The organism is Marinobacter sp. V34 (genome assembly GCF_055524115.1).
In genome coordinates, this window is record NZ_JBUPZY010000010.1 from 1 (window position 1) to 57,237 (window position 57,237).

54 protein-coding genes (1 of these 54 only partly in view) are annotated in these 57,237 nt (G+C 57.3%); 30 read left to right on the top strand and 24 right to left on the bottom strand.

What is annotated here, in order from left to right; all coding sequences use genetic code 11:
• Positions 1–116: 116 nt before the first annotated feature.
• From AC0B60_RS15790 to AC0B60_RS15830, 9 genes are all read right to left on the bottom strand, one after another.
• Positions 117–860 carry a response regulator gene (locus tag AC0B60_RS15790; RefSeq protein WP_465086846.1) on the bottom strand — a complete coding sequence of 248 codons (744 nt, stop codon included), beginning with the start codon at positions 858–860 and terminating at the stop codon, positions 117–119.
• Between the two features lie 33 nt (positions 861–893).
• A complete protein-coding gene (locus tag AC0B60_RS15795; RefSeq protein WP_465086847.1) occupies positions 894–1,610 on the bottom strand; it encodes a sensor histidine kinase in 717 nt (238 codons plus the stop codon).
• Positions 1,607–3,247, bottom strand: a complete 1,641-nt coding sequence (locus AC0B60_RS15800) for a tetratricopeptide repeat protein (RefSeq protein ID WP_465086848.1) — start codon at positions 3,245–3,247, stop codon at positions 1,607–1,609. The genes AC0B60_RS15795 and AC0B60_RS15800 overlap by 4 nt, the downstream gene beginning before the upstream one ends.
• The gene (locus AC0B60_RS15805) at positions 3,244–6,762 is read right to left on the bottom strand and encodes a hybrid sensor histidine kinase/response regulator (protein WP_465086850.1); all 3,519 of its coding nucleotides are present in this window, start codon (positions 6,760–6,762) and stop codon (positions 3,244–3,246) included. The genes AC0B60_RS15800 and AC0B60_RS15805 overlap by 4 nt, the downstream gene beginning before the upstream one ends.
• Positions 6,763–6,814: 52 nt before the next feature.
• Entirely contained in the window at positions 6,815–7,321 is a 507-nt protein-coding gene (locus AC0B60_RS15810; protein ID WP_465086852.1) for a hypothetical protein, read from the bottom strand.
• 98 nt (positions 7,322–7,419) lie between these two features.
• Complete coding sequence (locus AC0B60_RS15815) at positions 7,420–9,186, bottom strand: sodium:solute symporter family protein (RefSeq protein WP_465086854.1); 1,767 nt, start codon at positions 9,184–9,186, stop codon at positions 7,420–7,422.
• Between the two features lie 3 nt (positions 9,187–9,189).
• Positions 9,190–9,453: a DUF4212 domain-containing protein gene (locus tag AC0B60_RS15820; protein ID WP_465086855.1), complete on the bottom strand. Its 264-nt coding sequence runs from the start codon at positions 9,451–9,453 to the stop codon at positions 9,190–9,192.
• A 212-nt stretch (positions 9,454–9,665) separates the two neighbouring features.
• Positions 9,666–10,376, bottom strand: coding sequence for a 3'-5' exonuclease (locus AC0B60_RS15825; protein WP_465086856.1), 711 nt, complete (start codon positions 10,374–10,376; stop codon positions 9,666–9,668).
• A 17-nt stretch (positions 10,377–10,393) separates the two neighbouring features.
• Entirely contained in the window at positions 10,394–12,310 is a 1,917-nt protein-coding gene (locus AC0B60_RS15830; RefSeq protein ID WP_465086857.1) for a putative nucleotidyltransferase substrate binding domain-containing protein, read from the bottom strand.
• 186 nt (positions 12,311–12,496) lie between these two features.
• Here AC0B60_RS15830 and smrA point away from each other — a divergent pair, with 186 nt between their 5' ends.
• The 8 genes from smrA (at position 12,497) to AC0B60_RS15870 (ending at position 19,116) form a co-directional block, all read left to right on the top strand.
• On the top strand, positions 12,497–13,075 hold the full coding sequence (gene smrA / locus AC0B60_RS15835; RefSeq protein WP_465086858.1) for a DNA endonuclease SmrA: 579 nt from the start codon (positions 12,497–12,499) through the stop codon (positions 13,073–13,075).
• A gap of 40 nt (positions 13,076–13,115) precedes the next feature.
• Positions 13,116–13,307 (top strand): hypothetical protein, encoded by a 192-nt coding sequence (locus AC0B60_RS15840; protein ID WP_465086859.1) that lies wholly within the window; start codon positions 13,116–13,118, stop codon positions 13,305–13,307.
• A gap of 73 nt (positions 13,308–13,380) precedes the next feature.
• A complete protein-coding gene (locus AC0B60_RS15845; RefSeq protein WP_465086860.1) occupies positions 13,381–13,866 on the top strand; it encodes a (2Fe-2S)-binding protein in 486 nt (161 codons plus the stop codon).
• A gap of 1 nt (position 13,867) precedes the next feature.
• Positions 13,868–16,072: a xanthine dehydrogenase family protein molybdopterin-binding subunit gene (locus AC0B60_RS15850; RefSeq protein ID WP_465086862.1), complete on the top strand. Its 2,205-nt coding sequence runs from the start codon at positions 13,868–13,870 to the stop codon at positions 16,070–16,072.
• A gap of 157 nt (positions 16,073–16,229) precedes the next feature.
• Positions 16,230–16,814, top strand: a complete 585-nt coding sequence (locus AC0B60_RS15855; RefSeq protein ID WP_465087062.1) for a methylthioribulose 1-phosphate dehydratase — start codon at positions 16,230–16,232, stop codon at positions 16,812–16,814.
• Positions 16,811–17,371, top strand: a complete 561-nt coding sequence (locus AC0B60_RS15860; RefSeq protein ID WP_465086863.1) for a 1,2-dihydroxy-3-keto-5-methylthiopentene dioxygenase — start codon at positions 16,811–16,813, stop codon at positions 17,369–17,371. Before AC0B60_RS15855 ends, AC0B60_RS15860 begins: the two co-directional genes overlap by 4 nt.
• Complete coding sequence (mtnC, locus tag AC0B60_RS15865) at positions 17,368–18,060, top strand: acireductone synthase (protein ID WP_465086864.1); 693 nt, start codon at positions 17,368–17,370, stop codon at positions 18,058–18,060. Before AC0B60_RS15860 ends, mtnC begins: the two co-directional genes overlap by 4 nt.
• A gap of 90 nt (positions 18,061–18,150) precedes the next feature.
• Positions 18,151–19,116, top strand: a complete 966-nt coding sequence (locus AC0B60_RS15870) for a DUF3080 family protein (RefSeq protein WP_465086866.1) — start codon at positions 18,151–18,153, stop codon at positions 19,114–19,116.
• Positions 19,117–19,152: 36 nt separating this feature from the next.
• Here the strand turns inward: AC0B60_RS15870 and tfpB are convergent, their stop codons facing one another.
• The 4 genes from tfpB to arsC are packed head-to-tail and all read right to left on the bottom strand — an operon-like array spanning position 19,153 to position 22,340.
• Positions 19,153–20,955, bottom strand: a complete 1,803-nt coding sequence (gene tfpB / locus AC0B60_RS15875) for a type IV pilus assembly ATPase TfpB (protein WP_465086867.1) — start codon at positions 20,953–20,955, stop codon at positions 19,153–19,155.
• Between the two features lie 13 nt (positions 20,956–20,968).
• Positions 20,969–21,337 carry a DUF2069 domain-containing protein gene (locus AC0B60_RS15880; protein ID WP_465086868.1) on the bottom strand — a complete coding sequence of 123 codons (369 nt, stop codon included), beginning with the start codon at positions 21,335–21,337 and terminating at the stop codon, positions 20,969–20,971.
• A gap of 33 nt (positions 21,338–21,370) precedes the next feature.
• Entirely contained in the window at positions 21,371–21,973 is a 603-nt protein-coding gene (gene wrbA, locus AC0B60_RS15885; RefSeq protein ID WP_465086869.1) for an NAD(P)H:quinone oxidoreductase, read from the bottom strand.
• Between the two features lie 13 nt (positions 21,974–21,986).
• Positions 21,987–22,340: an arsenate reductase (glutaredoxin) gene (arsC, locus tag AC0B60_RS15890; protein WP_465086870.1), complete on the bottom strand. Its 354-nt coding sequence runs from the start codon at positions 22,338–22,340 to the stop codon at positions 21,987–21,989.
• Positions 22,341–22,493: 153 nt separating this feature from the next.
• Here arsC and AC0B60_RS15895 point away from each other — a divergent pair, with 153 nt between their 5' ends.
• From AC0B60_RS15895 to AC0B60_RS15975, 17 genes are all read left to right on the top strand, one after another.
• On the top strand, positions 22,494–22,904 hold the full coding sequence (locus tag AC0B60_RS15895; RefSeq protein WP_465087063.1) for a TlpA family protein disulfide reductase: 411 nt from the start codon (positions 22,494–22,496) through the stop codon (positions 22,902–22,904).
• A gap of 43 nt (positions 22,905–22,947) precedes the next feature.
• The gene (gene dnaE / locus AC0B60_RS15900) at positions 22,948–26,430 is read left to right on the top strand and encodes a DNA polymerase III subunit alpha (protein WP_465086871.1); all 3,483 of its coding nucleotides are present in this window, start codon (positions 22,948–22,950) and stop codon (positions 26,428–26,430) included.
• 176 nt (positions 26,431–26,606) lie between these two features.
• Positions 26,607–27,560, top strand: a complete 954-nt coding sequence (gene accA, locus AC0B60_RS15905; protein ID WP_465086872.1) for an acetyl-CoA carboxylase carboxyl transferase subunit alpha — start codon at positions 26,607–26,609, stop codon at positions 27,558–27,560.
• The gene (gene tilS, locus AC0B60_RS15910) at positions 27,544–28,905 is read left to right on the top strand and encodes a tRNA lysidine(34) synthetase TilS (RefSeq protein ID WP_465086873.1); all 1,362 of its coding nucleotides are present in this window, start codon (positions 27,544–27,546) and stop codon (positions 28,903–28,905) included. Before accA ends, tilS begins: the two co-directional genes overlap by 17 nt.
• A gap of 88 nt (positions 28,906–28,993) precedes the next feature.
• Positions 28,994–30,622 (top strand): CTP synthase, encoded by a 1,629-nt coding sequence (locus tag AC0B60_RS15915; RefSeq protein ID WP_465086874.1) that lies wholly within the window; start codon positions 28,994–28,996, stop codon positions 30,620–30,622.
• 2 nt (positions 30,623–30,624) lie between these two features.
• The gene (kdsA, locus tag AC0B60_RS15920) at positions 30,625–31,470 is read left to right on the top strand and encodes a 3-deoxy-8-phosphooctulonate synthase (protein ID WP_465086876.1); all 846 of its coding nucleotides are present in this window, start codon (positions 30,625–30,627) and stop codon (positions 31,468–31,470) included.
• 181 nt (positions 31,471–31,651) lie between these two features.
• Positions 31,652–32,947, top strand: a complete 1,296-nt coding sequence (gene eno / locus AC0B60_RS15925) for a phosphopyruvate hydratase (RefSeq protein ID WP_465086877.1) — start codon at positions 31,652–31,654, stop codon at positions 32,945–32,947.
• A gap of 180 nt (positions 32,948–33,127) precedes the next feature.
• Positions 33,128–33,400: a septum formation initiator family protein gene (locus AC0B60_RS15930; protein WP_465086879.1), complete on the top strand. Its 273-nt coding sequence runs from the start codon at positions 33,128–33,130 to the stop codon at positions 33,398–33,400.
• A gap of 39 nt (positions 33,401–33,439) precedes the next feature.
• The gene (ispD, locus tag AC0B60_RS15935; protein WP_465086880.1) at positions 33,440–34,138 is read left to right on the top strand and encodes a 2-C-methyl-D-erythritol 4-phosphate cytidylyltransferase; all 699 of its coding nucleotides are present in this window, start codon (positions 33,440–33,442) and stop codon (positions 34,136–34,138) included.
• Positions 34,139–34,180: 42 nt separating this feature from the next.
• A complete protein-coding gene (gene ispF, locus AC0B60_RS15940; protein WP_465086881.1) occupies positions 34,181–34,660 on the top strand; it encodes a 2-C-methyl-D-erythritol 2,4-cyclodiphosphate synthase in 480 nt (159 codons plus the stop codon).
• Positions 34,657–35,757 (top strand): tRNA pseudouridine(13) synthase TruD, encoded by a 1,101-nt coding sequence (truD, locus tag AC0B60_RS15945; RefSeq protein ID WP_465086882.1) that lies wholly within the window; start codon positions 34,657–34,659, stop codon positions 35,755–35,757. The genes ispF and truD overlap by 4 nt, the downstream gene beginning before the upstream one ends.
• Complete coding sequence (gene surE / locus AC0B60_RS15950) at positions 35,735–36,499, top strand: 5'/3'-nucleotidase SurE (RefSeq protein ID WP_465086883.1); 765 nt, start codon at positions 35,735–35,737, stop codon at positions 36,497–36,499. Before truD ends, surE begins: the two co-directional genes overlap by 23 nt.
• Complete coding sequence (locus AC0B60_RS15955; RefSeq protein ID WP_292049467.1) at positions 36,499–37,155, top strand: protein-L-isoaspartate(D-aspartate) O-methyltransferase; 657 nt, start codon at positions 36,499–36,501, stop codon at positions 37,153–37,155. The genes surE and AC0B60_RS15955 overlap by 1 nt, the downstream gene beginning before the upstream one ends.
• A 74-nt stretch (positions 37,156–37,229) precedes the next feature.
• Positions 37,230–38,132, top strand: a complete 903-nt coding sequence (locus AC0B60_RS15960) for a DUF368 domain-containing protein (protein ID WP_465087064.1) — start codon at positions 37,230–37,232, stop codon at positions 38,130–38,132.
• Between the two features lie 351 nt (positions 38,133–38,483).
• A complete protein-coding gene (locus tag AC0B60_RS15965; RefSeq protein WP_465086884.1) occupies positions 38,484–39,239 on the top strand; it encodes a peptidoglycan DD-metalloendopeptidase family protein in 756 nt (251 codons plus the stop codon).
• 212 nt (positions 39,240–39,451) lie between these two features.
• Positions 39,452–40,453, top strand: a complete 1,002-nt coding sequence (rpoS, locus tag AC0B60_RS15970; protein ID WP_007155459.1) for an RNA polymerase sigma factor RpoS — start codon at positions 39,452–39,454, stop codon at positions 40,451–40,453.
• Positions 40,454–40,640: 187 nt separating this feature from the next.
• Entirely contained in the window at positions 40,641–41,216 is a 576-nt protein-coding gene (locus AC0B60_RS15975) for a chalcone isomerase family protein (protein ID WP_465086885.1), read from the top strand.
• A gap of 42 nt (positions 41,217–41,258) precedes the next feature.
• Here the strand turns inward: AC0B60_RS15975 and nth are convergent, their stop codons facing one another.
• The 8 genes from nth to metG are packed head-to-tail and all read right to left on the bottom strand — an operon-like array spanning position 41,259 to position 49,512.
• Positions 41,259–41,900: an endonuclease III gene (gene nth / locus AC0B60_RS15980; RefSeq protein WP_465086886.1), complete on the bottom strand. Its 642-nt coding sequence runs from the start codon at positions 41,898–41,900 to the stop codon at positions 41,259–41,261.
• Between the two features lie 40 nt (positions 41,901–41,940).
• On the bottom strand, positions 41,941–42,651 hold the full coding sequence (locus AC0B60_RS15985) for an electron transport complex subunit E (RefSeq protein ID WP_465086887.1): 711 nt from the start codon (positions 42,649–42,651) through the stop codon (positions 41,941–41,943).
• A 1-nt stretch (position 42,652) separates the two neighbouring features.
• Positions 42,653–43,354: an electron transport complex subunit RsxG gene (gene rsxG / locus AC0B60_RS15990; RefSeq protein WP_465086889.1), complete on the bottom strand. Its 702-nt coding sequence runs from the start codon at positions 43,352–43,354 to the stop codon at positions 42,653–42,655.
• A gap of 3 nt (positions 43,355–43,357) precedes the next feature.
• Entirely contained in the window at positions 43,358–44,410 is a 1,053-nt protein-coding gene (rsxD, locus tag AC0B60_RS15995; RefSeq protein WP_465086890.1) for an electron transport complex subunit RsxD, read from the bottom strand.
• Between the two features lie 19 nt (positions 44,411–44,429).
• A complete protein-coding gene (rsxC, locus tag AC0B60_RS16000; RefSeq protein WP_465086892.1) occupies positions 44,430–46,268 on the bottom strand; it encodes an electron transport complex subunit RsxC in 1,839 nt (612 codons plus the stop codon).
• Positions 46,268–46,846: an electron transport complex subunit RsxB gene (gene rsxB / locus AC0B60_RS16005; protein WP_465086893.1), complete on the bottom strand. Its 579-nt coding sequence runs from the start codon at positions 46,844–46,846 to the stop codon at positions 46,268–46,270. The genes rsxC and rsxB overlap by 1 nt, the downstream gene beginning before the upstream one ends.
• A 15-nt stretch (positions 46,847–46,861) precedes the next feature.
• Positions 46,862–47,443: an electron transport complex subunit RsxA gene (gene rsxA / locus AC0B60_RS16010; protein ID WP_465086895.1), complete on the bottom strand. Its 582-nt coding sequence runs from the start codon at positions 47,441–47,443 to the stop codon at positions 46,862–46,864.
• A 35-nt stretch (positions 47,444–47,478) separates the two neighbouring features.
• On the bottom strand, positions 47,479–49,512 hold the full coding sequence (gene metG, locus AC0B60_RS16015) for a methionine--tRNA ligase (protein WP_465086896.1): 2,034 nt from the start codon (positions 49,510–49,512) through the stop codon (positions 47,479–47,481).
• A gap of 180 nt (positions 49,513–49,692) precedes the next feature.
• On the opposite strand from metG, the gene apbC reads away from it, so the two are divergent.
• From apbC to AC0B60_RS16035, 4 genes are all read left to right on the top strand, one after another.
• Positions 49,693–50,793 carry an iron-sulfur cluster carrier protein ApbC gene (gene apbC, locus AC0B60_RS16020; RefSeq protein ID WP_465086897.1) on the top strand — a complete coding sequence of 367 codons (1,101 nt, stop codon included), beginning with the start codon at positions 49,693–49,695 and terminating at the stop codon, positions 50,791–50,793.
• A gap of 246 nt (positions 50,794–51,039) precedes the next feature.
• Positions 51,040–51,606 (top strand): dCTP deaminase, encoded by a 567-nt coding sequence (gene dcd, locus AC0B60_RS16025; RefSeq protein WP_465086898.1) that lies wholly within the window; start codon positions 51,040–51,042, stop codon positions 51,604–51,606.
• A 25-nt stretch (positions 51,607–51,631) separates the two neighbouring features.
• Positions 51,632–52,231: a YjaG family protein gene (locus tag AC0B60_RS16030; protein WP_465086899.1), complete on the top strand. Its 600-nt coding sequence runs from the start codon at positions 51,632–51,634 to the stop codon at positions 52,229–52,231.
• Between the two features lie 80 nt (positions 52,232–52,311).
• On the top strand, positions 52,312–53,583 hold the full coding sequence (locus AC0B60_RS16035) for a valine--pyruvate transaminase (RefSeq protein ID WP_465086900.1): 1,272 nt from the start codon (positions 52,312–52,314) through the stop codon (positions 53,581–53,583).
• 9 nt (positions 53,584–53,592) lie between these two features.
• Here AC0B60_RS16035 and AC0B60_RS16040 read toward each other — a convergent pair whose 3' ends face one another.
• The 3 genes from AC0B60_RS16040 to purM form a co-directional block, all read right to left on the bottom strand.
• Positions 53,593–54,333 (bottom strand): DUF3108 domain-containing protein, encoded by a 741-nt coding sequence (locus AC0B60_RS16040; protein ID WP_465086902.1) that lies wholly within the window; start codon positions 54,331–54,333, stop codon positions 53,593–53,595.
• A 93-nt stretch (positions 54,334–54,426) separates the two neighbouring features.
• Positions 54,427–55,107 carry a phosphoribosylglycinamide formyltransferase gene (purN, locus tag AC0B60_RS16045; protein WP_465086904.1) on the bottom strand — a complete coding sequence of 227 codons (681 nt, stop codon included), beginning with the start codon at positions 55,105–55,107 and terminating at the stop codon, positions 54,427–54,429.
• Positions 55,104–56,168, bottom strand: a complete 1,065-nt coding sequence (gene purM, locus AC0B60_RS16050; RefSeq protein ID WP_465086905.1) for a phosphoribosylformylglycinamidine cyclo-ligase — start codon at positions 56,166–56,168, stop codon at positions 55,104–55,106. Before purM ends, purN begins: the two co-directional genes overlap by 4 nt.
• Positions 56,169–56,390: 222 nt before the next feature.
• Between purM and AC0B60_RS16055 the strand changes: the two genes are divergently transcribed.
• A protein-coding gene (locus tag AC0B60_RS16055; RefSeq protein ID WP_465086906.1) for a DUF2066 domain-containing protein crosses the window boundary here: on the top strand, positions 56,391–57,237 show its 5' portion. Its footprint extends 452 nt past the window's final position; 847 of the gene's 1,299 nt are visible here — the first part of the coding sequence; it begins with the start codon at positions 56,391–56,393; the stop codon falls past the right edge of the window.

Here is a 57,237-nt window from a genome sequence, read left to right on the forward strand (position 1 = left end):
ACTCAGCCGTGAAACAGACCAGCGCCGATGGTAGTGTGGCTTCTGCCCATGTGAGAGTAGGTCATCGTCAGGCTCTTAATACCAAAAACCCCCGCGGCTTCGCCGACGGGGGTTTTTTATTGCCTGTCTACTTCCACCAGATCAACCAGGCTACCTACGATTTCCTGCATAACGGCCAATTGTTCGTTCAGGCTTTCAAGCACCATCGACAGATCCCTCAATTCCAGACCAAAGAAGAGCACGAATCCTGAAAGGCCGGCAACACCGCCGAGCGTTAGCCACTTCAGCCGATTGTGCTGCTTATCAAAGCTTTCTTGGTGCATGGCTTCCAACAAGACAACACTCTTGCGCAAGTGCCTGAGTTCGTCGTGGGTTTCTTCATAGGCGATCTCCAGGGTGGCGAGCCGTCCTGTCAGTCGTCTTGTGTAGCTTTGTTCAATGAGTTCGCCAGGGGTATTTTCGAATGGCGATAGACCAGGTAAGGTGGAGGCATCAGTCAGGATAGCCTCGATAGTGGTAAGGAGCTGTTCCCGGTCAACCTGTTTTCCAATCACACCAGCGGCACCACGGGCCTTGGCATCCTGTCGGTATCGTTCTGCGCTCTGTGATGTGTACATGAAAACCGGGATGTGCCGTAGCTCAGAGTCTGCCTTGATCACGTCCAGAGCTTCTAAGCCATTCATTCCGGGCAAGAGATGGTCCAGGAAAACCAGATCGAAAGCCTCTTCACGTAGCTGTGTGAGGCCTTCCTCAGCGCTGGCGACGCCTTTTGTCGTCAGGTCGGCGCGTTCCAGCAGTCGGGCCAGGATGATGCGTGCCGTCGATGAATCATCGACGATTAATGCGTGACCTCGAGCCATTGGTTCCCTTCCTGAAGTATTGGCTGTGTTCCATCATGGCAGCCAGATTTCGAATACGCCACCGCTCAGGCGGCCATCATTGTGGAGTTTGATATATCCGTGGCGGTCACCATTGCTATGAAGCTGAGCAACCGATGATGCGAAGAACAACCCCAGGCCGGTGCTTCCACTGTTGAAGTTCAGGGATTTGAAGCCGGGAGTTCCATTGTGTTGCATGGTTTCCGGGTATCCGTCGCCGTCATCTTCAACGCCTATGACCAGAAAATCACCATGCACCGCCGCTGTCAGTTTGATCATACTCTTGGTGTAGCGGATGGCGTTATTGATGGTGTTATTGAGTACGCCGGTCAGCAGATCCTCATCGAAGAAGCCGTTGATTTCATAGGATTCGATCTCCAGCTTGATGCCCATGCCCTCAAGAAGCGGCGTATGGCGCGCCATTTGCTGGGACAGGAAGTCAGGAACGAAGTGTTCCTCAACATGTGCTGACAGGTTGTTTTCGCCAAGTCGGTAAATACCAAGTAGTTGCACCAGATCGTTGTGCATACGTTCAGCTTCATACTGCAGGGTGTTAAAACGTGGAGAATCACCGATGGTGTCTGTCTGTTCCTGGCGAAGTTCATCCAGGGAATTCAGCAACATGCCCAGGGAATTCTTCATGTCATGAACGGCAGAGGCCAGAACCATTGAAAAGTCGATGCTCTGTGTACCCCGAGAGTGGGTCAACTCATCATGATCATTGGTGGTCATGACATCATTCCCTCCAGTTTCTTGCGCAAAGAGAGCAGGCGTCGGTGTTGGCGATGCTGTTCTGGCAGATCAGTGAGTTTTTCCAGGCATCTTTCACAGCGTTTCAAAAGCTCGCGATCACCTGCTGTATCGAGATATTGCTTCATCAACACCTGTACCAGGTTTAAATTGAGAGCCGCGTGGGAGGGCACTATATCCAATGCCCGGTTGAATGTGGTAGCGGCCTCTTCAAGATTCCCTGCTTCGAACGCCTTGATGCCATCACGATTCAGCGACCGGGCTTGCAGTTTTTGTCGGAAGCCCACAGGCTCATCGAGTAAACTCTCGATTTTCTGCAATAGCGGCGGGTTGTCGCTGCAACGGATGGCAAGGGCGTTGAGCAGACCCTTGGCATCGTTTTCCCGGCCCAGACGGAAAAGTGTCTTGGCGTAGTCAAGGCAGGCTTCTGGGGGCATCAGATCAGGGTCGAGTTCGTCCGCAATGCTTTCTAAGGCGTTTCGGGCTTCATTCATTCGGTCCTGACCGGCATGAACCCGGGACTGGACAATTCGGCTCCGTAGCTTGATGTCTTCCTGCCCGGCAAACCGCTTTTCCATGCGCCGGAGTATGGTCAGAGCTTCGTCCGCTTGGGCGGCACCCTCATTCGACGAGTCCCCTTCACTGAGGTCAGACAATGACTGGCCCAATGCAAGATAGTGTTCGGAGTTATCGTGTATGGAATAGGTGCCAAGGCTGACGGTCTGTCGCCATGCATTGGACGCTGTCGGCATGTCCTGATTGGACGAGGCAAGGATGGCCAGATGCTTGTGTCGTAGCAGTGCGTTGGGGGAGTGCTCTGCTGCCTTCTCAAGAATCTGTTGGGCCTGGGTGGGCCGGCCCTGTTTTTCGAGAGCCTCGGCAAGAAAGTCATACGCTTCCATGTAATCCGGATGCTCGGACACTAGCTCTTTCAGTGTTGCTGCCGCGTCATCGTAATTCTGGTTGGCGATCAGGACTTTGCCACGACCAAGCCTTGCCCAGGAGAGGTCGCGCTGGTTCAGTACATCGTCGTGGATTTTCAGGGCATGGCTGAAGTCTCCAACCTGGTAATAGAGATCGGCCAGCGTTTTCAAAAGCCAGGTCTTGTATCGGGGTTGCGAAGGTAGCGTCTGCAGGCATAAAGAAACGGCTTCGGGGAAATTTTCCCGATCGATCTCCCGGTTGATGGGGAGTAGGGCATTGCGTTGCGCGATAAGCCCGCCCAGTCGCTTTTCAAGCATGGCACGGTTGATGGGCTTGGTGAGGTAGCCGTCGGGTTGGTACTCCCGAGCGCCCATCACCATCTCCTTGGAGGTTTCGGCGGTCACCATCAGAAACAGCGAAGAACGTTTCAGAAGTTTCTTGTGCCGGAGCTCTTCGAGTATATGCTGGCCGTTCTTGCCCTCGCCCAGGTTGTAGTCGCAAAGCACCACGTCTACGTGGTTATAGGCACAATATTGGACGGCAGCGGATGCGTTGGCGACCGACTCGATCTTGTCGGCGCCGCAATTCCGCAAGATTTGCCGCATGGACAATCGAAAATTCTCGAAGTCATCGACGACCAGGTAACTGAGTTTCCCGAAGTTGGCGCCGATGGTATTGCTAGTGGACTCGGTCATGACCGTTTCTGTTTCAACAGTTTGTTAACCAGTGCTCGCAATGCGGCTGGCTTTACCGGTTTATAAAGGATCTGATAACCCCTGCTGATTGCATCCTCCCTGACGTCCGGGGCCATATAGCCGGTAATGAGAATGCCAGGTATATCATTGCTGATTTCTTCCCTCAATGAATCCATGGCATCGAGCCCATTCCGGTTATCGTCCAGTTGGTAGTCGGCTAATATGATGTCGGGTTTCGTGCCGCTGAGCTTGTACCGAGCATCTTCTAGGCTTTCGGCTGTCGTCACGTCACAGTGCCAGTTGTCCAGCAAAGCGCTCATGCCGTGGAGGATGTCAGGATCATTGTCGATACAGACCACGTGAAGGCCTCCCAGGCTCGATACACGCCGCGACGCGGGTGCGGATTTGGAGATGTTCTGATCACTGTGCTCGGCCGGTGCAATGGGCACGGTGATGCTGAATACGCTGCCGAGTCCCTGTACCGACTGCACGTTTACCGGGTGATTCAGCATGCCACAGATGCGGTCGACAATCGCAAGTCCCAGGCCAAGGCCTTTTTTGTCCCGACCCTGCTGGAAACGACGGAATTCCTCGAAAATGTGAGTAAGCTGGTCTTCCGGAATACCTGGCCCGGTATCCCATACCTCGATGCGTATATACCCTTTCAAGCGCCGACAGCCGAGTAGGATTTTCCCGCTTGGAGTGTAACGAATGGCGTTGGAAAGAAAATTCTGGATAACGCGTCTCAGTAGTTTTGAGTCTGACCGAACCCAGGCGCTGCTGGGTACGACATGGAGGTCCAGACCCTGATCTTTTGCGATGGCAGAGAAGTCGGTTGCCAGATGCCGCATGATGTCGTTGACCGGGAATACGCCGATATCCGGTTCTAGTGCACCGGCGTCCAGTTTTGAGATGTCCAGAAGGGTACTGATAATTTCTTCGGCTGCGCCCAGTGAGCTGTCAATGTGGTCCACCAGTTCGGTCATTTCAGGATCCCTGGCCTTACCTGCCAGAGCTGAGGTGAAAAGGCGCGCGGCATTCAGGGGTTGCAGAAGGTCATGGCTTGCTGAGGCCAGGAAGCGAGTCTTGCTCTGGTTGGCCTGTTCAGCCACGGATTTCGCCTTGAGCATTTGCTCGTTAATCACCTGGAGTTCCTGGGTGCGTTCTTTGACGCGCTGCTCCAAGTAGATATTGGTTTCTTTCAGCGCCTGCTCGGTCCTCCGCATCGCGGTGATGTCCTGGAAGGTGGTTACGTAACCACCGCCAGGTATCGGGCTACCATCAATCCTCAGTACCGTGCCGTCAGGGCGTTGTCGTTCGTAGGACATCGGCCGACCCTCGCGCATGCTGGCGCAGCGATCGGCAATGACCTCGTCTATTCGTCTCGCTGGCAGATTGGCACTGGTCAGGTTGTACCGCATCAGGTCCTCCACCGGCCGGCCGACCCGGACGAAGCCCTTCGGGTAACTGAATTGCTCCAGGTAGCGGTGGTTCCATACCACCAGCTGTTGTTGATGGTTGACGACGGATACACCGAGGCTGATGTTCTCAATTGCCGATTGCAGCAATTCCCGGCTGAAGGTCATGGCCTGCGAGGCTTCATCGACGATGCTGACGACGTCCTCTATCTGCATATCCCGCCCGGTGAGCGTGGACTCCAATACCACGCGTGCCGTCGACGCCCCGATAACCGACGCCAGCTGTCGCTCAATGAACTTCATCAGGTGCGACGAAGCTGGCCTATGAGGGTGTAGACGAATGGCATTACGCCGCTCGTAGTTGCGGAAGATGGCCTCGGCTCGCTCCTCCCCCATGAAGCGATCGGAGATCGCCTGCAAATCGGAGGTCATGATCTCACCCTGCCAGCTTTGTTGCTGCGGCGTCTCGGCTCTTGGTTGGGGATCGTGGAAGAACGAGGCGATCTGGATTTTTTCCCGCACCCGTTGCCGGGTCAGCATAGAAAGAACAATGTAGGTAACGGTGTTGATACCCAGGCTCCAGATAATGCCGTGGCTGGTCTGATCAAGCTCAGAACCAAATAGAGCCGTGGGCCTTGTCCAGTTAATGCCCCAAACGCCGTGATCAATGAGGGTGTCGCTCAACCAGCCAGTGGATGCCAGGGCGGGTAACAGCAGGGTATAGCACCACATCAGGAACCCGAGGCCAAGGCCCCAGACCGCGCCGGTATGGTTGCCCTTGCGCCAGAGAATACCTCCGACAAGTGCAGGCCCGAACTGGGCCGCTGCGGCGAATGAGAGCAGTCCAAAGGCCGTCAGGCTGTAATCTGCACCTGCCATGCGGTAGAACCCGTAGGCAGTGAGCAACACTACGAATATGGCAACCCGTCGAATGCTGAGCAGCAGGTAGCTGAGGTCCGAGCGTTTGTTCATGCCGGGGCGGAAGAACTTCAGCAGCGCCGGCATGATGATCTCATTGCTGACCATGGTTGCGATGGCGACGGAGCAGACGATGACCATTGCTGCAGCCGCAGACCCACCGCCCAGGAACGCCAGGATGGCGAGCCATTGCTCCCCGGCAAGAATTGGCAGGTTCAGGATCAGGATGTCCGGATCGGACGCACTGGCTTCAGGGGATAACAGGCCTGCGGCAGCGATGGGTAATACAAAAGCGCTGGCGAGAATAAGGTTGATAGGCATCGCCCAGCGAGCGATTTCGAAATCCCGGTGGTCGGTGTTCTCCACTACCATCACATGGAACTGTCTGGGTAGGCAGATAATTGCGAGCATGGCTACCAGCGTTTGGGTAATAAAAGCCGGCGCCTCAACGCTGTCCGTGGTCAGTGTGCCGACGAGTCCTGCGCTGCGGACGTTGCCCCAGAGATCGTCGAAGCCGCCATAAAGACCATAGATAACGAACAAGCCAACGGCCACGAAGGCCACGAGCTTTATCAATGACTCAAAGGCCACTGCCTGTATCATGCCCCGGTGGTGCTCGGTTGACTCGAGGTGTCGGGTACCGAACAGGACGGTAAATACCGCGAGCACCAGGGTGATATACCAGGCCGAATCGTTCCACGCAGCGGTACTGAGTTCATTGGGTTCCACGCCAGTGTCCGAGAGGACGCTAAAGCCCATGGAGATGGCTTTAAGCTGCAGGGCGATGTAAGGAACGCTGCCGATCAGCGCGAAGATTGCCACCATGGCGGCGAGTGACTGGGATTTGCCATAACGGGATGCTATGAAGTCCGCAATCGAGGTGGTGTTGTTGCGCTTGCTGATGAAGATGATACGGCGCAACAGGGGAGCGCCAAAGACAAAAACGAGTAATGGGCCGAGATAGATTGGCAAAAAACCGAGCCCCTCCTGAGTGGCTCGGCCTACGGCACCGTAAAACGTCCAGGAGGTGAAGTAGACCGCCAGTGACAGGGCATAGATATGGGTACGCGCCAGTCGGCGACGGTAGAGACCAGGATGCTTGTCGCCGGCCCAGGCAATAACAAAAAGAATCGAAATGTAGGTGATGGAAATTAAGACCAGCAACCAGGCACTAATCATAGTTCGCTCTTTTTATTCTACCCGGGGTTCTCGGGAGCGGTTGGGGTTATCGTCATTCGCCGCAAACGGTCATCAACAGTTTGTCCTGCGGGGCCAGTTTTTTCATGTTATCAAGCCGTGGGGCACCGTCTGAACCCAGTGGTACAAGTTCGCGGGTATTGCAGTTAAGAATATGAATCCGATGAGAAACAGCATCGACCATCTTCTGCTCAAAGCGATACAGGGTGAAGCGCAAAACGTCCGGGTTTGACGGGGTTTCGCTGATGCTTTTGGTATCGACTGTCGAGAAAGCATTGACGTAAGGGAAGAAAAACGTCCATGGGCGCCATAAAATGCCATTGCTCTCCGTGTCCACAATGACAGCCTCTTCCGGCATCAGGGATTGTTTCTGTTCAAACCAGGTGTATTCGGTATAGATGAGGTACCCCAACATACCAGCTCCGGCAAATACCGGGATGATCCATTTCGGAGCAAGGTTTCGGGTCATAGCCCGAATTCCGAGTGCAACACCTGCGGCTCCCAGGCCGCAAACAACGGTAGCGACAAACGTCCAGAACATAAAACAGGTTTCCTTAAAAAAGAACGGGCTCCCTCACAGAGGAAGCCCGTTCATCATCAACCTTCTAATTCATTCAATGAATCAGGCTGATTCGTTGCTTAGTGGTCGTGAGCCTGACTCGCACCACGTGGGTAGCGAACGCTTTCAACCAGTTCCTGAATCTCAACGGGCGGTTCTTCAGTTGCGTTGGACACAAGGAAGGCTACCGCAAAGTTGACGACAGCACCAATCGCACCGATAGACAGCGGGGAAATACCCAGTACCCAGTTTTCAGGGGTGTCTGCCAGGTTGTTGGTGCCAGGAATGAACAGCCAGCCCTTGTACACGAAAATGTACGCGAGGGTGAAGCCCAGACCAGTCAGCATACCGGCAATTGCGCCAACGTTGTTAACCCGCTTGGAGAAGATACCCATCATCAGAGCCGGGAACAGCGATGCTGCTGCAATACCGAAGGCCAATGCAACAACCTGCGCCGCAAAGCCTGGCGGGTTTGCGCCCAGGTAGGTTGCCACACAGATAGCGACAGCCATTGATATCCGGGCAGCGAGCAGTTCGCCTTTTTCCGTGATGTTGGGGTTGATCGAGCCTTTGATCAGGTCGTGACTGACGGCCGACGATATTGCTAGCAACAGACCTGCCGCCGTGGACAGTGCTGCAGCCAGACCACCGGCAGCGATAAGGCCGATAACCCATCCTGGCAGGTTGGCGATTTCCGGGTTGGCCAGTACCAGGATATCCCGATTAACGACCAACTCGTTGCCTTCCCAACCGCGAGCTTGAGCTGTGCTTTCAAACTCAGGTGAGTCGTTGTACAGCTGGATGCGGCCGTCCTGGTTTTTGTCCTCGAACTGGATCAGCCCGGTGACTTCCCATTCTTTGATCCACTGAGGACGCTCATCATACTGGATCGGCTCTGCTTGGGTGCCTTCAGGATAGATGGTGGTCATCAGGTTCAAACGGGCCATGGAAGCAACGGCCGGCGCTGTCAGGTACAGCAAGGCGATGAAAACAAGCGCCCAGCCTGCAGACCAGCGAGCATCCGCCACTTTTGGCACAGTGAAGAACCGGATAATGACATGGGGCAGACCAGCGGTACCGATCATCAGGGACAAGGTAAACAGAACCATGTTCAGTTTGTTGTCCACATCAGCGGTGTACTCGTTGAAGCCAAGATCGGTGATGACCTGGTTCAGCTTGTCCAGGATCGGCATGCCGGAATCCACGTGAGTTGAGAACAGACCCAGCGGGGGCAAGGCGTTACCGGTCAACTGCAGCGAGATGAACACCGCAGGGATGGTATAGGCGATGATCAGAACGCAGTACTGAGCCACCTGCGTATAGGTGATGCCCTTCATGCCGCCGAGTACGGCGTAGGCAAATACCACCACAGCCGCAATGATCAGACCCATGGTTGATTCGACTTCCAGGAAGCGGGAGAAGGCTACACCGGCACCGGCCATCTGACCGATAACGTAGGTTACAGACGCTACAATCAGACAGACAACTGCCACAAGGCGAGCATTCTTGCTGTAGAAACGGTCGCCGATAAACTCGGGAACCGTAAACTTGCCGAACTTGCGCAGGTAAGGTGCCAGAAGCATGGCCAATAGAACGTAGCCACCTGTCCAGCCCATCAGGAACGTAGAGTTTGCATACCCGCTGGCAGCAATGATACCAGCCATGGAAATGAATGATGCGGCTGACATCCAGTCGGCACCAATGGCCATACCGTTGGTTATAGGGTGAATGCCCCCGCCGGCGACATAGAAGTCTTTTGTGCTTCCGGCCTTGGCCCAGATTGCGATAATGATGTAGAGCAGGAATGACCCGCCTACAAATATGATATTGATTCCAAATTGGCTCATACTCTACTCCTCGCTCACGCCGAATTTTTCATCGAGCTTGTTCATCCGCCAGGCGTAATGGAAGATCAACGCGATGAAAGTAAGGATTGAGCCCTGCTGGGCGAACCAGAAGCCGAGGTCGGTTCCGCCAATGGGGATTCCTGCGAGCATGGGGCGAAGCAGTATCGCAAACCCATAAGACACGAGGGCCCAGACAATGAGGCTCCCGAATATAAGGCGTAGGTTCGCCTTCCAGTAGTTCACAGCATCGTAGTCATGACCTGACATAGGATCACTCCTGTTTTGTTGTTGTGGAGGTTTTCGTGTGGGTTTTCTGTGAAGTGTTGGTGGTAGAGAAATTATTATTCATATAGTTCTTCTCCGACGTGTTGTCCTAATCGACTTTACTCGTCAAGAGACAGATGGATATTGGCAATAGGTCTAATTCTCAGTAATTTGAGGGATAAAATGTCTGCAAACGCGACACAGTTCCGGAGGTTCTAGCTTCGCTGATGGATGTTCTTCAGTTGTCGGTAGTACTTTAGTTTTTCATTGAAGTCACGCAAGGTGGTGGCACCGCTTTTTCGCGCCTGATTGATGACCGCAAGAGTTAATTCAGCCGTCACCATGGCATCGGCTGCTGCGTGATGGCGGGCGCTAACTTCCAGGTCGAAAAAATCGGCCCAGTTGTCCAGTCCTTTGCCCCCGGTTTTGGAGTTGGGAAAGAAGGCAGGAAGCATCTCGGCTACATCGAGCCAGGTGTGGGGGCGGGTGTAGCCCAGTATTTGCTTGAGAGCTTTTTCGAGGAACTTCTGGTCAAAGGCGGAGTGGTAGGCAAGGATAGGGTCGCCGTTCATCCATTCCAGCAGATGGAGCAATGCGTCTTCGGTCTCATGCCCCTGGGTAAGGGCTTCCGGACCGATACCGTGGATGAGTACCGTCTCACTGATGTCCAGTTCCGGCCGCCGCAGGATCAGATCAAACTGGTCGCCCAGGGCAATGGCATTATGCCGAATGGCTACCGCACCAATCGCGATGACATTGTCTTTTGCCGGGTTGAGGCCCGTGGTTTCCAGATCCAGTACAATCAGCCGACAGTCTGACAGCCGTTGGTCCCCGGCAGCTTTTGGCGTTGGCAAGTGTTCACGGTCGGGGCTACCGGTGCTGCCGGCCCTACGCCGTTCGATCCAGTCTTTGATCTGCTCCAGCATAACTGTTGGCCCGGTTTTCAGAGTTGGTAGGTGATTTCCAGTTTCTGCTGCAGGCGTTGTGCCTGGCGGAACGATTCGCGGAGAATCCGACGGTCCAGCGGGTTAAGGTCGTCCGGGTTTATATAGTTGGACAGGGGTTCGCCCCGGTCCAGCATCTCTTGGTGCGCTCTCATCCGAATAGCCTGGATCAGACTGTAGGCCTCCTGCCAGGCTTTGGCATCTTTGTTGTCAAAGACACCTTTTGTGGCGAGCTGCTGCATGCGCTCCAATGTGTTGGCCGTGCCGACACTATTGGCGAGGGCAAATACCCGAACGGCTTCAACGAAGGGAGCCAGCCCCTGGCGCTTCAGGTCGAGGGTATTTTTCTTGCCATCCGGGGAATAACGGAACGTGCGGAACATGGTCAGAGGGGGTTTTCGGGTGATGGCGTTGCCCGCCAGCATCTTCTGGAAGAGGTCGTTCTTGCGTATGCGCGCAAGCACTTTATCCAGCAATGTTTCCAGCGGTTCCATCGGCCCGAATACCGCGCGCATGTCGAGGAAGATGGAGGAGTACACCAGGTTTTGCGGCGTTGAGGCGTGGATAAAACGTACAAACCAATCATCCCACTCCCTGCCGCTGAGGCACAGTTTTGGATTGCTGGCCATGATATTACCCTTGCACAGGGTAAATCCGCATTCCGCCAGTTCCTTGTTGACGGTTTCCGCGAAGGGCAACAGTTTTTCCCTGACCTGTTCTTCGGTCATCCCCTCCGGCGTCTGGAACAGGATGCCGTTATCCTGATCGGTCAGTAGGGTTTGCTCCTGCCGACCTTCGCTACCGAATGTCAGCCACGTGAAAGGGATTCCAGGGTCGTTTTTCTTTATATTCAGTTCAAGAACCCGTCTCACAGTGACGTCATTCAAGGTGGTAATAATTTTTACCACCTGCCCGGAATCGGCCCCGTGGGCGAGCATGGCGTCCACCAGCCGGGACACATCCTTACGGAGGCTGACCAGGGTGCGGAGATGGCTGGCAGTGCCAATGGTCCTGGCAAGATTGACGAGATCGACGCGCTGAAGGGAGAAAAGATCACGCTCGGATACCATGCCAATCAGTCGATGTTCGTCATCCACCACGCAGATGTGGGCGAAATGATGCTCGGCCATCAGCATGGCGGCTTCAAAAGCATCAGCGTTGGCTGTCAGGCAGCAAGGGTTCCTGGTCATGACCTGACCGACGGGCGTATCCAGTGGGCCTTTTTCCTCAGCCACCATGGTGCGCAGGTCCCTCAGGGTGAATATGCCCGTGGGATGCCGTTTGTCATCGGTAATCACGATGCTACCGACACTGTTTTCGTGCATCCGCGCAACCGCTTTGCGGACTGGCAGGTCCGGCGAGCAGACGATTGGGTTGCGAATGGCGTAACGTTCCAATGGGGTGTCCAGTGAGTTACTGGAACCAATGGAAGCCATGGCGCCGGTCTGTATGCGCTGGTTCACCTGATCAAGAAGGCTGCTTACACCACGCAGGCAGAAATCGCGAAAGGGGTCGCTCTGCGAGAACAGCATGACAAAGGTATCGTGTTCAATACTCAGGCAGAAGGTGTCTCCGGAAGCGCGATGCAGTGTGCGGGTGGGGCGTTCTCCAATCAAGGCGGCCAATGGAAAACATTCGCCCTGGCTGATTTCAAAGGTGGTTTCGGTCTCTCCGTCCTTGTCCCGTGCCCGTTCGCCGCGAATGCGGCCCTGTTTGACCACGTAGAACCGTTTTGCCGGGCCATCATCCGGTGACAGTACCGCATCGCCGTCCGCGTAGAATCTCAGCGAGGCGTGCTCGGCATAATGGGCCAGATGTGCATCGTCCATGTTGGAAAAAGGCGAATGTTCCCGCAGAAATGCCATGATGGCACGGGTATTCTGAGGGCGAGCACTGTCTTGCGATGCGGCAGTCATAATCGCGGTCCGTTGTCGTTATTATGAGCCTGAAGTGTAGACCAACTGTCTGTTTACCAACCCTACGATGTTTCTCTGAGGATGGATCGGCCCAGGCCCGCCATTGGGTTGGGCGGCGGGACCTTCTTTATGATGGGTGAGCCGGGTGGTAAAGTCCATGCAACTTCGACGGTAAATGATATCGCCATGACAACCAAAGATGAGCGCCTGAGCTTCCTGGAGGAGATGAAGGATGTCCGCCGCATCCGGAAGCCGAACAAAGCCGATGTTAAAGCTCCAAAGGATCTGACACCAGGGCACCTTGAACGCCAGCGATCCGCTATAGACCAGCCGCTGAGGGACCGCAATCCACTGACGGCGGATATGGTTGAGCCTCTGACGGCCCACGATGTTCTCTGCTGGCAGCGGCCCGGTGTTCAGCATGGCGTATTCCGTAAGCTCCGCCTCGGGCAATACCCGATTGAAGCACGTCTTGACCTGCATCGAATGACCGTGGAAGAAGCGCGTCGGGAGGTGTTTGGTTTCATGAACGATTGCGTGCGCTATGGGCTTCGATCCGTCATTATCCTCCACGGTAAGGGCGAGCGTAATCCTGACGGTATTGCCCAGCTTAAGAGTTACCTGGCCAAGTGGCTGCCAGAGCTGGAGGATGTGTTGGCGTTTCATTCGGCCCAGAAGCGCCATGGCGGCACCGGTGCCGTCTATGTCATGGTGCGCAAGGGCGATCGCGACAAACAGCGTAACCGTGAAATTCACGGCTCCTGACTATTCACCCAACGCCGATAAAATCGGTTCGGAGGTAAGTGTGAAGCAACTGATGTTGGTACTTTTCGTGGTGGCGGCACTGGCCGGATGTAAAGACCGGGTCATCTGGAATGACAACGGCAAGGTAGAAGAGGCGACAACAGACCGCGAGGTCTGGGACTCCGAGGGTAAAATGGAATCCGGTGAACGGAAAATCTGGACCGATAAGGATGGCAACGACATCGTCAAATAAGAACGCCCAGCGTTCATAACAATAATACTGAGCTGGGGCTGCAGGGCTCCGGTCAGCATGGGAGAGAACAACCATGGCCGTAAGCCTTACCGTAAATGGCCGGGAGCGGATGCTCGACATAGACAGCGATACCCCGCTGCTATGGGTGATTCGCGATGAACTCGGACTGAAGGGCACCAAATTTGGATGTGGCATGGGGCTTTGCGGGGCCTGTACCGTGCACCTGGACGGACATCCGGTGCGCTCCTGTTCCACCCCGGTTGAATTGGCCGATGGTGGCCACGTGACGACCATTGAGGGACTGTCGAGCGATGGGAGTCTGCACCCTCTCCAGCAGGCTTGGATTGATCATGGTGTACCCCAGTGCGGCTACTGTCAGTCTGGCCAGATTATGAGTGCTGCGCATCTGTTGCAGCACAACAGCGCACCCTCCCGCGATGATATCGTTGCCGCCGTAAGCGGAAACCTTTGCCGTTGCGGTACTTATTCCCGCATCGTTGCGGCGGTTGAGTCCGTGGTTGGTGATGACGCTGCCCGGCTCAATCAGGGGGAAGGGTAATATGTCCATGAATCGACGCGACTTCCTTAAAGTAACAGCCGGGTCCTCTGGCGGGCTTGTCCTGTCGCTTTCGCTTCCGGGCTGCGCTGGCATCCAGACTGGTTACGATGAGCAGGATGGTAGCTGGAAACCGGATGCCTGGCTGGAGTTGACTGCTGATGGTCAGGTTTATTTTACCCTGGCGCGTGTTGAGATGGGGCAGGGAACCTATACCGGCCTGACCACTCTCATTGCGGAAGAGCTGGAGTTGGCGCCAGCATCCATCAAGCCGCGATTTGCCCCTGCGGCCGCGGAATATCGCAACCCTCTCTACAACCTGCAATTGACCGGCGGCAGCACCAGCCTGGCGACCAGTTGGCAACCGTTACGGGTGGCGGGAGCCTCTGCCCGCATTATGCTGGTTGCCGCCGCAGCCAGTGTCTGGGACGTCAGCCCCGCTGAATGCCGGGTGGTCGAAGGCCGGGTGATGCATCCGAACGGAAGCGACAGCCTGGCTTACGGTCGCCTGGTGGAACTGGCGGCGAAGCAGCCGGTGCCCGAGGATCCATTGCTCAAACCCCGTAAGGAATGGAAATACATCGGCAAGGAACGGGGGCGCCTGGATGCCGAAGCCAAGTCCACCGGCGCGCCAATCTACGGCATTGATGTCGAGCTTGAAGGTATGGTTTACGCCGTGGTTTCCCGCCCGGCGCGCTACGGCGCTCGGGTAAAGTCATACGATGACACCGCGGCTCGCCGGTTACCGGGCGTGCTGGATGTGTTCGAGATCGAGCGTGGCGTAGCGGTTGTGGCGGATAAATACTGGCGGGCCCGTAAGGCTCAGGACGCGCTGACGATCGAATGGGATAATGACGGCGCGTTGAATGTCTCCTCCGATCAGGTGTTTTCCTCGTACCGCAAAACCGCCGACGAAGACTCGGGAGAAAGCGAGCGTAGCGAAGGTGATTTTGACGAGGCACTACAAGGTGCGGAACGCGTGGTGGACGCCAGCTATGAGCAGCCTTACCTTGCCCATGCGACGTTGGAGCCGATGAATGCGACGGCCTGGTATCGGAATGGTGCTATTGAAGTCTGGGCACCGACCCAGGCGCCGGATCTTGGCCGGATTGCGGCAGCGAGGGTGACAGACCTCTCGCCCGATGAAGTGACCATTCATACCACCTTCCTGGGCGGAGGCTTTGGGCGCCGTCTGACCAATGATTACATCGAGGAAGCGGCGTCTGTCGCTTACCGCGTACGCAGGCCGGTCAAACTGATCTGGTCACGGGAAGAGGATACCCGTCACGATGTTTATCGACCGGCCATGCTGCACCGGATGCGGGCCAGTGTCAGCGGCGATCACGTCACTGGCTGGCACCATCAGATTGTCGGCCCGCAAATACTGGACTGGTATGTGCGCAATGCTGCGCCAGCCCAGTATCCTTGGGCTCCGAAGTTGTTGTACGGCACTCTGGGGCGGGTGGGGCTGATGGCCGAAGGCATCGCAACTCCGAAGGATCATTCCGCCATTGAAGGCGCCATAGAATACCCGTATCGGGTGCCGAATCTCGATATACGCCACACGCACACAGATCCAGGGGTGCCAGTGTCCTGGTGGCGGTCCGTGGGCTTCTCTCACAACGGCTTTGCCGTCGAAACGTTTATGGATGAGTTGGCTCATGAACTAGGCCAGGATCCGTACCAGTTCCGACGCTCAATGATTGATCACGAACCACGACACCTCGGCGTGCTGGACAAGGCCGCACGACTTGCCCAATGGGACAGCGCTGCGCCCGAAGGACGTGCCCGGGGAGTCGCCCTGTTCCGCAGTTTCGGCACTTACGTGGCCCAGGTGGTTGAAGCCAGCGTTGAGGCCGGGGAAATCCGAGTACACAAGGTGTTTTGTGCCGTGGATTGCGGCCAGGTGGTTAACCCGGACATTGTTCGCGACCAGATTGAGGGCGGCATCATATTTGGCCTTACGGCGGCTCTCTACGGCAACATCACCCTGGAAGACGGACAGGTCCAGCAAAGCAACTTCCACGATTACCCGCTGATGCGCCATGACCAGCGGCCTGAGGTGGTGGTGGAGATTGTCGAAAGCGATGAGGCGCCCACGGGTGTGGGGGAGCCGGGAGTGCCACCGGTGATACCGGCGCTGGGTAACGCGTTGTTTGCCCTGACTGGGGAGCGCCAGCGCAGCCTTCCACTGAAAGCCACGGTATAACCCGTGGCTTTTAAAGCTGATCGGTGAGCGTTCGTCGGCCTTTGCGGGCGGCACGCTCATCCTTATAATGGGAATGATCAAGCGCTGATCCGGCGTGTCTGTTCCGAGGTGACTTTTGTTTGACGTAACCCGCTACGCCATTGCCGCGCAGTCCATCATGGATGCGGGCCGGTTTCTCTACGGCCAGGGCTGGTCGCCGGCCACCAGTAGCAACTATTCGGCGCGGATCGATGATCAGCATATCGCCGTCACGGTGTCCGGCCGACACAAAGGCCAGTTGGCGGCGGGTGATGTTATGGTGGTGGACCTTGCTGGCAACCCCGTTCAGAGCAATGCCCGCGCGTCGGCGGAAACACGTTTGCATACGGTTCTTTACCAGGCCTTTCCGGACGTTGGCGCGGTTTTGCATACCCACTCCGTCAAGGCAACGGTGCTGAGCCGGTTATTGCCCGCCGGAGAACCGCTGACATTACAGGGGTACGAGTTACAGAAAGCGTTTTCGGGGGTTGATACTCACGAGTCGCGACTGACCGTGCCGGTTTTCGACAATACCCAGGATATTCCGGCGCTGGCGGAGCAAACCGAAGACTGGTTTCGTCAGCACCCTGAACAACCGGGTTACCTGATTCGTGGGCACGGCCTTTATACCTGGGGCAGGACCATGTCAGACTGCCTGCGCCACGTCGAAGCCTTTGAATTCCTTTTCGAATGTGAGCTTGAAACCATGAGGGTTCGCCGATGACAACCTTGAGTATCTTTGACCAAAGTGCGCCCGAATCCCCCCGCATTGTTACCGAAGACGCGGGCAAAATCGCCAACCTGCTGGCCGAGCACGGCGTACGTTTCGAACAATGGGCTACCCGGGATCTGCCTGCAGACGCGTCATCTGACGACATTCTTGAGGCCTATTCCGGTGAGATCCAGGCACTGAAGGAGGAATGTGGCTTCCAGGCTGCGGATGTCATCAGCCTGAACCCGGACAACCCGCAGAAAGAGGCCTTCCGCCAGAAATTTCTGGATGAGCATGTGCACAGCGAAGACGAAGTGCGTTTCTTTGTTCGCGGGCAGGGCCTCTTTTACCTGCATTTTGGTGACCAGGTGTACGCTGTTCTGTGCCAGAAAAATGACCTTATCAGCGTGCCGGATGGCACACGCCACTGGTTTGATATGGGGCCGGAGCCTGCGTTTACCTGTATCCGTCTGTTTACCAACCCGGAAGGCTGGGTGGCGGACTTCACGGGTGAAGACATTGCCAGCCGGCTGCCGCGCTATGAGCGCCTGGCGGGAGTGGCTGGATGATCCGCGTGATCCTGACGGATATCGAGGGAACCACCAGTTCGATTTCCTTTGTGCATGAGGTTTTGTTTCCCTACTCGGCGAAGCATATGGCCGAGTTTGTACGGGAAGGTGCGGCGGACAGCACGGAAATCCGTGAGCAGTTGGATGCCGTTGCCCAGACCTCAGGTGTCGCCAGGGAGGATATCGACGGGCTTGTTGAGGTGCTGGATACCTGGATTCGGGAAGATCGCAAGGAAACACCTTTGAAGGCCTTGCAGGGAATGCTCTGGGAGCAGGGTTACCAGCAGGGTGCGTTCCAGGGACACATCTACGACGATGCCGCCGAGTATCTGCAGCGCTGGCATGATCGGGGTTTGCGGCTGTTCGTATACTCTTCCGGTTCTGTGAAGGCGCAGAAGCTGATTTTCGGTTTCAGCGAAGCTGGGGATTTAACGCCGTTCTTTTCCGGTTACTTTGATACCCGTATTGGCGGTAAGAAGGAATCAACCTCCTACAGCAACATCATCGACGAATTGGGTGTCGAGCCCCGAACGGTGTTGTTTCTCTCCGATGTTGAGGCTGAACTGAAGGCCGCTGAGGAAGCTGGCCTGCGCACGGTCTGGCTTGTACGTGAGGGAGATCTGCCGGACACGAAGCGGGCGGTGGCTACGGACTTTGCAGGGGTCGACAGGTTTCTGCAGCAGGGTTGACCCTCCATGGTGCCTGACGTTCGATGCCTGATAATGCCTTTGGTGTGCCTATACCTTGCCGGCTGCGCGCCGGATTCCGGTGTTCCAGATATGATGGATGGGTACGTCGAGAGCGTGGCGGATGCTCTGGAACTGCGTCCCGAACTCTCCGATATAGCCCCTGTTCCCCAAATCCCGCGTCGGCGGGAACGCGTTCTCGACATGCCAGATCTGGATATGGGAATGCTCGATTTCCTGTCTCTCTACGGATGTGAGTTGCAATACGTAGTCGGTGAAAGGAACTCGATTATGGGGAAGGTGATGCAACCATTGAACCGTTTGCGTTATGAAGCACGGTTCATCCGTGCCGCTAAAGCCTGTATTCCGGAAACGGAGCGTGAGGGCATGCAGGAGGAGTTGGAAGAGGCTATCAAGCGTAAGGTCGAAACGCTCCCCATTGCGGTATGGAACGCCACCTGGGGTGTGGAAGAGATTGAACGGCTGTTTACCTTGTCGCAGGGATATTACCCCGGGGCGGATGATGACAAAACTCTGGCGGAGTTGGCCTCCGGCATAAAGCGTGTCAACCAGACGGTCAGAGGCTTGCTGGGTGGTAACACAGGCGAGCCGCTGGATTACGTGGGTGGTGTGCATCAGCTCTGGCAGGCTGAACATCGTGCCGGTCAGCTATTGAACAGCGCACGGCTGATAACCGCGCGGCTTGATGACGCAACAGCTTTGTTGGTCGAGAGAGTGGAAGGAGAGCCACTTTGCCCGGGATCGGATTCTGAAGAGCCGCCAGCCGGTCTTGTGGAAACCTACACCAACGGTTATGGCGGCGGCATTGAGGACTATCTCGACAGCATTGAACAGGCAAAGGCGGCGCTGATCAGGCCGCTGGATACGTTGGCGAGCCAACAGTCGAAGACTATGCCGCCTGCTTTTCGCGAGTGGTACAGGCACTACCTGGATACGGACAATACCGACAGCGTCTGGGGGCAACTGGACCGGGCCATAACCGACCATCATGAGCGCTGGCGGCAGTTGCTTAGTCAGTGCGGAGCATCTCTCCCGTAAGGCCCGACCATTTCGAGCATGAAAACTGGGAGCGTATTAACGCTGGCTTTCGGGGGTTACCCGCAGGATTTCCTCGACCGTGGTGGAGCCGGCTGCCACCTTCTGCGCGCCACTGAGCCGCAGCGATTTCATGCCATCCTTGTACGCATCCACTCTCAGTTGGTCGAGCTCACACTGCTCGGTAATCTGCCGGATCAGGTTGCCGGAAAGTTGCATGATTTCATACACGCCCGCCCGGCCGTAGTAGCCTGTATTCCGGCACTCCAGGCAGCCAACCGGGTGGTAGACCTGTTTGGGCATGGTGGCTTTCCAGGGGCGGGTGAGGCTTTGCCAGGCCTGCGCGTCCACTGGCCCCGGCGCCTTGCAGTGGGGGCACAGGGTCCTGGTTAGCCGTTGTGCCATCACGCCCAGCACCGTTGCACGAATCAGGTAAGGGGGGATGCCCAGTTCCATCAATCGGGTAATGGCGCTGGGGGCATCGTTGGTGTGCAGAGTGGATAGCACGAGGTGCCCGGTAAGGGCAGCCTGAACTGCCATTTCTGCAGTTTCCAGGTCACGGATCTCACCAATCATGATGATGTCCGGGTCCTGTCGCAGTAGCGCCCGCACGCCTGAAGCAAACGTCAGTTCGATATTGGTCTGAACCTGCATCTGGTTGAAAGCCGGCTCCACCATCTCAATCGGGTCCTCAATGGTGCAGATGTTCACCTCGGGGGTGGCCAACTGCTTGAGGGTTGAGTACAGGGTAGTGGTTTTGCCAGAGCCGGTGGGCCCGGTGACCAGAACAATACCGTGGGGGTGGTCGGTGATAGCCTGCCAGCGTTCCCGGTCTTCCTTGGAAAAGCCCAGTTGTTCGTAGGATTTCAGCAACACTTCCGGGTCAAAAATCCGCAACACCATTTTCTCGCCAAAGGCGGTTGGCATGGTCGCCAGCCGCAACTCCACTTCGCTGTTGTCCGGCTTTCGGGTTTTGATCCGGCCATCCTGGGGACGGCGCTTTTCCGCAACATTCAGCCTGCCGAGAATCTTCAGGCGGCTGGTAACGGCCACGCCGACCTGATCCGGAAATTCGTAGACGTTGTGCAGCACCCCGTCGATGCGAAAGCGCACCTGGGTGACGTTGCGTCGTGGTTCAATGTGAATGTCCGATGCGCGTTGGTCGAATGCGTATTGCAGCAGCCAGTCAACAATCTTGACCACGTGCTGATCGTTGGCATCCGGGTGTTCGCTGGCCCCAAGGTCCAGCAGTTGCTCGAAATTCTGGGCACCGGCGGGGTTGGCAGCGTTGTTGCCGCCTGCCTTGCTGACGGAACTCGCCAGTTGATAGAACTCGACGGTGTATCGGCGGATATCCTCGGGGTTGGCGACCACGCGGCGGATGTCTTTTCTGATCGCCTGGCGCAGGTTGCCTTCCCAGTCATTCTTGAAGGGTTCGGTGCTGGCGATGAGAACTTCGTCCTCGCCTATTTCAACCGCGAGAATGCCGTGTCGCTGGGCGAAGGCGTAGGACATCACCCGGGCAATCGCGGGTGTGTCTATCTTCAGGGGGTCAATGTGGTAGTAGGGCTGTTCCGCCCACTCCGCGAGCCATTGGGTCAGTCTGTCCAGATCCAGCGTGCGGCTGGTTTTCTGGCTCTCCAACCCGGCCTTGGCGACCAGCTCCAGTGGATGACGCTGGCTGGCGGGCCCGCTGCCTCCTGTCTGGATGCCAATGTTGGCCGAGAGAACCCGTTCGGCATCCTCCTGGGTAATCTCACCACCGGTGACCAGCGCCGTGCAGATATCCCTCAGGGTCAAGGTACTTCTATGTGGCGCGGGTGGATGGGAGCTGTCGGCCATGATGCGTTTCCTGTCAGGTTTCTGTAACGGGCAGAGGACGGTTCACCTTAAGGTGGACCATGGCCACAGTAAACAGCAGGAAGGTCAGTGCCGCGATGATCAGAGGGGTGACAGCGCCTTCGCTGAGCCAGGACGATACGACGTACTGGGTAAAATAGAAAATCACCACGAAACTGAGCCAGATATAACCGCGGTTGTGGCCCCGGAACACCGGTATGGCAAAGGCCAACAGCGGGATCAGTTTTACGCTGAGCATCAGCGTGACGGAAACGCCCTCGACTTGCGCGGGGTAAAAGGTGCTGACAAGCAGGGCCGCCAGGGTGGCGAGATAAAGCAGGATGGTCAGGCGGGCGGTAATTCGGGCTTTGGGGTTGTGAAGCATTCGGTGATCCGTTGTCGTTGAGTGGCGCCGGGGTTAGCGCAATTTCATGGCAAGTTGGGCAAGGCGTTCGCCAAACGTCTGGCATATGGCTTTTTCATGGTCGTTCACGGCCTGTGGCTCTCCGGTTCCGGCCCAGTGGGAGGGGCCGTAAGGGGTCCCCCCTGCAGAGGTCTCGTTGAGCGCGTTTTCCGAATAGGGCACACCGCACAGCACCATTCCATGGTGCAGTAGTGGCACCATCATCGTCAGCAGGGTGCTTTCCTGACCGCCATGCAGGCTACCGGTGGACGTAAACGCGCCAGCAGGCTTTCCGCTGAGGGTTCCGTTCAACCACAGGTCGCCGGTGCTGTCGAGAAAATATTTCAGTGGTGCTGCCATGTTGCCAAAGCGGGTCGGGCTGCCGATCGCCAGGCCGGCGCAGTTCGCCAGATCATCCTTGCTGGCATAAGGTGCGCCGTCGTCCGGCACCGTTGGCAACGATGCCTCGGTATCCGGTGACACGCTGGGCACGGTGCGAATCCTGGCATCCATGCCCTGAACGCGGGATACGCCCCGTGCGATCTGAGCGGCCAATTCGGCCGTTTGTCCGGTGCGGCTGTAATATAGCACCAGAATGTAGGGCGAGGTGGTCGCCATTGGGTGTCTCCGGTTAAAGAATGCTCAGTACGTTTTCGGGCGGTCTGCCCAGAGCAACCTTGTTACCCCTGATCACGATTGGGCGCTCGATCAGCTTCGGCGTATCGACCATGGCTTTGATCAGGGTTTCACGACCCAACTCCGGATCGTCCAGTCCCTGTTCCTTGTATTCCTTTTCCCTGGTTCTCATCAGTTCTCTGGGAGTGATGTCCAGAGCTGCGAGGATGTGTTCCAGGATCTGCTCTGTCGGTGGCGTTTCCAGGTAACGTATAATGTCTGGTTCAACACCTTGTTCGCGAAGGAGTTCAAGGGTTTGCCGAGATTTTGAGCAGCGAGGATTGTGGAAAATTCGGGTCGGTTCTGTCATGGTTCTCCCTCTTCCCAGGTCAGGTTAACCGCAAGTTTGTCTGAGCGCCGTAGTCTAACAGGAGGTTACTCTGTGCAATACCCTGCGCGATACCCAGTAAAGTATCCTGCACTGGTGCGTTATTCCACCGGGTTGTGCCGGGGCGGTATAATTTTGGCCTTATTGTCGCTGGCAGGCTGCCAGAATCACGAGTTTGAAAAGCCGGACGGAACCGTGCTGGAGTGGGAGAGCCTGCGGGGCCACTGGGTGCTGGTCAATTACTGGGCCGAGTGGTGCAAACCCTGCCTGGAGGAAATTCCAGAATTGAACAGTATCGACAGAGCCAGTGCCGTGGTGGTCCTGGGCGTGAATTTTGATGATATTCGTGGTCAGGAGTTGATCGATCTGGGGCAGGAAATGGGTATTGAGTACAGCATGTTGGCAGAGGATCCTGGGCCGCAGTTTGGCTGGAAAACACCCGTGGCCTTGCCTGCAACGTTTATTGTGGATCCGGATGGAGACCTCGTCGAGGCCCGTTTCGGCCCGCAGACTGAAGAAGACATCAAAGAATTGATCGGTCGCTGACCTGGCCTGAACCGTCATTAACCTGCAGGAATATTCCGACGCTATGTCACAGACCTTTGTCCACCTCCGCGTGCATTCCGAATACTCCATGGTAGACGGCCTGGTGCGCGTGAAACCGCTGATTGGCCGGGCTGCGGAGTTGGGCATGCCCGCTGTCGGGCTAACGGAGCAGTCCAATATGTGCTCCCTGGTGCGTTTCTACAAGGCGGCCATGGGAGCCGGGGTGAAGCCCGTTATCGGCGCAGACCTGTGGGTCGAAAACCCGGACGAGCCCGACAACCCGTTTCGCATCACTCTGCTGGCTCGTAACAACGATGGCTACCTGAATCTGACCGAGGTGGTATCGCTGGGCTATACGGAGGGGCAGCGTTTCGGTAAGCCGATTGTCCAGCGCAAGTGGCTTGAAAGCCGCGCGGAGGGGCTGATTGCTCTGTCCGGAGCGCGATTGGGGGATGTGGGTAAGGCTCTGATGTCGGGCAAGCTGGATCTCGCCCGACAGCGTGCCGAATACTGGATGAACCTTTACCCCGAGTCGTTTTACCTGGAGTTGCAACGTACGGGCCGCCCGGGGGATGAAGACTGCCTGCATCTGAATGTTGAGTTGGCAGAGTCGCTAAGCTGCCCGGTGGTGGCGACAAACGACGTCCACTTCCTCCATGCCGAGGATTTCGAGGCCCACGAGGCAAGGGTCTGTATTGGTGAAAGCCGCACTCTGGATGATCCGAGGCGGGACCGACGCTTCAGCGACCAGCAGTACCTGCGCAGCGCCGACGAAATGATTGAGCTGTTTGCCGATATACCCGAGGCGGTCGAGAATACAGTGGAAATCGCCCGGCGCTGCTCAGTTCAGGTGCGCATGGGGGAGTATTTCCTGCCCAATTACCCCATCCCCGATGGCATGACCATGGACGACTACTTCCGAAAGGTGTCGGAAGAGGGCCTGGAAGAGCGGCTGGCGAAAACCCTCAGCAAGGACGATCCGGAGTACGACAGCAAGCGTGCGGCTTATTACAAGCGTCTGAATTTTGAACTGGATATCATCATCCAGATGGGGTTCCCGGGCTACTTCCTGATCGTTATGGACTTCATCAAGTGGGCCAAGAATAACGGCGTACCCGTGGGGCCCGGCCGGGGTTCCGGTGCTGGTTCCCTGGTGGCCTACGCCCAGTTGATTACCGATCTTGACCCCTTGGAATACGATCTCCTGTTCGAGCGCTTCCTGAACCCGGAACGGGTCTCCATGCCTGACTTTGACGTCGACTTCTGCATGGAAGGGCGTGACCGTGTTATTGCCTATGTTGCGGAGAAATATGGCCGCGAGGCTGTGTCTCAGATCATTACCTTCGGCACCATGGCTGCCAAGGCGGTTGTGCGGGACGTTGCCCGGGTTCAGGGCAAGTCCTACGGGCTGGCGGACAAACTGTCCAAAATGATCCCCTTCGAGCCGGGCATGACCCTGGAGAAGGCCCTGGAGCAGGAGCCGCAGCTGGTTGAGTTCCTGGAAAACGATGAGGAAGCCCAGGAAATCTGGGAGATGGCCCTGAAACTTGAGGGTGTCTGCCGTAACGCTGGTAAGCACGCCGGCGGCGTGGTGATTGCACCCACCAAGATTACCGATTTCTCGCCGCTGTACTGTGATGACGAGGGCGGCAGCCTGGTGACCCAGTTCGACAAGGGCGATGTGGAAGACGCCGGCCTGGTGAAGTTTGACTTCCTGGGGCTGCGGACCCTGACCATCATCGACTGGGCCCTGAAGATGATTAACCCGCGCCTGGAGAAGCAGGGCAAGCCGGCGCTGGACATTAACGAGATTCCGCTGGACGACGTGCCATCGTTCGACATGCTCAAGAAGGCGGAAACCACCGCGGTGTTCCAGCTTGAATCCCGCGGCATGAAAGACCTGATCCGTCGCCTGCAACCGGACTCGCTGGAGGACATGATCGCCCTGGTGGCCTTGTTCCGTCCGGGGCCGCTGCAATCGGGCATGGTGGATGACTTCATCGACCGGAAGCATGGCAAACAACCGATGTCATTCCCGCATCCGGATTATCAGTATGAGGGCTTGAAGCCCGTTCTTGAGCCCACCTATGGGGTTATCCTGTATCAGGAACAGGTCATGCAGATTGCCCAGGTGATGGCCGGCTACAGTCTCGGTAACGCCGACATGCTGCGCCGGGCCATGGGTAAGAAAAAGCCCGAGGAAATGGCCAAGCAGAAGCAGTTCTTTCTCGACGGCTGCGAAGGCAATGACATCAACAAGGCCCTGGCGGAAAACATATTCGACCTGGTGGAAAAGTTTGCCGGCTATGGTTTCAACAAATCCCACTCGGCTGCCTACGCGCTGGTCTCCTACCAGACCCTGTGGCTGAAGGCCCATTATCCCGCTGAGTTCATGGCGGCGGTACTTACAGCGGATATGCAGAACACCGACAAGGTGGTCACGCTGGTCGAGGAGTGCCGCAGCATGGGGCTGGAGCTGCTGGTGCCCGACGTCAGTCGCTCTGAGTACACGTTTACCGTTAATGACGATGGTGCCATCGTGTATGGCCTGGGCGCCATCAAAGGGCTTGGTGAAGGCCCGATTGGCAGTATTCAGGCTGGCCGCGCCGACGGCGAACCCTATCAGGATATTTTTGATTTTTGTCGTCGAGTGGATCTCAAGAAGGTCAATAAACGTGCCATGGAGGCCCTGATCCGCTCGGGCGCTATGGACAAACTGGGTGCCGGGCGTGCCCAATTGATGGCCAGTATCGATAAGGCCATCCAGCAGGCTGGACAGCAATCCCGCAACGAGTCCGTGGGCATGACCGATATGTTCGGTGAAATGCTGATGGGCGGGGAAGACGGCGACCCATACTCCGACGTGGCGAACGTGCGGGAGTGGCCCAAGAAAGAGCGCCTCAAGGGCGAAAAAGATACCCTGGGTCTTTATCTGACTGGTCACCCGTTCGATGAATATGAGAAGGAAGTGCGGCGGTTTGTGCGCTCCTCCATCGCTGACCTTAAGCCTGCACGTCAGCCCCAACGGGTTGCCGGCCTTGTGGTGGCCCAGCGATCCATGAAAACCCGAACAGGGTCGACCATGGCGTTTATCACTTTGGACGATCGCAGTGCCCGCATCGAAGCTACCCTGTTTTCGGAGGCGTTTTTCGAGAATCGGGAGTTGCTGCAGTCAGACCAGGTCATTGTGGTGGAAGGGCAGGTCAGCCATGATGATTATTCCGGCCAGATGAAGATGCGCGTCAATTCGGTGATGGATGTGGGTACGGCCCGACAACAGTTCAGCCGTGGGCTCAAACTGGACATTCACGCGGATCAGCTTCAGAACGGCCTGCTGGACAAACTGGACTCAACGCTGAGGCCCTTCCGTTGCGAGGGCAGCCCGGTGTGGATTGAGTACAGAAGCGATAATGCCAGTACCCGTATCGAACTGGGCGAATCGTGGCGCGTTCAGCCCGATGATGACCTGTTATTAGAGCTGAAATACCTAGTAGGCGACCAGTCGGTAGAACTGGTCTATGATTGATACTATCCGGCAAGGTTCATCCCGGGTATGGCGGGCACGTTGAAAAATTACGTTTTTGTCAGAAAGCGGCCTCATACGAAGGTCCGCTTTAGCCAACGCCCGGGCGCTGCTATCTTTGTCCAAAATTCTGGTTTGGCGACTTACATTCTCGCCTTGCAAGCAAATGATGGAACATCATGAACCCTAACTATCTGGATTTCGAACAGCCGATTGCCGACCTTGAAGCCAAGATTGAAGAGCTTCGCATGGTGGGGAATGATACCGATATCAACATCACCGACGAGATCAGCCGGCTGCGCAAGAAAAGTGTCAGTCTGACTGAAAGTATCTTCTCGGACCTCAAACCCTGGGACGTGGCCCGCTTGGCGCGTCATCCCCGCCGGCCCTACACCCTCGACTACGTCGACATGATCTTTGACGACTTCGACGAGTTGCATGGTGACCGTCGTTATGCGGACGACCAGGCCATCGTTGGTGGCACTGCCCGTCTGGATGGCAAGCCGGTCATGGTGATTGGCCACCAGAAAGGCCGGGAAGTGCGCGACAAGGTAAAGCGGAATTTTGGTATGCCGCGCCCGGAAGGGTACCGCAAAGCTTTGCGGTTGATGGAAATGGCCGAGCGCTTCCGCATGCCGATCCTGACCTTTATCGATACTCCGGGCGCCTATCCCGGCATCGGCGCCGAAGAGCGCGGCCAGAGTGAAGCGATTGCTTTCAACCTGGCGGTGATGTCGCGCCTGAAAACGCCGATCATTTCCACCGTGGTGGGTGAGGGCGGCTCGGGGGGCGCCCTGGCCATTGGTGTCTGCGACCAGCTCAACATGCTGCAGTATTCCACCTACGCCGTGATTTCTCCGGAAGGTTGTGCGTCGATCCTGTGGAAGAGTGCCGAATACGCATCCCAGGCAGCAGAGGCGATGGGCGTGACTGCCGACCGTCTGAAAGACCTTAAGCTGGCGGACAACGTCATTATAGAGCCCCTGGGTGGAGCGCACCGCAGTCCGGAAGAAATGGCAGAATCCCTACGTGCGACCCTGAGCAAGGGCATCGCCGAACTCAGTCGCCTTCCGGCCGACGAACTGGTGTCTCGCCGCTACGAGCGGTTGACCCGATATGACACTGGCCGGTAACCCCGGCTCCGGACGAGACTGGCCGGAGGCGCTATGTGCCCCGGTCAGACAACTGCCTCCCCATTCACACCTGCGTATTGCCCTTAGCGGAGGCATGGATTCTGTTCTGCTTCTCCATGTTGCTGCCCAGTTGTATGCCCATAGCGGTCAGGTTTCTGCGGTTCATGTAAATCATCAGTTGCAGCCCAATGCTGATCAAACCGAGCGCTTCTGTCAGCAGGTTTGTCGACAGCTTGGCGTACCCCTCGACAGCCGCCGGGTTGCCGTCAGTGTTCGCGAGACTCCCGACGTTGGTGTCAGTGGTGGTGTTGAAGAAGCGGCCCGGAATGCGCGTTACCAGGTATTCGAGGAAATTCTGGTTCCGGATGAGTTGCTGTTGATGGCCCACCATGGCGATGATCAGGCTGAAACGGTGTTGTTTCGGTTGTTGCGTGGGACCGGCGTGGCGGGGCTGAGCGGTATGCCGATGACGCGGCCTCTGGGTGCCGGTCAGCTGTATCGGCCACTGCTCGATTTCAGTCGCATAGAGCTTCATCGCTGGGCTGTTGAGCGGGGTATCGAGTGGGTGGAAGATCCGAGTAATACCGATGAGCGCTTTGATCGCAATTTTCTCCGGACGTCGATTTTCCCTCTCCTGAAGTCACGCTGGCCGTCGCTGATCAGTCGCATGGGTCATACTGCCCATTCGTGCCGCGAGGGGGGCGAATTGGCCGGAAAGCTGGCGGAAATCCATTTTCAGCAATGTGCCGGTCATTCCGGTGAGCTTTGCTTGAGTGCGGTTGGGGCGTTGTCTCTGGCGGAACAGAAAAACCTGCTGCGATGGTGGATAAGGTATTTTCATCACGAGCCCCCCACCATTGCGGACTGGTCACAGGTCCTGGGGGATTTTCTGAGCTCGCCGGTGGACAGGGAGCCGGAGCTTCGGGGAGCGGGGTTCGTGATTCGACGTTTTCAGGGTTGCCTGCATCTGGTTCCTGAATTCACGGCATTGCCTGCAGGAAAGCCAGTCCTGGTTCCAGATCAGCAGCTTTCGTGGGGTGGATGGCGATTGACCCTGGCGGCGTCGGGTAAGCGTAAAACACCGGCGCCGGAAATAAGGGTATCTACGAGGGCAGGGGGCGAGCGCATCCGACCAGCCGCTGGTGGCCCGTCGAAATCGTTGAAAAACTGGCTTCAGGAAAAAGGTGTTCCACCCTGGGAAAGGGCCCGGCTGCCGCTGTTTATCGAGGTGCTGAACGGCCATGAAGAAGTCGTCGGAGTTGGCAACTTGTGGCTTTCCGACAAATACTGTGGAGAGGCCCCGGCCAGTGGCTGGCGGATTGTTGTGGAGCGGGAATGTAATTGAGAAGGTGAGGCCTTTCTGGTAGTCTGGCGTCCCATCTTGAGATGACAATCTCCCTCCTTCACCGAACCAGACAAATCACGGAATCTGCATGACGCGTTATATTTTCGTCACCGGCGGTGTCGTGTCCTCCTTGGGGAAAGGTATCGCATCAGCCTCTCTGGCTGCGATCCTAGAGGCACGCGGCCTGAAGGTCACTATTCTCAAGCTGGACCCGTACATCAACGTGGACCCCGGCACCATGAGTCCGTTCCAGCACGGTGAGGTTTTTGTCACCGAAGATGGCGCGGAAACCGATCTGGACCTGGGGCACTACGAGCGATTTATTCGCACGCCGATGTCGCGCCGGAACAATTTCACCACCGGTCGCGTCTACGAGGAAGTGATTCGTAAGGAGCGCCGGGGTGATTACCTCGGTGGTACGGTTCAGGTGATTCCTCACATCACGGACGAGATCAAGCGTCGTGTGGTTGAGGGCGCTTCCGGTGCCGATGTGGCACTGATCGAAATCGGCGGCACGGTGGGCGACATTGAATCGCTGCCATTCCTTGAGGCCTGCCGCCAGTTGAAGGTGGAAGTCGGCCCGCAGCGTGCGTTGTTCATGCACCTGACCCTGGTTCCCTACATTGCCACGGCTGGTGAGATCAAGACCAAGCCTACCCAGCATTCGGTAAAGGAAATGCGTTCCATCGGCCTGCAACCGGATATCCTGCTGTGTCGTTCGGAGCATGAAGTCGACGCCAGTTCCCGTCGCAAGATCGCGTTGTTCACCAACGTTGAAGAGCGGGCGGTTATTCCGCTGCAGGACGCCAAGTCCATTTACGCCATTCCTCGCATGCTGCATGAATTTGGCTTGGACCAGCTGGTTATTGAGCGTTTCAGTCTGGATGCCAGTCCGGCCAATTTGGGTGAATGGGATGCGGTCGTTGAATCCCTGATGAATCCGGAAGGTGAAGTTACGATTGCCATGGTCGGCAAGTACATGGAGCTGTTGGACGCTTACAAATCGTTGATCGAGTCGCTCCTGCACGCCGGTATCAAAACCCGCACCAAAGTCCGGATGAACTACATCGACTCCGAAGACATCGAGCGCGATGGTACCGGTGCGCTGGCCAGCGCCGACGCGATTCTGGTTCCCGGTGGCTTTGGCGAGCGCGGTGTGGAGGGCAAGATCCGCACGGTGCAGTACGCCCGCGAAAACAAAGTCCCGTACCTGGGTATCTGCCTGGGTATGCAGGTGGCTGTTATTGAATACGCCCGCAACGTGGCCGGCCTGAAAGATGCCCACAGCACCGAATTCCGCGAACACACCCCGGAGCCGGTTGTGGGCCTGATCACGGAGTGGTTGGATGCCAGTGGTGAGAAAGAAGAGCGCACTGAAAAGTCGGACCTGGGCGGAACCATGCGTCTGGGTGCCCAGGATTGCGTGGTCGCAGAAGGCTCTACCATTGCCAACTGCTACGGTCGCAAGACCATTCGCGAGCGCCACCGTCATCGTTTCGAGGTGAACAATCATTTCCTGCCACAGCTGGAAGGCGCCGGTCTGAGAATTTCAGGTCGCTCTACCGACGGCAAACTGGTTGAGGTTGTGGAAGTGCCTGATCATCCCTGGTTCGTGGCCTGCCAGTTCCACCCGGAATTTACCTCCACACCCCGGGACGGCCACCCGCTGTTCAAGGGCTTTGTTGAGGCAGCCCTGGCCCGTAAAGAGGAATCCTGATCATGGCGCAGAGTACGGTGAACGTCTCGGGAATCGAGGTTGCCAACGATAAGCCGTTCGTGTTGTTCGGTGGCATGAACGTGCTGGAATCTGCCGAAATGGCGATGGAAGTGGCCGAGGCGTATGTTGAGGCTACCAGCAAGCTCGGGATTCCCTACGTATTCAAAGCGTCTTTCGACAAGGCTAACCGCTCTTCCGTGCATTCCTTCCGTGGCCCCGGCCTGGAGAAGGGGCTGCAGATTCTGGCGGACATCAAAAGCAAGTTCGGTGTCCCTATCATTTCCGATGTTCACGAGCCCGAGCAGGCTGCACTTGCGGCAGAAGTTTGCGATATCATCCAATTGCCGGCTTTCCTGAGCCGACAGACGGATCTTGTTGTTGCCATGGCAGAAACCGGAGCGGTCATCAACATCAAGAAGGCCCAGTTCCTGGCGCCACAGGAAATGAAGCACATCATTGCGAAGTGCGGGGAAGCCGGTAACGACAAGGTGATCCTGTGTGAGCGCGGCACCAGCTTCGGGTACAACAACCTTGTGGTGGATATGTTGGGCTTCGGTATCATGAAGTCCATGAATGTGCCGGTGATGTTTGACGTCACTCACGCCTTGCAGATGCCCGGTGGTCGCGCGGATTCTGCCGGTGGCCGCCGCGCCCAGGTAACCGACCTGGCCCTGGCGGGTATGTCCCAGGGGCTTGCGGGTCTGTTCCTTGAGGCACACCCTGACCCGGATCAAGCCAAGTGCGACGGGCCCTGTGCTCTCCGCCTGAGCCAGCTTGAGCCGTTCCTGGCCCGGGTGAAGGCCGTTGATGACCTTGTGAAGAGTTTCAAACCTATTGATACCGCCTGATTGGCGGTTTTTTGCGTTCCAGAAGGACTATGGGAGTGAGCGGGAACGGCCCTACGAAAATGTGCGGAGCCATGGATGGCGGAGCCCAAGCGCACAGGGATGTGCTTGTAGCGTTTTTCGTAGGGCCGTTCCCGCTCGCTCTTACTCCCAATTTTGAAATCAAACTTGGAGACAGAGAAGAATGACCAAGATTGCCAACATTAAAGGCCGTGAAGTACTGGATTCTCGCGGGAACCCTACGGTTGAAGCGGATGTGATTCTTGAGGACGGGACCATTGGCAGTGCTTGCGCGCCCTCTGGTGCGTCGACGGGTTCACGCGAAGCTCTGGAGCTTCGCGACAAGGATACGAGCCGCTATTTGGGCAAGGGTGTGCTTAAAGCTGTTGAGGCGGTAAACGCCAAGATTCGCGATGCTCTCATTGGTAAAGATGCAGCCGATCAGCGTGCTCTCGACAACATCATGCTTGAGTTGGACGGCACTGAGAACAAAGCCAACCTGGGCGCCAATGCTATTCTGGCTGTCTCCCTGGCCGCTGCCAAAGCCGCTGCCGCTTCATTGGGCAAGCCGCTGTATGCCCACATTGCGGATCTGAACGGCACCTCCGGCAAGTACAGCATGCCAGTGCCGATGATGAATATCCTCAACGGTGGCGAGCACGCTGATAACAACGTGGATATCCAGGAATTCATGGTGCAGCCAGTGGCGGCGAAGTCGTTTTCCGAGGCGCTGCGCATCGGTGCGGAGATTTTCCACGCGCTGAAAAAGGTCCTCAACAGCAAAGGCCTGAACACAGCCGTCGGTGACGAAGGTGGCTTTGCACCGGACCTGCCGTCAAACGAAGGCGCCCTGGCGGTGATCCAGGAAGCGGTGGAGAAGGCCGGCTACAAGCTGGGTACCGATGTGACTCTGGCTCTGGACTGTGCGTCTTCCGAGTTCTACAAGGATGGCCAATACCAGCTGTCCGGCGAGGGCAAATCCTTTGATTCCGCCGGCTTTGCCGATTACCTGGCAGGTCTGTGCGAGCGCTACCCGATTGTGTCCATTGAAGACGGTATGGACGAGAGCGACTGGGATGGCTGGAAAGTGCTGACCGAGAAGCTGGGTGACAAGGTCCAGCTGGTGGGTGACGATCTGTTCGTGACCAACACCAAAATTCTGAAGCAGGGCATCGACAAGAGCGTCGGGAACTCCATCCTGATCAAATTCAACCAGATTGGCAGCCTGAGCGAAACTCTGGACGCCATCAAGATGGCCCAGGATGCAGGTTACACGGCGGTGATTTCCCACCGTTCCGGTGAAACCGAAGACACCACCATCGCCGACCTGGCCGTTGCCACCTGCGCCGGCCAGATCAAGACCGGTTCGCTGTGCCGCTCTGACCGGGTTGCCAAGTACAACCAGTTGCTTCGCATTGAAGAAGCGCTGGATGGCAAGGCGCCCTATCGTGGCCTAAGCGAGATCAAAGGTCAGGGCTAATCGCCTGTTGATACTCTGTTGGCGGGATGCTGACAGGTAGCAGATCCGGAAAGGCCATCGTGGCCCTCAGAATGTGAGGCATGATGGCCTTTTTGTACAACTGGTTAGCAGAACTTGTTGCTAAACTACACTAAGGTCTATACTTACTGTCCGGTTGATGCATCGTAAGCGGAATTCGCAATGAAGTTGCTCTGGTCTATCATGATTATTCTTATTCTCCTGTTGCAGGTTCGCCTGTGGGTTGGGGAAGGCAGTTTTGCCCAGGTATGGGGGCTGGAGAACTCCATTGCCGAGCAGCGCGAGGAAAACGCCAAGCTTTCAGCCCGCAATGAGCGTCTCTATGCGGAAGTTCGAAACCTTCGCGGCGAGAAAGGTGCGGTTGAAGAACGTGCCCGTATGAATCTGGGCCTGATCCGTAACGATGAAACCTTCTTCCTGGTGGTCGAACAGTAACCCAGCGGCAAGCCAGGCCGATCAAAGCTGACCACGTCCATGAGTAAACCCCGCTATTGGTTGATTGTTCCCGCTGCCGGTTCCGGCCAGCGAATGAAGGCAGACTGTCCCAAGCAGTATCTCAAGCTGGACAATCGATATGTCCTTGATATCACCCTCTCCAGGCTATTGGATCACGCTGATTTTTCAGGTTGTGTGGTGGCTATTCGTGCGGACGACCCCTGGTGGCCGGAAACCGCGGCCAGTTTGGACGCACGTATCGATACCTGTGTCGGAGGCGCTGAACGCGCGAATTCGGTATTGGCTGCGCTTGAGGCACTTGCCCATCAGGCGGGTGACGATGATTGGGTGCTGGTGCACGATGCTGCCCGGCCCTGCCTGCACCCGAATGACCTCGAGCGATTGCTGACCCAACTTCAGGACCACCCTGTGGGTGGCTTGCTGGCGACGCCGGTGGCCGATACGCTCAAACTTGTGGCAAGTGACAGCGATCAGGTGGAGACAACCATCGACCGTCGTCATCTTTGGCGCGCACTGACTCCTCAAATGTTCCGTTGTGGCGCCTTGAGGAGGGCTCTGAAAGCTGCCATTGCATCAGGTTACCCGGTGACCGATGAAGCCTCGGCCATGGAATACGCAGGCAATGTTCCCTGTATCGTGGAGGGGCGACCGGATAATATAAAGATTACGGTACCCGCTGATCTGGCACTGGCCGGTTTTATCCTCAGCCATCTCTAGCGGCGAGCCTGCATCGTTACTGATTGAAAAGGAAACAGCACTATGCGAATCGGGCAGGGCTTTGATGTCCATGCTTTCTGCGAGGGCGATCAAGTCGTTATTGGCGGTGTGACCATTCCGCACACCCATTCCCTCAAGGCCCATTCCGATGGGGATGTGCTTTTGCATGCCCTTGCAGATGCCCTGTTGGGTGCCGTGGCCCTGGGCGACATCGGCCATCTGTTTCCCGATACCAGTGATGAGTGGGCGGGGGCGGACAGCCGGGACCTGCTGCGCCGCGTGATGGACCGTGTTGCCGGTGAAGGGTTTGGTGTCGGTAACGTGGATGCCACCATTATTGCCCAGGCCCCGAAGATGGCGCCCCATATTGAGGCCATGCGGTTGACCATTGCCGAGGATCTTGCCATCCCGGCGAGCCGGGTCAGCGTCAAGGCGACCACCACCGAAAAGCTGGGCTTTACCGGCCGCGGTGAGGGCATTGCATGCCAGGCGGTTTGTCTGCTGGAGCCGGTTTCATCATGACGGATGCTCAGCACGCTTCCAACGGCTGGCGACTCGACTGGCCAACCTCCTCGGGCTCTCGGGTGGCTTCGGCGCGTATCAAATCCCTCCCCGCCGACTTTTTCGTGGATGAAGATCTGTCTATGCCCGATGACAGTGGCGGTGGAGGAGAGCACCTGTGCCTGCGTCTGGAAAAGGTCGGGGACAACACCGACTACGTGGCGCGGCAGCTTGCTAGTATTTGCGGCTGTCGGCATTACGATGTGGGTTTTTGCGGGCTGAAGGACCGTCATGCGGTTACGCGTCAGTGGTTTAGCCTTTATCGGCCGGGATTGGAAAACGAAGACACAGCGTTCATCCAGGCGGTGGAAGAACACTGGCCGGTATTGGCACGACACCGTCAGGCACGAAAGCTGAGGCGGGGCGATCATCAGGGTAACCGGTTTGAACTGGTGTTAAAGGATGTGGTCGGCAACGCATCTGCTATTGATGAGGCTTTAGCCCGGTTGCGGGACATAGGGTGCCCGAATTATTTCGGCTCGCAACGGTTTGGCCATGGCGGTGCCAACCTGGATAGGGCTCTGACCATGGACCCGACAACATTGAACCGTCGGAGTGGTCGCAATGTCAAAAAGCGTGGGCGAGGGCGGTCAACCTCTGGCAGTCGCGACAGTAAGAACGTATTGTACTTTTCGGCGGCACGTTCTTGGCTATTCAACGAGGTGCTTGCCCATCGTGTTGAGACAGGCACCTGGCTGGAACCTCTGGAGGGGGAGCCAGGTGCCTGTGAAAATCAGAACCTGATGGTGACGGGGCCTCTCTGGGGCGACGGTGGCACCGAGGCGGTGTCGGTCCAGGGCGAGATCGAACGTTCCGTGGTTGCAGACCACCCGCAAATTGCGGCGGTGTTTTCAACCACTCGCATGAAGCCTGAACGCAGGCCGCTGAACCTGAAACCGGAAGATCTGGAATGGCATTGGGATGGCGATGACCAGTTGCGGCTGTCGTTCCGGCTTGCGCCGGGGCAGTACGCAACGACGTTGCTGGACGATGTGTTTGATATAACGGACGCAACCACGTTTATTGGAGAAAATTGTGCGAATTCTGTTGTCCAATGATGATGGCGTTCACTCGCCTGGTCTTCAGGCCCTACACGACGGGCTCCAGGGGCTGGGCCATCTTGAGATCGTGGCGCCGGATCGGGACCATAGCGGCGCCAGCAATGCCTTGACGTTGAGCCGCCCGCTAACGGTCGAAGATCATCCCAATGGCTTCCGCTCTGTAGACGGAACCCCGACAGATTGCGTTCACCTCGCGGTTAACGGGCTGTTTGATGAACCGTTTGATCGCGTCGTGTCAGGCATCAACACCCACGCCAATCTCGGCGACGATATCATCTATTCCGGTACGGTGGCCGCTGCCACTGAAGGCAGAAACCTGGGATTGCCAGCAATTGCGGTATCACTGGTGAACGAAGGCCGTTTCCACTACGAAACGGCGGCCAGGGTTGTGCGCGCGTTGCTGGAAAGCGATCAGCCGTTAACCCTTGGTCCTCGGTGCATTCTCAATGTGAACGTTCCCGATGTTCCCTGGGAAGAGATTGCCGGCTTCCGCGTTACCCGGCTTGGCCATCGCGACCGGGCCGAGGGCGCGGTGCCGATGACCTGCCCCCGAGGCAAGGCCCGTTATTGGATCGGTGCCGCGGGCAAGGGCAGCGACGCCGGGCCGGGGACTGATTTCAACGCGGTGCGCGAGAATTACGTTTCGATCACTCCCGTCCATGTGGATATGACGCGCCATGAGGTGCTGTCGCCACTGCGAGAATGGGTTGAGTTGCTGTCAGGACGGGAGGGACGTTAATGGTGGCAGCGATTGACGGTATTGGAATGACGTCCCGCCGAACCCGTATGCGGCTGATACAAAGGCTCAGGGAAGCTGGTATAGCCGATGAGCAGGTGCTGACAGCGTTGTCCGACGTGCCGCGCCACATATTCCTGGATGAAGCGCTTTCCCACAGGGCTTACGAAGACACGGCACTGCCCATTGGCTACAGTCAGACCCTGTCCCAGCCCTATATTGTCGCGCGAATGACCGAATCCCTGATGCGCCACAAACCCCGGAAGGTGCTGGAACTGGGAACCGGGTCGGGCTACCAGACCGCGATCCTTGCCAGGCTGGTGGATCAGGTTTTCAGCGTTGAGCGTATCAAACCGCTCCAGGACCGGGCCCGTGACCGGCTTCGCCAGCTTGGCTACCGTAACACGATGCTCAAGCACGCAGACGGAGGTATGGGGTGGCCAGAACAGGGGCCGTTTGACGGTATCATCGTGACCGCAGCACCCCGTGAGATCCCGCCGGAACTGAAAGACCAACTGGCGGATGGGGGCGTTATTGTCGCGCCGATCGGCGAGGGCACACAGATGTTGGTGGAAATGGTACGCCAGGGCGACCGTTTCGAGACCAGGGATATAGAACCGGTGCGTTTTGTGCCCCTGTTGGGCGGGGTTGTACGGTGACGGCTGAACACCCTTCTGAATCTTCTGCTGACGCACTTCACTCCCATCATCCTTTTGCGGTATTCCTGAGAGGTATGGCCATGGGGGCGGCTGATATTGTCCCCGGCGTGTCCGGTGGCACCATTGCATTCATTACCGGTATCTACTTTCGGTTGCTGGAAGCCATCAATGCCGTTCCGCAAGCTTTCTTCCACCAACTGATCCGTGGGCAGGTAAAGCAATTCTGGGCGGCGTGTGACGGCACCTTCCTACTGTGCCTGCTGGTGGGGATCCTGGGCAGTATTGCCACCCTCGCGTCGGTGATCAGTCATGCCCTTGCCACCTATCCGATCCTTATCTGGAGCTTTTTCTTCGGCCTCATCGTCGCCTCGGTGTGGCACGTTGGCGGCCAGGTTCGCCGCTATGAGCTGTTGCTGCTGTTGCCATTTTCGGTGGGGACCGTTTTTGCCTGGTGGGTAACGACCTTGTCTGGCAGCCCGTTGTCGCCCTCAATGCCGGTGTTTTTCGGTGCCGGGGCCCTGGCCATCTGCGCCATGATCCTGCCAGGAATCTCAGGCAGTTTTATTCTGGTGATTCTGGGTATGTACGTCCCGGTGCTGGACGCCATACGTTCCCTGGATCTGGGCATCCTCGGGATTTTTGCTGTTGGTTGCCTGGTCGGTTTGCTGTCGGTTGCGCGGCTCATTACCTGGGCGTTCCATCGCTACCATGACCTTGTGCTGGCGTTGTTGACTGGCTTTATGGTGGGGGCGCTGAACAAGGTCTGGCCCTGGAAAGAGACACTTAGCTGGCGCACCAACAGTGCCGGCCAGCAAGTGCCGCTGAACGAAGCAAGCGTCAGCCCTATGGGCTATGCTGAGTTGACCGGCGAGGATTCGCAATTGCTGCTGGCGGTGACCTGTGCGTTGGCCGGCCTGTTGCTGGTTTTGCTGGTGGAATGGATGGGTAGGAAAGAACGGCCTGGCTCCTCCCGTTAGCTTGGTTTTTACTCGGGGTTGTGAAGGTGTTCACAGGCGTATCGAGACTAAGTGTTACTTTTTGATCCGTAAGGTTGTTTCGAGCAGTAACAAATGCAACAGATGGGTAACTTGGTTTCATGCCCAAAATGTGCAATAAATTAGCAAGTTACTTAAAACACTTTATAAACCGCCGAAATTTTTATACGAATTACTAATAACGGGCGTATTTTTATTCTTTTGAGATTAGTGCGTGGGTCCATCATTGCTGCGACGGCAGTCTTCCCGCGGCTCCCCTCCGGTGCCCCTGCTTCTCCGTGTTCAAAAAAGCGGACGCGTCTCTACACCTTTCTGTTTGTGCTTCTTGGCGCCATGTTACTGACTGGCTGTAACACGCAGGCAATCTACCGTGATGACCTCTACAATCCGCCAGTGTACTGGGGGCGCCATGTCGTCAAATCCGGTGAAACGCTCTACAGCATCGCCTGGCGCTACGGCCGTGACTACCGGGAACTGGGCAATGCCAATGGTATAAGCCCGCCTTACCACATCAAAGCAGGGCAGGTTCTCAGGCTGGACCTTCGCGGAAATGTAACATCCACTGCGCAGACTGGCGGAAGTAGCAAAGCGTCGGTCTCGCGACCACCAACCCGCACAGCGTCGCGACAGCCTGCTCCCAAACCGGAGCCAAAACCGACGGTCTCGCGGCGGCCCGATACGTCGTCACCACTAACAGGCCAAAGCCAGACAGTATCCAATGTCAACTGGCGCTGGCCCCACGTTGGCACCGTAATTGCAGGATATTCTACATCCGGGAAAGTCAATAAAGGTATTGATATTGCTGGAAAAGCGGGTGACTCTGTAAGGGCGGCGGCAAGTGGTAATGTCGTTTATGCCGGAAGTGGGTTGCTCGGTTATGGCAACTTGATCATAGTGAACCACAACGAGCACTATTTGAGTGCTTATGCTCACAACCGGAAGATTCTGGTGCAGGAAGGGGAGGACGTTAAAGCCGGACAGGTCATCGCTGAACTGGGAAACAGCGGCACGGACAGACCCAAGTTGCATTTTGAAATCCGGAAAAATGGCAACCCGGTCGACCCCGCCCACTACCTCCCGGCCCGATGAAACGGATTTGCAGGATAAACCTGACGTCCGGCACCGAAAATCAGAGGCAACGAAAGACAATAGTCGAAACAAACAATAAAAACGACGGTTCCGGCAACCGTCAACAGCTAGCAATAAATGTCCTGAACAAGAACGCGAAGAAAGCAGGCGCTCGCAATAATAAAAAGACGTGAGCGAATTTCCAGGATCATTGAAAGGCGGGGCAAAGAGTTATGTCAGCAGAGCATGAAGAACTCATCATTGATCGTGTATCAGATGTTGAAGACGCAGACGATCAGCTGTTAGCGGAAGACAAAGTAGAAGCAAAAGAAACGGCGGAAGTGGAAGCCGTTGAAACAGAAGAAGACATTCCGGCCCAGGGCCGATACTTCACCAGCCAGAAACAACTGGACGCCACCCAGCTTTATCTCAACGAAATCGGTTTTTCTCCTCTCTTAACACCCGAAGAAGAAGTCTACTTTGCACGGCTCGCCCGCAAGGGAGAGGAGTCCGGTCGCAAACGTATGATCGAGAGCAATTTGCGCCTGGTGGTAAAGATTGCACGGCGTTACGTGAACCGTGGTCTGACACTGTTGGACTTGATTGAAGAAGGTAACCTTGGGCTTATCCGCGCGGTCGAGAAGTTTGACCCCGAACGGGGTTTCCGCTTCTCCACCTATGCCACCTGGTGGATCCGCCAGACCATCGAGCGGGCGATCATGAATCAGACCCGCACCATCCGCCTTCCCATCCACGTCGTCAAGGAACTCAACCTGTATCTGCGAGCGGCACGGGAGCTTACCCAGAAGCTGGATCATGAGCCGTCAGCGGAAGAAATCGCACGGATGGTCGATAAGCCAGTTGCGGACGTAAAGCGGATGCTGGGCCTGAATGAGCGCGTAGCCTCCATGGATACGCCCATTGGTACCGGTGGTGAAAAGTCCCTTTTGGACACGGTTGCTGATGAAGGTGCCTCCGATCCAGCCGACCTGCTGCAAGACAACAACATGTGCTCCTGTGTCGAAAAGTGGATCGACCAGCTCAGTGACAAGCAGCAGGAAGTGCTGTCCCGCCGCTTTGGTTTGAGGGGTTACCCCATCAGCACGCTTGAGGAAGTGGGCCAGGAGATTGGTTTGACCCGTGAACGGGTTCGCCAGATCCAGGTGGAGGCGCTCCGTCGCCTTCGCGAAATTCTGGAGAAGGAAGGCCTGTCGGGAACCATGCTGTTCAAGTAATCGGTTCCGTACAACCAAAAAGCGGCCCGCAGACAGCGGGCCGCTTTTTTTTGCGTTGCCAAATGAGAACCAGGCGGCGTAAGCGTTCGTTTCCTCCCTGTTAAACTTGGATCGCTGGAGGGGATAAGGGTGTCGAACTCCAGCGGTACTCAGACATTCAATAATAACGATCAATAAGGAAAGGACGATGAAAAAGGCCCTATCAACAGGATTTGCCTCACTGCTGCTGACGGCAGCCCTTACAACACCGGTCGCCGCCCTGACGGTAGAAGGCGTTGACGTGCCGGATACCTACTCGGCGATGGATACCGAGCTCAAGCTCAATGGTGCGGGTACCCGTTCCAAGTGGTTCATGGACCTCTACATCGGCGGTCTGTATGTGCCCGAGACCATCGACGATGGCCAGGCCATTATCAACGCGGACGAGCCCCAGGCCATCACCCTGCACATCATTTCCGGGATGATCACCAGCGACAAAATGAAATCCGCCACAATGGAAGGGTTTGAGAATTCCACAGAAGGAGACCTGGCCGCGATCAAGGACGATGTGGATGCGTTCCTGGATGTGTTTTCAGAAGAGATCAAGGACGGTGACGTGTTTGATCTCGTTTACTTGCCGGGTGAGGGCGTGCGCGTGCTAAAAAATGGTGAGGAACGCGCCACTATTGGCGACCTGGAGTTCAAGAAGGCCCTGTTCGGCATCTGGCTGTCAGATGAGCCAGCCCAGGAAGACCTGAAAGAGAAGATGCTAGGCCAGCGGTAAGCGCCCGGTAGGGGCACCGGTTCCGGTTATCCGGGGCCGGTGTCAGTCCATGTAATCCCGTTTCTGCTTAAATTCGCACAGATCTTCGATGATGCAGGCGCCGCATCTTGGCTTCCTGGCTGTACAGGTGTAGCGCCCGTGCAGGATCAGCCAGTGATGGGCATCCAGCAGGAATTCCTTCGGCACCAGCCGCATCAGGCGTTTCTCCACTTCCAGCACGTTCTTGCCCGGCGCAATCCCCGTTCTGTTCGATACCCGGAAGATGTGGGTATCCACCGCCATGGCCGGATGTCCGAACGCGGTGTTCAGAACCACGTTGGCGGTTTTACGGCCCACTCCCGGAAGAGCTTCCAGATCTTCCCGGTTGTCAGGAACTTCCCCGTCGTGCTTTTCAATCAGCGCGCGGCAGGTCTTGATGACATTCTCCGCCTTGCTGTTAAACAGCCCGATGGTTTTGATGTATTCCTTCAAGCCATCCACTCCCAAAGCCAGGATTTTTTCGGGTGTATTGGCAACGGGATAGAGTTTCGCTGTTGCCTTGTTCACGCCGACATCCGTGGCCTGGGCCGAGAGGATCACCGCAATCAGCAGTTCGAACGGGTTGGTATAGTTCAACTCAGTGGTGGGTGTCGGGTTGGCTTCCCGCAAACGGGTAAAGATTTCCGTACGTTTTGCCTTGTTCATGGGTTATCCGCTGGCTGAGAAAATAATGTTCATTGGGTGTTCAGGACACATGGCCTGTTACCCGTACTCGCTTGCTACCGGCCACGATTGGCTCCGCTGCTGTACGACGGGCCTTGAGATGATTGTCGATGCCGTTTTTCAGAGCAATGAGCAACCCCAGTCCGACAAAGGCGCCCGGCGGCAGTACCATGAAGAGAACGTCCGGGTATTGCTCCAGCGGGCGAATTCCCCAGTCCGCTGCCATGGGGCCCAGCAGGAGATCCATATCGGTAAACAGGGTGCCCTGGCCCACGAGTTCGCGCATGGCGCCGAGCGCAACCAGCACGATCAGAAAACCGATACCCATCATGACTCCGTCCAGCAGGGCGGGTAAGGGTGGGTTCTTGGAGGCAAACGCATCCGCCCGACCCAGAATGGCACAGTTGGTCACAATCAACGGAATGAAAATACCCAGGACCTGATAGAGCTCATAGGTATAGGCCTGCATCAGCAGTTCGGCGCAGGTGACGAAAGAGGCGATGATCATCACAAAGGCAGGCAGGCGCACCGACTCGCTGACAAAGTTGCGGATCAGCGACACTGCCAGGTTCGAGCCCATCAATACCATCAGCGTTGCCAGGCCCAGGCCGATGGCGTTGACGACGGTACTGGTTACCGCCAGAAGGGGGCATAGCCCCAGCACCTGGACCAGGGCAGGGTTGTTGGTCCAAAGCCCATCACGGATGATCTCTGCGCTGGATTTGGTCGCCATATTACGAATGCTCCCGTTCTGGTGTCTGGCCGGCGATTTCCTCGGGTGTCAACGGCGTGCTCCTTGGCGACGCGGGTTCATTGAGGATGTCGCGAATGTCGCTGCGGTGCTCACGGAAATAGATGAGTGTTTTTTGCACTGCATTAACCACGGCTTTCGGGGTGATGGTTGCCCCGGTGAACTGGTCAAATGCTCCGCCATTCTTCCTGACAGCCCAGCGTTCTGGTTCCGGGTTGCCAAGGGACCGGCCGGTGAACGAGTGGATCCAGTCTGACTTCTTGGTTTCAATGCGGTCGCCCAAGCCAGGGGTTTCCCGGTGGCTGGTCACCCGAACTCCCAGCACCGTGCCTTTCATATCCAGACCCACCAATAGGTGAATGTTGCCAGAATAACCGTCAGGGGCCACCACCGGCATGATCAATCCGGTAGGGCGGCCATTGCGACGTGCCACCCAGGCCGTGACGGGGTCGTTAGCATTCATTCCGTTATCCGCCGGAAGCTGCACTGTGTCGGTCAGCAAATTATTGTCGTGCCGGCTTTCCGGGATGATCTCAAACAGTGCCTGAGCTTCCGCCCTGGCTGCCTGCTCCTGTATGCGCTCGGCCGTCATGACCTGGGTGATGGCGATGGTACCGCCAGTAATGATGGCGAACAGGCCAAGACCAATGGCGTTGCGACGGATGGATTTCGCGAGTGCTGCCATGGTTTACCCCTGCCCCTTGCCGGGAAGGCCACGCCGGGGCTTGTGATGCCCGTAGGTACGGGGTGGCGTGTAGTGGTCGATAAAGGGCACCGAGAAGTTCATCAGCAGAACACTGAAGGCCACCGCGTCGGGGTAGGCACCCCAGGTGCGGATCAGATAGATCAGGATGCCAATACCCGCTCCGTAGATTAACTTGCCCTGATGGCTGGAGGCGGCAGACACTGGGTCCGTGGCAATGAAGAACGCACCCAGCATGGTACCCCCGGCCAGCAGATGCATGGACAGCGGCGCATACTGGTCCGCGTTGCTGCCAAAGGCAAGGCTCATAAAAGCGAGGCCCGCCAGCATGCTGACAGGGATGTGCCAGGTGATGATCTTCAGGCTAATAAGAATCAGGCCGCCTGCCAGGAACGCGGCGTTGACCCATTCCCAGCCCCGGGCAACACCGTCACCAAAGGTGGGGTGAGCAAGCACTTCCGCTGCGGTGTGGGTGGTAATCTTGTGTTTGTACTCGTCCAGCGGCGTGGCCATGGTGAAGGCGTCTACCGCTGTCTGTTGGCCGGAGGCGATCATGCCGAGGGTGTCGCCAAACCCCGGAGCGGTCTCCCACAGGAGACCGGGCTGCGCCCAATTCGTGGTCATGGCCACGGGGAACGAGATCAGCACCAGGGCGTAACCCACCATGGCGGGATTGAACGGGTTGGAGCCCAGGCCGCCATAGAGCTGTTTGGCCATGACGATGGCGGCGATGACGGCAACGGCGGACACCCACCAGGGCGCAAACTGCGGCAAGGAAAGGCCCAGCAAAAGGCCGGTGACGGCAGCGGTGTTGTCTTTCAGGAAGAAGGCCACCGGGCGCTTGCGAAGCTTGAGGATGGCAGCCTCGGCGGTCAGTGCCACAGCGATGCACCAAACCACGTTGATCAGATTACCCCAACCAAAGAACAGGGTCAGCGCCAGCAGGCCGGGTAGGGCTGCCAGAATCACCCATAACATCACCTGCGACGTGGAGCGGGCATTACGGGCGTGGGGCGATGACTGTTGCGCAAGTGCCATTATCGTTGGGGCCTGTTCATTATGAGTCTGTCGTTTGGGTATCGGTGGCCGCCACGGATTGACGGGCCTCAGCCAGAGCCTCCTCCGCCCGCTTCACCCGGTCGTGGTTCTTGGTGACGGCTCGCTCGAGTTTTTCGACATTGTCCGCACTCTCTGCCCTGGCGTCCTTTAGCATGCTTTGCATGGTGTTCAGCTTGGCGGTGGCCTGGGCAAGCTGCTTCTCCAGGGCGTCAATATCGGGCGCCGGTTCGCTGGCAGCTTTGGTTTCAGAGGCCCCGGCGTTCGTTTCGGCCTGCTGTTTGCTCTTGGCCTTTTTACGGGCCAGGGCTTCCTGCACCAGGGCGGCCTTGGCGGCGCGGTCATTAGCTGGCGGGCCTTCTGCTTCCGCCTTTTCGGCCTCGGCCTGTTTCTTGGCCTGAGCCTCGGCGGCTGCCTTCGCCCGTTCCTTGCGACGTTGCTCTTTCTCCTGCTGTTCCCGCTCGAGTCTCGCCTGACGGGCTTCAAAGCGTTCACGGGCGCGATCCGCTTTCAGCTGTTCAGCCTGTTGTACCCGTATCTCGCCTTTGGCCGCCCGGTAATACTGCACCAGCGGAATGGAGCTGGGGCAGACGTAAGAACAGGCACCACATTCGATGCAGTCGAACAGGTTCAGGTGCTCGGCTTTGTCGAATTCTCCGGCTTTGGAGTACCAGAACAGTTGCTGGGGTAGAAGCTCCATTGGGCAGGCTTCGGCACACATGCTGCAGCGGATACAGGGCTGCTCCGGGGCTGGGTCGGGTAACTCCTTGGCGGTGGCGGCAATCACGCAGTTGGTGGTCTTGACCACCGGTACGGCCGGCGTTTCCAGGGTGTAGCCCATCATTGGCCCGCCCAGCACAAGGCGGTGGACCCTGCTGTTTTCCAGCCCGGCCCGCGCGAGCAGGTAGTCAATAGGTGTGCCGATCAAGACCTCGAAATTACCGGGATCGGTGACGGCATAACCAGTGATCGTGGTGACGCGGGAAATCAGCGGTTCGCCCCGGTGAATGGCGGCAGATACGGCGATGGCCGTGCCTACGTTCTGGCACATGACCCCGATATCCGCCGGGATACCGCCGCTGGGTACTTCCATGCCCGTCAGGATTTGTATCAGCTGTTTTTCGCCACCAGAAGGATACTTGGTGGGAACCACCGCGATCTCTGTCTGAGTACCCTCCGCGGCTTTTCTGAGCGCTGAGATGGCCTCTGGTTTGTTGTCCTCGACGCCGATCACAACTCGCTCGGGGCGCAGTATCCACGCCATGATTCGCAGCCCGGCAATAATCTCGCCCGCGTTCTCCCGCATCGACATATCGTCGGCGGTGATATAGGGCTCGCATTCGGCGCCATTGAGAATCAGCGTGTTCACCTTGCGGTCCCGGGGCGGGCGTAGCTTGATATTCGTGGGGAAGCCTGCACCGCCCATTCCAGAAATGCCGGCGTTGCGGATTCGCTCGAGCACCGTTTCCCTTTCCAGTTCACGGTAGTTCGATACTGGGCTGAGGGTTGTCCACTCGTCCTTGCCATCGGGTCTTAAAGTAATACACCAGTCGCTCATCCCGGAAGGATGGGGAACAGGTTGAAGGCTGACGGACTCAATAGTACCGGAGGTCGGCGCGTGCACGGGTACACCCATGCCCCCGATCACGTCGGCAACTTTCTGGCCTTTGAGAACTCGATCGCCCACCGCAACACAGGCCTCAGCCGATTCGCCAATGTGCTGCTGCAACGGCAGCACCAGTACCTCTGGAAGGCCGGCATCGATGATGGGGCGTGCCGTGGAAAGGTGTTTGTTTTCGGCAGGATGAATGCCGCCGGAAAAGTCCCAGAGCTGTGTCATCAGGCGTTGGCCCCCTGACGATCGGTAGCAATCACACCAGGCTTGGGCGGTGTCCAGGTCCATGAGCGTATGTCGGGCTCCACCGTTATCATATCGATGCAATCCACCGGGCAGGGTTCCACGCACAGGTCACATCCAGTGCACTCGCTCTCTATTACCGTGTGCATGTGCTTTGCGGCGCCGAGGATGGCGTCCACCGGGCAGGCCTGGATGCACTTGGTGCAGCCGATGCACTCGTCCTCACGAATCACCGCAACACGCTTGGCCTGTTCCACCCCGTGTTCCGCGTCAAGCGGTTGTGGCTCGACGTCCAGCAGATCTGCCAGCGCTTTGATGGTGGTTTCACCGCCCGGAGGGCACTTGTTAATGGCATCGCCGTTGGCAATGGATTCCGCGTAGGGGCGGCAGCCGGGAAAGCCACACTGGCCGCACTGGGTTTGAGGAAGCATGGAGTCAATCTGGTCCACCAGAGGATTGCCTTCCACCCGAAAGCGCTCTGCGGCAAACCCCAGCAGACCACCGAATACAACCGCCAGCGCGAGCAGAACCACTACGGCAATCAGTATGCTCGTCCACATAATACAAACGCTCCGTCAGACGCTGACCAGACCAGTAAAGCCCAGGAAGGCCAGAGACATCAACCCGGCGGTGACCATGCCAATGGCGGCGCCACGGAAGGCAACCGGAACATCGGCCACGGCGATGCGCTCCCGCATGGCCGCAAACAGCACCAGCACCAGCGAAAAACCGCCAGCGGCACCGAAACCGTACAGGACAGATTCCACGAAGTTATTGTTCTTGTTGAGGTTAAGCAGGGCAACGCCCAGAACCGCGCAGTTAGTGGTGATCAGAGGCAGGAAGATGCCCAGTACCCGGTAGAGCAGGGGGCTGGTCTTGCGCACTACCATCTCCGTGAACTGTACAACGACGGCGATGACCAGGATGAACGTGATGGTTTTCAGGAACGCCAGATCCAGTGGCTCCAGCAGGTAGGTATACGCCAGGTAGCTGCACACCGAGGCCAGGGTCAGCACAAAGGTGGTGGCCAATGACATGCCCATGGCGGTTTCCAGCTTCCCGGACACACCCATAAAAGGGCACAGTCCAAGAAACTGAACCAGCACAAAATTGTTCACCAGTATGGTGCTGACCAGAATCAGCAGATACTCAGTCATCGGCCTGCTCCGTCATTAACGACACATCCGGCCCATTACATAATCCGCATGCCGGGCGTGGCGCCCGAATCTGGTGACAGGATGAAAATGTCTTTACCACCGGGGCCAGCGGCCAGAACCATGCCTTCGGACATCCCGAACTTCATCTTTCTGGGCTTGAGGTTGGCCACCATCACCGTCAGACGCCCTTCAAGGTCTTCAGGTTTGTAGGCCGACTTGATACCGGCAAAGACGTTGCGCTCACCCTCTCCTACGTCAAGGGTAAGGCGTAGCAGCTTGTCGGCGCCGTCCACGTGTTCGGCTTTCACAATCTTGACCACCCGAAGATCCACTTTGGCGAAATCGCCAAATTCTATTTCATCGGCAATCGGCTCGAGATTGGCTTTCGGCGCCTTCTGTCCTGTCGCTGCGGGCATTTCTTCCTTGGAGGCGTCCAGCATTTTCTCGATCTGGGCCATGTCCACGCGGTTCATCAGCGGCTTGAATTTGTTGATCTCGTGGTTCTCCAGCCGCTGCTCACGCTTATTCCAGTCCAGCGGCGCATTCAGGAACGCCTCCGAAGCCTTGGCGGTTTCCGGCAGAACCGGCGCCAGGTAAGTCATCAGCAGGTGGAACATGTTGATGGCATTGGTACAGATGGCCTGCAGGTTGTCGTCCTGGCCATCCTGCTTGGCAATGACCCAGGGCTGCTCGTCATTCACGTACTGGTTGGCGATGTCCGCCAACTCCATGATTCGACGCATGGCACGGCCGAACTCCCGGGCCTCGAAAAAGTCCGCGATCTCATCGCCGGCCTCGATAAATTCTTTCAGCTTTTCATGTTCGGTAACGGTACCGAGCTGGCCGTCAAAGCGCTTGGTGATGAACCCGGCGCTACGACTGGCAATGTTGACCACCTTGCCCACCAGATCCGAGTTCACCCGTGCGGCGAAGTCTTCCAGGTTCAGGTCCATATCGTCGACGCTGCCGGTGAGTTTGGCGGCGAAGTAGTAGCGCAGGTATTCCGGATTCAGGTGATCCAGATAGGTACGGGCCATGATAAAGGTGCCCCGGGACTTGGACATCTTCTTGCCATTCACCGTCACGAAACCGTGAGCCCAGACAGCACTGGGAGTACGGAAACCAGCGCTGTGGAGCATGGACGGCCAGAACAGGGCGTGGAAATTGATAATGTCCTTGCCGATGAAGTGATACACCTCGGCGGTGGAATCCGCCTTCCAGAAATGCTCGAAATCAATGCCTTCCCGGTTGCAGAGGTTCTTGAAGCTGGCCAGATAACCGATGGGCGCGTCGAGCCAGACGTAGAAGTACTTGCCCGGTGCATCCGGAATCTCGAACCCGAAGTAGGGCGCATCGCGGCTGATGTCCCACTCCTGCAGGCCAGCATCCAGCCATTCGGCCAGCTTATTGGCCACCTGGGGCTGGAGCGTGCCGCTGCGGGTCCAGTTCGCGAGGAAGTCCGCAAATTCCGGCAGGCGGAAGAAATAATGCTCGGATTCCTTGTCCACTGGAGTGGCGCCGGAAACCGCTGAGCGAGGGTTGATCAGCTCTGCCGGGGTATAGGTGGCGCCACAGGCCTCGCAGTTGTCGCCATACTGATCCTCGGTTTTGCACTTGGGGCAGGTGCCCTTGATGAACCGGTCCGCCAGGAACATGTTCTTTTCAGGATCGAACGCCTGAGTGATCTTGCGGGTGGCGATGTGGCCGTTTTCCTGCAACTGACGGTAGATGTATTCCGAGAACTGGCGATTCTCCTCGGAATGGGTGGTGTAGTAGTTGTCAAAGAGGATATGGAAACCGCCGAAATCTTCCTGGTGCTCCTTTTTGATACGGTCGATCAAACTCTCGGAAGAGATGCCTTCCCGCTCGGCACGGAGCATAATGGCGGTACCGTGAGCATCGTCCGCGCAAACGTAGTAACAGTTCTGGCCACGCATTTTCTGATAGCGAACCCAGATATCCGTCTGAATGTATTCCAGCAGATGGCCCAGATGGATGGGGCCGTTGGCGTACGGCAGGGCGCTGGTTACCAGAATATCGCGCTGTTGCTTTGAACTCGCTTGCGTCATGTTGTGGTCCGAACCTTCATTCGTCAGGAGTTGGGCGTTCGCGTTTACCGACCTTGTTCCGGGTAAAGAACCCTTATGGCCAGAAACGGGCACAAATGATACCTTCCGAGCAGATAATTTTCACCCGAAACACCTGTTTCCGCGCTAATAAATGCGCGCGACGTTAGACCGGAGATTCCGATGACACAGATTTCACAGCAGGCACTGAAAACCGCCGTACAACAGTACCGCGACCCCTACCTGGGCAAGGACCTGTACGAGTTGGATGCGGTGAAATCCCTGACCGCGGACGACAGCGGAAAAGTCACCGTGATGATCGAGTTGCCGTACCCTTCCAAAGGCATCGCCGGCGCCCTGAAAGAACTGCTCACCAACGCCCTGGACGACGTTGATGGCGTTGACAGCGTGGATGTTCACGTGGGGCAGCGAATCCATTCCCACAAAGGCCAGAAGGATATCCAGTCCGTGCCCGGTGTGAAAAACATCATTGCCGTGGCCTCTGGCAAGGGCGGCGTGGGCAAATCCACCACGGCCGTCAACCTCGCTCTGGCACTGCACGCCGAAGGTGCTCGCGTCGGTATTCTCGACGCCGACATCTACGGCCCCAGCATCGGCATGATGCTGGGCGTCCCCGAAGGCAAGCGCCCCGACACCCGGGAAAACAAATACTTCGTCCCCATGGACGCCCACGGTCTGCAAGCCAACTCCATGGCCTTCGTCGTCACCGACAAAACCCCCATGGTTTGGCGCGGCCCCATGGTCAGTGGCGCCGTCATGCAACTGCTGCAACAGACCCTGTGGAATGAACTGGACTACCTCATCCTCGACATGCCCCCGGGCACCGGTGACATCCAGCTCACCATCGCCCAAAAAGTCCCGGTCACCGGCGCCGTCATCGTCACCACGCCCCAGGACATCGCCCTGCTGGACGGTAAAAAAGGCATCGAAATGTTCCGCAAGGTGGAAATCCCCGTGCTGGGCGTGGTGGAAAACATGAGCGTCCACATCTGCAGCAACTGCGGCCACGAAGAGCCCTTGTTCGGCCACGGCGGCGGCGAACGCATCGCTGAAGAATACGACACCACGCTTCTGGGCCAGCTCCCCCTGCACATGACCATCCGCGAACAGACCGACGGCGGCTCTCCATCTGTGGTGGCAGAACCCGATTCGGAAGTGGCAAGACGCTACAAGGACATAGCCCGCCGGGTCGGCGCTGAACTGTCCACGAGGGAGAGAAATCTAACCGGTTCAATTTCCAGTGTTTCGGTAACAGAGCACTAGGCGAACATCTCGAAAGCTGAATCGCGGCTGCGGAGAGGACCGGTTTGAAACTGTGAAAAACATGGATGTTTTTCTCAAGCCTACATGGACGTATTAACGGCGTGTTTCAAACCCGTCCTCTCCGCAGCCGCAGCCCCCAATGCCGCGATTCCGGGACCGGTCAAAATTAGCGGGCAAGCCTTCGACAGTCATTAAGTGAACAGGTAAACTACCGCCTCTCTTTTTTATGGATACGAGACGTCACCCATGAGCATCAAATCCGACCACTGGATCCGCCGGATGTCCCGGGATCAGGGCATGATCGAACCCTTCGAATACGATCAGGTCCGCGAAACCGAAAAAGGCCGCGTAATCTCCTACGGCACATCCAGCTACGGCTACGATGTCCGTTGCAGCAACGAATTCAAAATCTTCACCAACGTCCATTCAGCCACCGTGGACCCGAAGAACTTCGACGACAACAGCTTCGTCAACTACACCGGCGACGTCTGCATCATACCGCCCAACTCCTTCGCCCTGGCCCGCACCGTGGAATACTTTCGTATCCCCCGCAGCGTACTGACCATCTGCCTGGGCAAATCCACCTACGCGCGTTGTGGTATCATCGTCAACGTCACACCGCTGGAACCCGAGTGGGAAGGGCAGGTTACCCTGGAGTTTTCCAACACCACCAACCTGCCGGCTAAAATCTACGCCAACGAAGGTGTCGCACAGATGCTCTTCTTCGAGTCCGACGAAATCTGCGAAACCAGCTACAAAGACCGGGGCGGAAAATACTTCGGACAAACAGGCGTGACCCTGCCGCGAACATGAGCGTTACCCTCAGGAGAGAGCCACAGTGAACGCCAATCAGTTTCTGAAAGCGGTATCACAACTGCAGGGCTGGCGGGAATTCACCTTCCTGATGGCCCTCTCTGAACGCTCCTTTCCCAACTACGCCCTGTTTGCGGACGCCGTTGAGCTGAAAACCGGCGCGAAAATGCGCCAGTTGCTCGATCTCGGCTGGGAAATGCTCCAAAAAGACGTTTCCGAAGCGGCCATTCCCCAATTGCTGGCGAAACTCGAAGCGCTGTCGCCTGACGTTAACGCCTACGACGCCTACGGTGTCTATCCGGCCTTTGACGTCTGCCAGCTGCTGGAGCAGGCGCTGCTGAACCGGCTCAATCCGGGCAAGCATCGCGCAACCGACGCCTCGCAGATGGCCACCGCCACCGTGATGAACTTTGTTGAACTATCCGAAGGCGAAGACCTGGCGGAGGACGAACTGGTCCGGCTGCTGGATCAGCATCCTCTGATGAAAGAAGACAAAGTGTTCCAGCGCGACCTGGTCCTGGCCCTCAAACGCCAGCGCACCCCCACAAGCCAGTTCGTCGAACGCATCCGCGCCGACGCCGCGAATGATGGCGTGAGCAACCTGGGCATCTCCCTGAACGACTGACCGGCGGCTCTGCCGGCTCTGTCCTATACTGTGTAAACTGTGAAAGCGCAACCCGTTCCAAACTGGTATAGATGCACACCATGAAACTCTCCTCATTCGGCCGAAAGTTCACTGCAGATGCGGGCATTACCTCGCTGATGGACGACCTGGGCAACGCCCTCGCATCCGGCGACGACATGATCATGATGGGTGGCGGAAACCCCGGCCATATACCCGAAGTCCAGGAACGACTTCAGCAGATCCTGGCTGACATCACCCAAAATGATGGTGACATGCGAAGGCTGGTCGGCATTTATGACCCGCCCCAGGGCGAAAAGCAGTTTATTGCCTCGCTGGCGGAGCTGTTGAACCGGGAGTACGGCTGGGGACTGAAGCCGGAGAACATCGCCCTGACCAACGGCAGCCAGGCCGCGTTTTTCATGCTGTTCAATATGTTCGGCGGCGATTATGGAAATGGCGTGCACAAGCACATCCTGTTGCCTCTGGCGCCAGAATACATCGGTTATGCCGACGCAGGAATCGAGCCGGGGTTGTTTCATGCCGTGCAACCGGATATTTCCTTTACCGATGCCCATGAGTTCAAGTATCGCGTGGATTTTGATGCCGTTGAAGTAACAGCCGAAACCGGCGCGATCTGCGTGTCACGGCCCACCAACCCCACCGGCAACGTGGTTACTGATGAGGAACTGGCGAGACTCGAATCCATGGCACGCCAGCACAACATCCCGCTGATTGTGGACGGCGCCTACGGAACGCCCTTTCCAAGCCTGCTGTTTGTGGATGCGACACCCCACTGGAATGATCAGGTGATCCTGTGCCTCAGTCTATCCAAGCTTGGCTTGCCCGCTGCGCGTACCGGTATCGTGATTGCGGCGGAGCCGGTGATCAAGGCGATGTCGGGAATCAACGCAATCATGAACCTAGCGACAGGCAGTTTCGGTGCCATGCTGGCGGAGCCCCTGGTGCGCTCCGGGGAAATCCTGTCACTCAGCCGGGACGTGGTCCGCCCCTTCTACAAGGCAAAAATGGAGCGAGCTGTCGCGGTGTTCCGGGATGCCATGGGGGAGGGCAGCTGCCACTGGTACGTTCACAAACCAGAGGGTGCCATGTTCCTTTGGCTGTGGTTTCCCGATCTGCCCATTACCAGTTTCGAGCTCTATCAGCGGCTTAAGGAAAGAGGGGTATTGGTGGTATCCGGGCACTACTTCTTCCCGGGTCTGCCTGAAGACGGCTGGAAGCATCGCCACGAATGCCTGCGGGTGACCTACTCACAGGATGATGAACGCGTGGCTGAGGGGTTGCGAATCATTGCGGATGAGGTGAAGACGGTCTGGGCGACCGCCAGCCAGTAGACCACCGCTCTAGTGACCCACCTTGGCGTCACTGATGGTCAGTTCATACTCGCTGCCGTCTGGCTCCACCTGAAGGAATCGAATCAGCAGATAGTCACGCTCCGGTGCGAACCACATCAGGGATTCGCGTTTGCTATCGCTGTCGCGGACTTTTTCAGCCTTGAGCGTCTTGACGTCGTTGCCGTCGATATTCACGGTCTCTTCGCCAGCGACGGCGAACCGATCGGTGTCGTAGTCGCCCTTGTCGATGACGCGGTATTCCATCTCGCGTTTGCCCGCCTTGATGTCCTGGCTCAGTTGCAATTGGTACCCCATCGGGTCCATGGCGCCTTCTTCCAGTTTCATCGAAAACTTGTCGCCCTCGTGATGCCCGCTGACCACCATGTTGTCCCAGTCAAAGTCGATCGCTTCCTTCCGGTCCCTGATCAGGAGGCCGGACAGCTCATAGCGGTATCGCAGGGGAACAACTTGGTTGTCTTCCCATCGAAAAATCAACGATTCGTCGATATCGGCGACGAAAGAGTCCACGTCGGTACGGAAGTGCCAGGTGCCATCGTCCCGTTGCTCCAGAATGCGGCGGGCATCGCCATTGAGTGAGATGCCTTTGTCCAGGGATGCATTGTAGCTGAGCTTCATGGGTTGGAGAGCGACGCTCTCCTGCTCATCCGAGGCGTGTACCAACGTAGCGCCGAAAAACAACGCCCCGGTCAACAGGGCGGTCAAGGCTGTGGGACTGTGTTTCAGTGGCATGCGACTCCTCCGGTTGCTATGGCAGATAGGGGCTTCACCCATAACTGAACAGTCTAGCGCGACTGGTTGCTCCCGGAGATGACGATAAATTTATCAGGCCGAGGCGTCTGCGTTCTCGTCGGGAAGCACCAGAGGTTGGTTCAATGGCTGGCCGTCGAACACTACGTAGTCGGTGCCCAGCTGAATGCGTCCTTCACAGAACCATCGCACGACGATCGGATAAAGCACATGTTCCTTCTCCTGAACTTTTTCTGCCAGGGATTCCGGGGTGTCGTCCGGGGAGATGCTCACTTCTGCCTGGGCAATCACCGGCCCGCCATCCAGTTCTTCGGTGACAAAATGGATGGACACGCCGTGGGTCGTCTCGCAAGCGTCCAGCGCCCGTTGATGGGTCCTCAGCCCGGTGTACTTGGGGAGCAGGGACGGGTGCACGTTCAGCATGGTGCCACGCAGTGCCCGCACGAAATCCGTGGTCAGGATGCGCATGAAGCCGGCCAGGATGATCAGGTCCGGGTTGTGGCGGCGAATTTCCGCCATCAGTGCGCCGTCGAACTCCTCGCGGGAACCGTAATGGGTATGATCCACGGTAAAAGTATCGATATTGGCCTGGGCTGCCCTCTCCAAAGCAAAGGCGCCCGGTCGGTTGCATCCTACCGCGACGATCTGGCCGGGAAAGTCCCGCTCCCGGCTGGCGTCAATCAGGGCCTGGAGATTGGTTCCGCTGCCGGAGGCCAGGACCAGGATGCGTGGTGCGGTTACGGAATCTGCCTTCATGCCGACAACAGCCCCGGCGCATAACGTACCGATGCAGAGGCCGTGGCGTCGTCAGAGGCTTCAATGATTCCGATCTGCCAGACTTTTTCGCCCAGAGCGTTCAGCGTATCAAGGGCCAGTTCGCGCTGGTTGGCCGGGATGCACACAACCATGCCGACGCCACAGTTGAATGTGCGGTACATTTCTTCGCTGGCAACGCCACCGGCATCTTGCAACCACTGGAAAACCGGGGGCAGCTGCCAGCTGTCCGTGTCGATGGCTGCGATTATGCCGTCAGGCAGAACCCGGGGAATGTTCTCTGGAAGGCCTCCGCCGGTAATGTGGGAGAGCGCACGAACGTCCACTTCGCGGACGAGTTGGAGCAGATTTTTCACGTAAATGCGGGTGGGCGCCATCAGGGCATCTGCGAGGGTAACGTCGGCAACGGTTTGGTTCAGGTCCGCGTTGCTGACTTCCAGTATCTTGCGAATCAGGGAGTAACCATTGGAGTGAGGGCCTGAAGAACCCAGGGCGAGCAGAACGTCGCCTGCCTGCACGTGGCTGCCATCAATGATCTCGCTGCGCTCTGCCACACCCACACAGAAACCGGCCAGATCGTAGTCGTCCCCTTCGTACATGCCCGGCATTTCCGCCGTTTCACCGCCCACCAGAGAGCAGCCGGCCTGTTCACAGCCAGCGCCAATGCCGTCTACAACCTGGGCGGCCACGTCCACATTCAGCTTGCCGGTAGCGTAATAGTCCAGGAAGAATAGGGGCTCGGCCCCGCCCACTACCAGATCGTTGACGCACATGGCTACAAGGTCAATGCCAATGGTGTCGTGCTTCTGGAGTTGCATAGCAAGTCGAAGCTTGGTGCCGACGCCGTCGGTGCCTGACACCAGCACGGGCTCATTGTAGCCAGGAGGAATGGCCACCATGGCGCCAAAGCCACCGAGGCCACCAAGTACTTCTGGGCGGCGTGTGCGCGCCGCGGTGTTCTTGATGCGGTCGACGAGTTCGTTACCGGCATCAATATCAACGCCGGCATCACGATAGGTGAGGGAGGGCTTCTGTTCGCTCATGGTGTGCTTAACCGTTTGGACAGTGGGACAGGCGGCGGATTTTAACAGGTGCGGAACGGCGCTCCAAATGCAATTGCCCCGTTTGTCACCCTTTAAGCAGTGTGGCACCGCATTGACTTTCTGCAATCCCGGTTAGCTACTCACACCAGGGGGCTTGGTGTATCCTATGCGCCATTAAGACGAATCGCAGGGTGTTTCATGCCAGACTCAGGAAAAATCTCGATGCAGGCAGCGCGGATAATCCGTCAGTCACTCCAATTGTTTGGCGTTCTGGCGTTGATGGCCGCGCCAGCGGCAGCTGTTACCGTCACAGGCCTTTACTCGGTGGAAGTTCCTGTTGCGGGCTCCCAGTCACAGGAGCTGGAGCAGGGCTACGCGGACGGGCTGAGCCGGGTGTTTGTGCGCGTTTCCGGCACCCGCGACGTGCTGCGCAACGAAGGCGTTGCGGAGCTTCTGGCGAACGCCGAGTCGCTGCTTCAGTCCTACCAGTTCCTGCGTTCCGACGCGGGAAATCACAGGCTGCGGATGAGCTTTGGCGCGGTTGGCGTTAACCGAGCGCTGGCTTCCGCGGATGCGCCGGTCTGGGGCGCGAACCGGCCACTGACCCTGGCGTGGATTGCGGTCGAACAGGGTGGCCGCCGTACCCTGGTCCATCAGGGAAACGACAACGCCGGGACTGGCGCCGGTGAGCAGTGGCGTCGAGTCTTTCAGGACGCGGCGGTCGACCGCGGTTTGCCCGTGAGCCTTCCTCCAGCAAAATACCGGGACGACCGTGAACTGTTGTCGGACATCTGGGGACAGTTCACGTCCAGTGTCCGTAGATCGTCCGAGGATATGGAACATGACCTGATGTCATTGGTACGGGTCAGCCGTTCAGGATCACAGTGGCGTGCCGGATGGGTGTTTGACGGTATGGGGCTGGATAGTACAGAGCAATCGGTGACCGCCGAGACTCCGCAAGCTCTGGCCGCTGCCGTTGTCGGGCGCTGGGCGGAAATGTTCGCAGATCGTTATGCGGTTGCTGGCAGTGATGTCGGTGAGTCTCCACAGGTAGACATCGTTGTGCACG

Excerpts from the sequence above, each read along its gene's own strand:
- AC0B60_RS15790 (WP_465086846.1), bottom strand. The coding sequence starts at position 860 with ATGGCTCGAGGTCACGCATTAATCGTCGATGATTCATCGACGGCACGC.
- AC0B60_RS15795 (WP_465086847.1), bottom strand. The coding sequence starts at position 1,610 with ATGACCACCAATGATCATGATGAGTTGACCCACTCTCGGGGTACACAG.
- AC0B60_RS15800 (WP_465086848.1), bottom strand. The coding sequence starts at position 3,247 with ATGACCGAGTCCACTAGCAATACCATCGGCGCCAACTTCGGGAAACTC.
- AC0B60_RS15805 (WP_465086850.1), bottom strand. The coding sequence starts at position 6,762 with ATGATTAGTGCCTGGTTGCTGGTCTTAATTTCCATCACCTACATTTCG.
- AC0B60_RS15810 (WP_465086852.1), bottom strand. The coding sequence starts at position 7,321 with ATGTTCTGGACGTTTGTCGCTACCGTTGTTTGCGGCCTGGGAGCCGCA.
- AC0B60_RS15815 (WP_465086854.1), bottom strand. The coding sequence starts at position 9,186 with ATGAGCCAATTTGGAATCAATATCATATTTGTAGGCGGGTCATTCCTG.
- AC0B60_RS15820 (WP_465086855.1), bottom strand. The coding sequence starts at position 9,453 with ATGTCAGGTCATGACTACGATGCTGTGAACTACTGGAAGGCGAACCTA.
- AC0B60_RS15825 (WP_465086856.1), bottom strand. The coding sequence starts at position 10,376 with ATGCTGGAGCAGATCAAAGACTGGATCGAACGGCGTAGGGCCGGCAGC.
- AC0B60_RS15830 (WP_465086857.1), bottom strand. The coding sequence starts at position 12,310 with ATGACTGCCGCATCGCAAGACAGTGCTCGCCCTCAGAATACCCGTGCC.
- smrA (WP_465086858.1), top strand. The coding sequence starts at position 12,497 with ATGACAACCAAAGATGAGCGCCTGAGCTTCCTGGAGGAGATGAAGGAT.
- AC0B60_RS15845 (WP_465086860.1), top strand. The coding sequence starts at position 13,381 with ATGGCCGTAAGCCTTACCGTAAATGGCCGGGAGCGGATGCTCGACATA.
- AC0B60_RS15850 (WP_465086862.1), top strand. The coding sequence starts at position 13,868 with ATGTCCATGAATCGACGCGACTTCCTTAAAGTAACAGCCGGGTCCTCT.
- AC0B60_RS15855 (WP_465087062.1), top strand. The coding sequence starts at position 16,230 with ATGGATGCGGGCCGGTTTCTCTACGGCCAGGGCTGGTCGCCGGCCACC.
- AC0B60_RS15860 (WP_465086863.1), top strand. The coding sequence starts at position 16,811 with ATGACAACCTTGAGTATCTTTGACCAAAGTGCGCCCGAATCCCCCCGC.
- mtnC (WP_465086864.1), top strand. The coding sequence starts at position 17,368 with ATGATCCGCGTGATCCTGACGGATATCGAGGGAACCACCAGTTCGATT.
- AC0B60_RS15870 (WP_465086866.1), top strand. The coding sequence starts at position 18,151 with ATGATGGATGGGTACGTCGAGAGCGTGGCGGATGCTCTGGAACTGCGT.
- tfpB (WP_465086867.1), bottom strand. The coding sequence starts at position 20,955 with ATGGCCGACAGCTCCCATCCACCCGCGCCACATAGAAGTACCTTGACC.
- AC0B60_RS15880 (WP_465086868.1), bottom strand. The coding sequence starts at position 21,337 with ATGCTTCACAACCCCAAAGCCCGAATTACCGCCCGCCTGACCATCCTG.
- wrbA (WP_465086869.1), bottom strand. The coding sequence starts at position 21,973 with ATGGCGACCACCTCGCCCTACATTCTGGTGCTATATTACAGCCGCACC.
- arsC (WP_465086870.1), bottom strand. The coding sequence starts at position 22,340 with ATGACAGAACCGACCCGAATTTTCCACAATCCTCGCTGCTCAAAATCT.
- dnaE (WP_465086871.1), top strand. The coding sequence starts at position 22,948 with ATGTCACAGACCTTTGTCCACCTCCGCGTGCATTCCGAATACTCCATG.
- accA (WP_465086872.1), top strand. The coding sequence starts at position 26,607 with ATGAACCCTAACTATCTGGATTTCGAACAGCCGATTGCCGACCTTGAA.
- tilS (WP_465086873.1), top strand. The coding sequence starts at position 27,544 with ATGACACTGGCCGGTAACCCCGGCTCCGGACGAGACTGGCCGGAGGCG.
- AC0B60_RS15915 (WP_465086874.1), top strand. The coding sequence starts at position 28,994 with ATGACGCGTTATATTTTCGTCACCGGCGGTGTCGTGTCCTCCTTGGGG.
- kdsA (WP_465086876.1), top strand. The coding sequence starts at position 30,625 with ATGGCGCAGAGTACGGTGAACGTCTCGGGAATCGAGGTTGCCAACGAT.
- eno (WP_465086877.1), top strand. The coding sequence starts at position 31,652 with ATGACCAAGATTGCCAACATTAAAGGCCGTGAAGTACTGGATTCTCGC.
- AC0B60_RS15930 (WP_465086879.1), top strand. The coding sequence starts at position 33,128 with ATGAAGTTGCTCTGGTCTATCATGATTATTCTTATTCTCCTGTTGCAG.
- ispD (WP_465086880.1), top strand. The coding sequence starts at position 33,440 with ATGAGTAAACCCCGCTATTGGTTGATTGTTCCCGCTGCCGGTTCCGGC.
- ispF (WP_465086881.1), top strand. The coding sequence starts at position 34,181 with ATGCGAATCGGGCAGGGCTTTGATGTCCATGCTTTCTGCGAGGGCGAT.
- truD (WP_465086882.1), top strand. The coding sequence starts at position 34,657 with ATGACGGATGCTCAGCACGCTTCCAACGGCTGGCGACTCGACTGGCCA.
- AC0B60_RS15955 (WP_292049467.1), top strand. The coding sequence starts at position 36,499 with ATGGTGGCAGCGATTGACGGTATTGGAATGACGTCCCGCCGAACCCGT.
- AC0B60_RS15960 (WP_465087064.1), top strand. The coding sequence starts at position 37,230 with ATGGCCATGGGGGCGGCTGATATTGTCCCCGGCGTGTCCGGTGGCACC.
- AC0B60_RS15965 (WP_465086884.1), top strand. The coding sequence starts at position 38,484 with ATGTTACTGACTGGCTGTAACACGCAGGCAATCTACCGTGATGACCTC.
- rpoS (WP_007155459.1), top strand. The coding sequence starts at position 39,452 with ATGTCAGCAGAGCATGAAGAACTCATCATTGATCGTGTATCAGATGTT.
- AC0B60_RS15975 (WP_465086885.1), top strand. The coding sequence starts at position 40,641 with ATGAAAAAGGCCCTATCAACAGGATTTGCCTCACTGCTGCTGACGGCA.
- nth (WP_465086886.1), bottom strand. The coding sequence starts at position 41,900 with ATGAACAAGGCAAAACGTACGGAAATCTTTACCCGTTTGCGGGAAGCC.
- AC0B60_RS15985 (WP_465086887.1), bottom strand. The coding sequence starts at position 42,651 with ATGGCGACCAAATCCAGCGCAGAGATCATCCGTGATGGGCTTTGGACC.
- rsxG (WP_465086889.1), bottom strand. The coding sequence starts at position 43,354 with ATGGCAGCACTCGCGAAATCCATCCGTCGCAACGCCATTGGTCTTGGC.
- rsxD (WP_465086890.1), bottom strand. The coding sequence starts at position 44,410 with ATGGCACTTGCGCAACAGTCATCGCCCCACGCCCGTAATGCCCGCTCC.
- rsxC (WP_465086892.1), bottom strand. The coding sequence starts at position 46,268 with ATGACACAGCTCTGGGACTTTTCCGGCGGCATTCATCCTGCCGAAAAC.
- rsxB (WP_465086893.1), bottom strand. The coding sequence starts at position 46,846 with ATGTGGACGAGCATACTGATTGCCGTAGTGGTTCTGCTCGCGCTGGCG.
- rsxA (WP_465086895.1), bottom strand. The coding sequence starts at position 47,443 with ATGACTGAGTATCTGCTGATTCTGGTCAGCACCATACTGGTGAACAAT.
- metG (WP_465086896.1), bottom strand. The coding sequence starts at position 49,512 with ATGACGCAAGCGAGTTCAAAGCAACAGCGCGATATTCTGGTAACCAGC.
- apbC (WP_465086897.1), top strand. The coding sequence starts at position 49,693 with ATGACACAGATTTCACAGCAGGCACTGAAAACCGCCGTACAACAGTAC.
- dcd (WP_465086898.1), top strand. The coding sequence starts at position 51,040 with ATGAGCATCAAATCCGACCACTGGATCCGCCGGATGTCCCGGGATCAG.
- AC0B60_RS16035 (WP_465086900.1), top strand. The coding sequence starts at position 52,312 with ATGAAACTCTCCTCATTCGGCCGAAAGTTCACTGCAGATGCGGGCATT.
- AC0B60_RS16040 (WP_465086902.1), bottom strand. The coding sequence starts at position 54,333 with ATGCCACTGAAACACAGTCCCACAGCCTTGACCGCCCTGTTGACCGGG.
- purN (WP_465086904.1), bottom strand. The coding sequence starts at position 55,107 with ATGAAGGCAGATTCCGTAACCGCACCACGCATCCTGGTCCTGGCCTCC.
- purM (WP_465086905.1), bottom strand. The coding sequence starts at position 56,168 with ATGAGCGAACAGAAGCCCTCCCTCACCTATCGTGATGCCGGCGTTGAT.